The sequence below is a fragment of the Methanosarcina sp. genome, from assembly GCF_028693135.1.
GTDB lineage: Archaea > Halobacteriota > Methanosarcinia > Methanosarcinales > Methanosarcinaceae > Methanosarcina.
The window spans coordinates 1-42,533 of record NZ_JAQUVZ010000032.1; the positions used below are offsets into that span (position 1 = coordinate 1).

Sequence of the window (42,533 nt, forward strand, 5' to 3'; positions counted from 1 at the left end):
ACCGGGTGCCTCAAGCTCATGCATATTCAGATTTATGCGGGCAGCTCTACACAGAAAGTTCCGATTCCGAGAATATAATCACTGTCTATGAAAATATTTCATACAGCCAGTACAGCAATGAAACCCTTACGGAAGTGACCCTGGTTTCAGGGGCTGACCTCTCAACTTATCTGGATAAAAATGGATATGCTCTGCTGGATCTCCGGGTGGAAAATAAAGCTCTTGATGCTTTTGTATTTATTCCAAAGGGGACAAGGCTGCTTGATAGCCAGAAAGAGCCTCTTAAAGCAATAAAAATAGTAGAGGCAGACCAGCCGCTCTTGCCAGGTACCTTATACCTGGTGGGGAAATGTTATTGTGGACTTGAACCTGAAGGAGTGGAATTCGATCCTTTTGTCAGGCTCAGTCTTGGCCTCAATGACTCTATAGAGGGTAACTTCCCCTCTATATACAGCTATGATGGGGCTAATTCTACATGGACTCTGATTGACAGTACTCTCAGTGAAAACATAATTTCAGCTGAACTAACTCACTTTTCGGTGTATGCAGTTCTTGCAGAACCTCCGGCAGAAGTAGAATTGCATGTTAACCTGGTTCCTGCGTAACCCGAATTGCGATTCGGGATCACAGGAAATCGAGTATTTTTTGGGAGTTGCACTGTAAGTACAACAGCCCGTCGTCCGTTTCGCTTCGCTCAAGCAGACTAATTTTAGGTTTTAGCAGTGAGCTTCTCTCGCTCAAGATGTCTAAATTACAGATCTTTCTGACCCTTGCAACTTTATTCGCTGTACCGGGTCGTTCCTGTCACGCTCGACGCAGGAGAGCGGTCTGTCCCAAAAAAGAGAGTAAAGAAAATAAAGGCCATCAAGCAAAAATTATCTAGTAAGCTGGTAAGACACCAACAAAAAACGAACAAATCAAACTCTGCCTGAGAAATATTTTTATGAGTTATTTCTTATCCGGACTTCTTTCTCTTTTTGGGAGGAACTCCAAACCGGCTGGTGGAGCGCATATGTACTCGTAGATTAAAATGCGATTTTCTAGATCAAGAGAATTATTTTTCATATCAGGTGGCCGTTTTTCCATAGTATCCGATTTCTTTTAGTTGAGTCACATTCAACGTTATTTTTTTTAGCTTGTGGCAGGCCGGGTTCAGTCCCGTGCGGCGCAGGGAGAGAAAACTGAAAAATCTCCTCCACGATTCCGGAATAGGTCCATTAGTTAATCAGGTACCAACTGTTGTTTCATAACCTGCAAATGCCTTTTCAGCCAGGTTCAGGAGATTCTTCAGGTTTGATTCCTTCCTGGGGATGTGGAGAACTGAGAATGTGGAGAAGTATCTGAGGAAATATATGCAACTTTTTATCGATCCTGCGTCTAAGGTCCAACAGTAGTTCCGATCAGGCTTACTTCCGAATGACAAAAACATATTGATTTTACTTTTTACCCACTCATTTTCAAAATATTTTCTATTACTGGTTAGAGTTTAAAATTCTTAATCTATAATTTCCACTAACAGTTCTCAAAAAATAATTTTTTATCGAGTGATTTTATAGCATAAGCTATTAAGTTAGCAATTTTTAATTCAATACAAGTTATATTGTAGTTAATCGAGTGCGTAGCACTCGATTTCGTTCTTCATTAAACCATCTCAAACATTCCAGTAACACCTTAACCGGAATAAAATTCAGCGATTTTAGCCCATATCTAACAGCTTTGTTTATGTCTTCATTTATTAATGATTTTAGCTCATAAGCTGTAATTTCGATAACTGACTTTAGCATATTTAGAACATTGTATATGATGCATTGAATAACAAAGAACAATACTCTTGCTACTGGTGATTTTGTACATGTTCGTATCTTGAAGTCGTTTTTCACTCTATAGCCAGTTTCTATGTTCCATCTTTTTCTGTATTCTTGAGGAATTGTCTTTTCAAATTTCTCAGTTGATTCTGCCTCTTTGTTTGTAGCAAACAGGATGTACTTTTCCTTTTTATCATCATATATTGCCACAATATTGAAGGAAGGTCCTCCTTGCTTAAATTGATATTCAAAAATTACTGAAGTATTTCCCCATTCTTTTTGATGATTTTTAAGTTCTCTATTGATAACCTGATTTGATTTAGCTGCTATAACAAAATTGACTTTAAGTTCATCTAATTTTGAAATCACAGCTCTATTACAAAATTCCTTGTCAAGGTATGAGGTCCCTGTTTTTACACCTATTGCCTTAAGTCTTTCGAATAAAGATTCGATGAATAGAGAATAATTCTTGTTCAAACTATTAATGTCGATTACGTCAAGTGTCAAGTGAGAAGTTCCAATTATATCCAGGGTACAAAACGATTTACCCCACGAACTGCCATTCTTTGGTTTTATGCCCCTAATTCCGGGAGTATTTTTGTCTCCATAAAATGGAACATCATGAAAATCAATAGCTATGTCATGAACAGTGTTTTCAAGTTTCATCATCTTGAAAATCTCAAAATTCATTTTTCTGAAAGCAGAAAGAGTATCTTCAATATTATTGTCTTTGATGTAATTGAAAATAGTATCTGCTGAGGGGATTCTTAAGTCAGGATTTTTGCTTTTGAGGTCATTACTTGCAGATTCAAGAGAGTTTGTAGAAAATGTTGAGGCATGTAATAACACGTTTAAAATGTCCTGACATTCATAATTTGCAGATTCTGGCAAAGTTATTATATCATATTTGCGAAACAATTCAGAGGATACAGCCATCAAGCTGGCTGTATCTATGGCCATGGAGTCGTTTTTGGTTGGCATCACAAACGAATTCCATGGTTCATTAGATCTTTTTTTCGGTAGATCATAAATATTTGATGACTGCCAAATTCAGCATTCGGAACTTGGGTTATTCGGAACTACTGGTCCAATCAGGAAGCTTTATATTGGAGACTCAATTTAAATATAATTTATATGTGGCAAACACTACTCACAAAGTTCGAAAAATACCCGGCACAGGCAAAAGTACTTAAGTTACTATTTGAACGCGGATTTCAGGTGAACGAGGAAGGAAAGGTAACTTCCGGGAGCATCGAGATAGCACACACCCAGCTTGCAAAAGAAGTAGGGGTTGACAGACGGGTGGTTGATGCGACCACAAAAACCATTGTCTCCGACGAACTCCTCAGCACGATATTCAAAAATGTTCATTCAATCCCGTTTCTCAGAGACGTTGCCCCTGCTCTTGGGCTTGGGGTAATCATCATCATCCCTGAAGACGCCGCCCATGTTGGTATCCTTGCAGAAGTTGCAGGCCTGATTTCCAGACACAATTTAAGCATCCGTCAGGCCGTCTCAGATGACCCATACTTTACGGACAATCCCAGGCTCACCATCGTTACCGACCACAAAGTTCCCGGAGACCTTGTTGACGATATCCTTAGCCTTCCCTCAGTAAAAGGAGTAAGCATCTACTGAACAAAAATTCAATTTTCACAAAATCAGAAGTTAATGAAGCTGGACTGGAATTACAGTTTTTTGAGAGTGCCAGCCCGAAGGGGAAAAGCAGAGACTCAAAAAGCTCCTTCAGTGATTTTTCCATCCTTTAGCTTTACCACCCTGTCCGCAGTCCTGGCCATTTCAGGGTCATGGGTAGTAACAACAAAACTTACTCCTTGCTCCAGGTTGATTTTTCTCATAAGGTCCGTTATCTTTTTTCCGGTCTCGGAATCAAGGTTTCCTGTAGGTTCGTCTGCCAGAATAAGCCTGGGGCTGTTTGCAAGTGCCCTTGCTATGGCAACCCTTTGCTGTTCTCCACCTGATAACTCGGAGGGCAGGTGATGCATCCTGTCCCCTAACCCGACAAGGTCAAGAAGCTCGTTTGCTCTCTGTTTTTGTTGGGGACGGGAGACCCTGTTGAAGTACATGGGATAGCAGATGTTCTCCAGGGCAGTCATTGTAGAGATCAGGTTAAAAGCCTGGAAAACAAAACCTATTGTCTGCCTGTGCAGCCGGACAAGACTGGAAGAATTCCTGTAGTCAACTTCAGTGCCCTCGATGAAAACCCTGCCCGATGTGGGCTGGTCCAGACAGCCAACAATGTTAAGCAGGGTAGACTTTCCCGAGCCTGAGGGCCCCATGAAGGAAACAAAATCTCCCTCTTCAATCTTCACATTTATTCCCCTGAGGGCTTCCACGCGCAGCCCTGAATCGAAGGTGTAACACTTTGATAAGTCTCTGGTTTCAACGATAGTCATTTCCAATCCCTTTCCTGATCCCTTCTGCAAACAGTCAGCTGCCTCCCTCTAGAGTTTCAGGCTTTTTAAATTCAAGTACAAGTATTTCATTTGTTACCAGAAGGTAATCCCCATTATCCTGAATACTGGCAAAATTCTCCGCAGATTCCAGATAAGCCCCCACAGGTCTCTCATCTAGAGCAACCTGGACAGTTTCGTTTGTCTGGTATATGTCCTTCCAGCTTTTTCCCCCCCCAAACAGGAGCTTTATGAGATCTCCAATGACCGGAATACTCTCGGTTTTCTCGTTAAAGAAAAGCCTGTTCCGGGCTCCTGCGCCTGAACTGTAGCCCCCGGAAGGAGAGACTGTTATCAGGCGTGCATCTGCAACATTCTCAGAGTCAATATCCCCCTCAAAGTAAGCGGTCGTTGTGGCCATTTCGGGATCGATCCCGTATTCGGCATACAGCATGTCGCAGCCTTCGTTAATCCAGTATTCGATCACCGGTAACTCTTGACCTTCATAAACGAGCAGAAGCCCTATGCTCTGCACGCAAAAGGTGCTTCCGTCCTCGGCTGTATTCACAAGTGAGATAGAATAGTTGCCTGGTTCGGAAATTTCCTCGGTCAGGTCATAAGCATGCGTGCCTGAAAAAAAGTCGTACCTGGATACAAAGCCCTTTGTGTCCGTATACATCTGTCCTCCCTTAAGAGGCACAACTGTTCCCGAATTTTCAAGAGAGGCATTAAATTCCGGATAGATGCCTTCAAGCCCTTTTTTACTCCAGACCCAGTAAACGTAAGCCTTTGCAACCTTTATGGAACTCCCGGCAGGGGGTTCGACACTAAAGTTTACCTGATAACTTTCATTATATTCAAGCTCCCCGCTGTACCTGCTGTCCCCCAGAGAAAAGTCAAGAGCTCCGTGGTGTCCGTCATGGAGGACAGTCTGCAGAGGTTTGTCTCCAGCATATGAAGCCGAAGCCGGGGTGATGAGCAGCAGGAGGTTAATTAAAATCGCAACATTTCTCAAATTCATTGTTATCCTCATCCGACTCAATTATGTCATTATGCTCGTCTACCTTCACGCTGAGGGTATGCTCACCTTTCAGAGCGTTAACTCTTATCTCATTCTCAATCGAGGCATGCCCTGCCAGTTCAGGGATATTCAGGACCGTAACACTTTTCCCATCAAGATAGAGGTTTACGTCAAAGTCCAGGGCTGAAGCTTCTCCGCTATTTATAAGCGTTATCGGAATAGAGTAAGCCGTTTTTTCTGCTGTCCGGGTTTCCTCAACACAGCCGCTAAAAGCCGCTATCATGAGCACCGCCAGTAAAAGCAGGAGAATAGGTTTTTTTCTCCGGGCTCCAAAAAGAGATAAGAAAGAGAGACAGATTAGCGAAGCCGATGCGGTCTCTTCCTGAGCCTCGAGTTTCACGGGTTCTCCGAGGGAAACCGAAAGTTCGGGCTTTGACCTGACACTGACATTTAATGTACAGGCATTATTTTCCTTCTCCAACTCTTTTATTTCGGCTTCGGGGTCCACGGAGAGTTCAAGCAGGTGCTCCCCTTCGACTGCAGGCCATGAGAATGTGGACATGTACACTCCGGAAGCTTCCATCAGGACAGGGAAAGTTAAAACCTCACTTCCATCTATCCGGAAACTTACCGTACAGTTTTCTTCGCAGATTCCTCCGGGATTGTTTATTGTAAAGGAAATTTCTGCCATTTTTTCATCAACCAGTTCCTGTTTCGAGATTTTCATTTCAGGGTAAAGATCAGGTAGTAAGGAAGCTGTACTGTCAGAAGTCAGGACCAGGGCTGCCAGGACAGGGTGCAGGTAGTCCTCTCCTTCCTGGATACTGATTTCCCCGTCCCCGTCCAGGTCAAGCCCTCTCAAAAAAGATACGGAATTACGGGGTCCGGAATTACTGGCCTGCAAGTAATCGAGCACGTCAAAATGTTCTATATCGAAGTAGCTGGAAGAAAAACCCTCATTTCCACAGGCATCAAAGCTCACCTCATTGGCAACGTCCCTTGCTTTTCCACCATAGCTCTCAGACAGGTACTCAGGGGACACTCCAGGCATTTCTCCGTTGAATTCCAGATAATCAGGCAGGTCTTTTGACCCGGTAAGATATACTACCGAAAGTTTGGCGGCCTCTATGCTGCTTAGAGCCTTTCCTGAGCTGAAATAGACGTCTTCCCGGTCGTTGACATTTGCCGTGTTTCCACTCCAGCCGTTTCCATGAAGGTTTATGTTCCCGCTCAGGAGCTGGTAGGAAACAATGGGCGCTTTTGAGTCTTCACAGGCTGCAGCAAGCACTGCGCCGTAGACTCTCCCGTCCAGCCTGTTCCCTGGCTCGCCGCTGCTTGTAAAGATCTCCACTATATTTTCCCCGGTTTTAGTAATGTTACTTATGTCATAGGAAACCCAGTAAACCCCATTCCCTGCACAGTACACATCCTCGTTTTCGTCATTGACTCCGGCAAGCTGCATCTGTTCAAGCCTTTGCCCATTAAACTCAGGCCGGACCCAGCCTTCATAGTTTTCAGTGCCTCCCCAAATTCCTATGTACAGGTGAGCCCAGCGGAGAGTGCCTTCTGGCACGTCAAATTCCTGAGAGTAAGGGGAAAAAGAAAGCCCGTGTCCTCCATCTATGTAGACCTCTCCCCTGAATGTGCCCTGAGCATCCGGAGCAAAGGGTATGCCCTCATACGAGTATATGGCTCCGGCAGGAGGGATTGAGAGTAGAAATGAGAGCAGGAGGATTAATAGTACGGTTATCTTTACAGGATCTATTTTCATAGCCATTCACTTTCTTACCAGAGTGAAATTTGAGTTTAAGGGGAAGCTCAGGCTTTCTCTGGTTTTTTATTTAGATAAATTCCTCTACGTGAAGTGTAACTTTCCGGGTAAATCTCACACCATTAAACAATTACAGCGAAGTGAAGGTTATTAAATATTACTATTTTTCTTTTTTGTATGAAATTTTGTATATGCAGTTTGGATTGAACTAAGAAACTCAAAATTGCTTTGGGGTATTCCATAGTAAACCGCAGAGCATTCAACTTAAACGTGATATGAAACTCTGTAATTAGTTTCACTGAGCCTGTATATGTTCAACTTATTCCAATATTTCATGGGATTCTTCTATGAGCTTATTCAGTTGAACTGTGGACCTGAAGCTGGATGAAAGTGATCATAAATAGAATAATAGTAACAATTTATGTTATAATATATTTACAAATACTTATTTTTTAAAAGAATTTATATATTCAGAACCTATTATCTGTTTACTAATTAAAATTGTTATAAAAGAATCTCAGTGACTTTGCAGGCGGGAAAAATATGCAGGCAGGAAGCATGGAGCAGAAAGAGAACCGAAGGATGGCTTATGGGATAAAAAAGGATCTGGAAATAAATAAGGAGTTTAAAGCAAAAAACGGACATTATGAAGGAAAAGCAAAAAACAGGCATAAAGGCCGAAGGGAAAAAACCCGCAGGGTCGGGAATATACTCTGTCTGGCGGCGGGACTATGTTGCCTGATAACAGTATTGTGCTGCCTGCTGGTCGCACCTGCCCTTGCCCAGGCTCCTGAGAATAATGGCTATGTGGCAGATAAACCTCTTGAAGTTTACAGCCATGATATGGTTCAGGGAGGACTTACCTATACGGTAGGGAACAGCTATTACAGTGGAAAGATCTACCCCGGAGATGTATATTCTGTGAGCCACAATGTCAACCTGCCGGAAGGGGCAACCGTGAAACTTGCAAGGCTCTATGTCTACTGGGCCTGGAGTGCCGAAGGGGTTACAGGCAGGTACCCTGAGCTGAACCTGAGCTTTAACGGGGAAGAGCTTGAACCTGAGCGGGAGTACAGCGACAGAAAAGGCTGGGGTATTTATGATTACCCCACAGGCACCTGGGCTTATGATGTGAGTGCTTACGTCCCCGGTTCTGGCACCTTTAGCACGGATATTAAAAATAAAGGCCCCGGGGCGTCTTATGTCTGCTTTAACGGGGCAGGTCTGCTTATCGTTTATATGGACCCGAACGGGAAATATATCGAATACTGGGTCGGTGAGGGAGCTGACGAACTCAATTCTCAGGTGGACGAAAACGGAAACTCGCTTTACTATGCTACCTCAAACCAGACGATATGTGAATTGCTCATGCCCACCCTGCAGCTCCCTGTCCGCAGCGCTACTCTCTGGACGGTCACTCAGTCCGGGAACTGGGAGGATAATACCCTTCTGGTTAATGAGGAAAAGCTCTCCGGAATCTGCAATGGCAAACCTTACCCTGACCTGGATATTGATGTAAGGGAAATCACGGGCAGCCTGAAATCCGGAGAAAATTCCATTCTTCTCCAGGCTGTCGGGGATTATGTGACGCCCTCAGGAGCTTTCCTTGTGCTTGAAAATGATTCACTGGCAGAAGAAGCACAGGCTTCCACAGGGAAGACGTCGGGGAATCCGGAAGAAACATATATAACTCCGGAAGCCTCTGGCACAGAAACTTCAGACACAGAAAGTTCCGGAACTGAAGCAGAAAAAGCTCCAGGATTCGAATTTATTTCTACTTTTGTCCTTTTAACAGGGGGAAAAATAGCTTCAGGGCACCGAAAGCAGAAAGGTCGGAAATAACAGGTTCCTTTTTGCAGGGGGCATTCTTTATCAAACCGGGACTGTACCCCCGAACCCTGCATAACTCAGATAGATTCCTCCTGCCGTAAAAAGGACTGTATATGTTAGAAAAAGGTAATCGTTCCTTTTCAGCCTGAGTTCGTTTACGTAGGTCCTGTGCCTGTTTGCCCGAAACCCCCGGGTGTCGGCAGCTACTGCGAGTTTTCGTCCTGCACGGAGTATATTAACCACGAGGGGGACAAGGGTGTATTTCAGAGCTTTTGCTTTCGTTCGGACCCCACCTTTTAACTCAAGCCCTCTTGCCTGCATCGCATTGAGGATCAGGTCGCTTTCTTCGAGCATTGTGGGGGCAAAACTAACTGCAGAAGAGAGCATGAATGCAATTTCGTAGGGAAGGCCCACCCTGTAATTTTTCCCACCGAGTTTTATTTCAAAAAAGCGGACAAAAGCGGTGATCAGCCTGGAAGGGTGGCTTGTGGCAAGGACCAGCATTGCAGCGCTCAGGGATGTCATAAAACGGAAAGCCTGATACAGCCCGTAGACGGCCCCGTCCGCATAGAAATATACTCCTCCTGTTAGCGGGCCCACCAGGGGGAAGGAAGGAGGGAGGAGAGTTAACAGCGGGTCTCTTGCCCAGTAATAGAAAAGGGCCTGCGAGAGTATAAAACCCAGCCCAATACTCCCGAAGACAATGAGCATTGCTTTTATCCTGCTTTTCGAGGGCCTCAGGATGAACCAGAAAGGCAGGGTTGAGGCGAATAGTGCTACCAGCAGATAAGGAGTTCCGAGTACGACACTCAGGACCGAAATCCCGAAAAGCCAGAGCAGTTTTACTCTCGGGTCCAGCCTGTGAAGCAGGCTGTCTTTTTGTTCATAGCGAAAAAGCCACTTCAAACCTCAAATCCTCCGTCCAGGTTTTCATACAAAAGATGATAATCGTCAAACTATTTCTTACTTTTCATAATGATTTTAAACTCAAAGGTGTAAGAAACAGAACGATAGTATGGACCAAATAACAGACACCCCTCCACAAGTCAGGCTTGAAAAACTCACATACAGCTACCCATATTCGGATTCCCAGGCTCTTTCGGATGTGAATCTTGAACTCAAAAAAGGAGAATTCGTGCTCCTGGTAGGCCCAAGCGGCTGTGGAAAAAGTACTCTTGTACGCTGCCTTAACAGGCTGGTCCCTGAAATTTCGGGAGGCAGCTTTTCAGGGCGCGTCCTGCTCCGGGGAAAAGACCTCGAGCACGAAAAAGTCCACAGGCTTGCCCTTGAAGTGGGGATGGTGTTCCAGAACCCTGAAACCCAGCTGTTCTCCCTGACAGTGGGTGAAGACCTTGCCTTCGGGCCTGAAAACCTCGGGCTGCCCCGGCAAGAAGTCAGGTCCCGCGTGGAAACAGTGCTTAAAGAGGTAGGGCTGGAAAGTTTGAGGGACCATTTTATCTTCACGCTTTCAGGAGGTGAAAAACAGAGGACCGCAATCGGAGGAAACCTGGCAATGCAGCCGGAAATCCTGGTCCTTGACGAACCGACCTCGGACCTGGACCCTGCCGGCACCCGGGAGGTGCTTGAGCTACTCAGGCGGCTGAATGCGGAAAAACAGACCACTCTCATCCTGATTGAACATAAGCTCGATGCCGTTTTTGAAATGGCAGACCGCATGCTTGTTATGGACGAAGGTAGGCTCATCCTTGACGGAAAACCTTTTGAAATCCTGTGTCGGGAAGAAGAAAAACTCCGATACCTCGGGATCCATCCTCCCCAGCTCACCGAGATTGCCGGCTTTCTGGGCTTGGCCTCTGAAACTTCAAATGTCCCTGCCTATGAAACTCTCCTGAAACGTCTGACTGAACTTCTGCAGGCCTCTGAGGTAGAAAGCCAGCTCGGAAGCCGGGAAGGGGCAAAATTTGAAATTCCCGATTCTATTCTGCAGCCTCCGGAAAGCTTTCCCCATGTCCGGATCGAGAACCTCTGCTACAGGCATGAGGACGGTTCGGAAGCCTTTGAAAACCTCAACCTTGAAATCAAACAGGGGGAATTTCTTGCCCTGCTCGGGCACAATGGTGCGGGAAAGACAACCCTTGCAGGCCACCTTATAGGATTTTGCAGGCCTGCATCCGGAAGAGTCCTCCTTAATGGAAAAGACATAAGCAGGTACTCCACAGCTCAGCTTTCAAAGCAGGTAGGCTACCTTTTCCAGAACCCGGACTCGCAGATCTTTACAGATAGCGTGTTTGAAGAAGTCCGTTTCGGGCTCGAGAACCTGGGAATGCCCGAAGAGGAAATCAAAAGGCTGGCAAATTCGGCCCTGGAAATGATGGAACTTTCGGCTTACAAAAACAGGCACCCTCATGCCCTTTCAAGAGGACAGCGCCAGCGTCTGGCAGTAGCCTCCATTCTTGCCCTTGAGCCGGACCTGCTTGTCCTGGACGAGCCTACCACAGGGCAGGACAGGGGGCACATCCGCAAGTTCCTGGATAAGATTCGGGAGCTTAACAGGCTCGGGAAAACGGTGATTCTCATAACCCATGACATGGAGCTTGCAGCGGAGTATGCGGAGAGGGTTGTCGTGATAAAGCAGGGACAAATCCTGCTGGAAGGCCCGACCGCAGGGGTATTTTCAAGCCCTGAAGAGCTGGGTGCAGCCGGGCTTATCCCTCCGCTCCCTGCAAGGCTTGCCCTGGACCTCAGGAAACAGGGAATTGACATCCCCCGGCTGCTTACTGTTTCCGAACTGAAAAGCTTCCTCCGGGTTCGCTGTCCTGGACTTCCGGTTTGCAGGAATACGGAAAAAGAGGAAATTACTATAGAAAAAGAAGAAGGAGAAAGGGCAAGCCTCTTTTAAAGCCTTGCTCCGCTCATTTTTACAGCCGTATCGTAACCAAGCAGCCCTCCTATGAGCCCCCCCGCACACGCGAATGCGAGCTGAAGTCCTATATACCAGGGCGCATAGGAGATTTTCCACTCAACAGGAGCATAGAGCAGGTAAAAAACAAGGGTTGAGACCATACCTCTTGATATGCCGTAGATTACGGCGGTCAGGCGCCTGTCTGCATAATCCATCCCGAACAGGATGACCAGGAGGTCAACAACAACCCCTTCGGCAAGGTAAAAGCCCAGCCACATTATATGGGAACCCCAGACAACCATGCTGATTAGCAGGACACAGGTAAAGAGCAGGGTTGCAGTGCCGGGCTTTCGGACCAGCTGCAGGGCCACCACCATCAGGACAACGGTAGGAATTGCAATGACCAGCCCGTCAAACCAGCCCAGGTTGATGAGCTTGCTCAGGTACCGGAACACAACGGCAATAACAGCGGCAAGGAGTGCTATCGTTATCAGGTCAACGGTTGAAAAGAGGTCAAGGACTCCGGAGTGTTTTATTGCAGCTAAAATGCCGACAAAAAGCAGGAGGCTTGCCAGGATCGTAAAATAAGTCAGCCAGGAGGGCGGGGGGATGAGGCTGACCTTATGTTCGCTTTTCTGCTCCCCTCCGGGGTAGACTGCATGAATCGTGAACGTGACCTGTTTTTTAAACTCAACGGAAGCAGGAGGTTTTACGTCAAGAAGGAGGCTTGCACTTTGTCCGGGAGCCAGTTTCCCTATTTCAGCCGTAATTTTCTGGCCTTCTTTTATTATGAGATACGGCTGGGGAGAGATGCTGGTTTCCAGGCTTTCCGGGACTTCGATGAGGACAGTTATGTTGTATAAGGGCTCAGTTCCAGGATTCTCAAGGTTTACCCGGGCTCTTTCCCAGGAATGCCCCGCTACAAGGACGTCAGGAGCCAGGTCTTTGTCAAGGGGAATCTCCAGGCTGACTTCGAGGGGGGTGGCAGCTGAGCCTGAAACTGGTTCTGATGCAGAAACTCCGGGAGCCCAGGAAGCTGCCAGGATAAGCGCAAGCATTAATGCGAGAATCCGTCCGTATTTCATGTTTTACCTCTTTTCATCTATTGCTTTTGAATTCAGGTCAGAAGAAATCCTTTTTTCTCAAACCTTCTCCCCAAATCTTTCTCCTCAAACCTCATCTCTTTCTGAACCTCAGAATAACCGCCAGGCAGGCAAGAAGAGAGACAACAATTACCGAAAATGGGACCTGCCCCCCTTTTGCGGTTTTTTGCTCATGGAGCTTGAGATATTCGCTGTCCGATTCCGATTCGGAAACAAGGACTGCAACACATGGATGGAGATAGCCTTCATCGCCCCGCTCGAAGCAGAGGATGCTTTCCGTACCTTTCGGGGAAACTGAAACCGAATACAGGTCAAAGTACTTGCCCTGCGAGGAATTCCCCACATCGTTTCCGATGTTCACTGAATCGAAATAGAGTTCGTCCCGTTCTCCTTCGGTGCCTGCCACAAGTAGGGTATGGAGGCTTGCATTTTTCCCGGGGGATGTGCCTTTAAAGGTGCTTGTCACACTGTCTTTTTTATTCGTATAGGTAAGGGCATAGTTGCCTTCGTTGATCCAGAACCTGACCGGAGGCAGAGAACTGTTTTCGGAAACGGCAGCGAGGGTGATGCCGTAGGGCCCGCCTCCAGGGTTTTCTGATAGGACAGAGACTTCATTTAACCCGGCACGGAGGGAAGTATTATTGGCATCAAGGCAGTAGAGGGCTGTACCCCAGGCTGAAACATAATCCGGCTCCTGTTTTATAGCGAGTTTTTTCCCGTTGACTGTTACCTGGATACCGTCCCCGCTGTCATAGTTCCAGACCGGCACATAAAGCCTAGCATACCTTACCTCTCCGGGGGGCAGTTCGAAATACTGGAGGTAAGGGTTTTCTCCGGTATACCCGTGCCCGCCGTTGACATATACTTCTCCCCTGACAACTCCTTCTGCTATTGTATAGGGAGGGATGCCGTCTCCCTGCCAGCCCCCATTTCCCGAAAAGAAGGGAAGCAGGAACAGCAGTCCGACTCCAAGAAGCCCTGCTATTAAGATCTTGTTTCCTATATGCAAGGTAGTGTCTCCTGAATAAACTGAATGTCTCCCTTTTAGAGCTGCCTTAAAGCCCTGACCGGGTCCAGTTTTGAGGCCCTCCAGGCAGGATAGAGCCCTGAAAGCTCGGATACGAGTAAGGATACCAGAATTCCGGCTGCAAGAATCTTGAAGTTTAAGGCGGTCAGGTGTTCGATATTTCCTATTTCAAGCCTTGACATTAGCAGGGACCTTCCTACCTTGTCTATGAGGGCTGCAAAAAGAATGCCAAAAAGGTCTCCTAAAACCCCTCCAATGGTTCCTATAAACAGGCATTCGGCTAAAAACATCCGCAAGATGTCAGATTCCGAAGCTCCGAGAGCTTTTGAAATCCCGATTTCCCGGGTCCGTTCGTAGACCGAGACTACCATTGTGTTGACCACCATCAAGCCGCCTACAAGCAGGGAAATACTTGAGAAAAAGGCAAGGACAAGGGTCACCCCGTTCATGATCCTGTTGACCGAGTCGATTTCGTCCTGGGCACTTGAAGTGGAAAGTCCCAGTTTTTCGACCTGCTCTCTTGTTTCACGGACCAGGGACGAACTCTCCACCTTTATCAGGACTCCGTCATAGTATTCCTTTTTGCTGAGTTCTTTTGCATATTCAAGCCTCATGAAGGCCCCTGAATCTATTTCGTTTCCTGCAGGCTTCAGATAGCCCACAGGAGTGAAGCTTATTTCCCTATCAAGAGGCCTCCCGTCTTCTCCGTAAAGGCGCAGCCTGGCTGTTATCGGGGTTCCTATTCTGGCCCCGTCTATTTTTTCCAGTTTTTCCCACAGATCACTTCCAAGGACGATCTGGTCCTGCCCGCTGTCAAACCAGCTCCCTCCGGCAAGTTCAAGCTCATTTGCAGTTCTGTAATCCTCCTGGACGCCGAACAATTCTAAATAGGTACCCGAAGGGCTGACATAGGCATCCTTTACGTAAGGACAGACCACTTCCTCATATTCCTTTATTCCCTCTATTTTTGAGTCACTTATAAGGACAAGCCCATTTTCTCTGAGCCCGGGAGATACTTCAATTAAGGTCAGGTCCCGGGACTTCTGGACCTCTTCGACTGCATTGATACGAAGGCCTTCTCCAAACGAGACTACGGCTACTACCGTTGCCACGCCGATAGCGATTCCAAGGAGAATAAGCAGGGTTCTGAGCTTTTTAAGGCGCAACTGTCGTATTGCCATTGCGAACTCTTCAATCAAACCGTTCACCAATCCCTTTTTCCAGTTCCTGCCAAGGGTGCAGGAGCCATGTCCATGCATATGAATTTATATAAGCGTAAAATATACGACTTAAAAATATTGTATACTACATTATTTCATAATACAATATTTAAATTAATTAACATAAATTATGGGTATATAACTTTTTTGATTTTTGGTGGATATCTCCTTGAAGCAAACTCTTCCCCGGATGTAACAGATATGTCTCTTCAGACAATATCAAATGAAATTATCAAACAGCTCCAGGCTTATGTATTGGCTGAATCTTGTGAAGTCTGCTGGAAATTTGAATGATACAGCAGCAGATTTCCCAATATATTTCGGAAAAATGATTAAATTATTAATACAAAATCAATTCGATGAGTATAATTAGTTTGACTATGTATGTTTTATACATATGCAGATCGGAATTGTAATTCATAACCTCCAGCTTATGGATTCTCCCCAGACCGTAAAAGACATTCTTACACTTCTTTCCAGGGAAAATTGCATAAATGCCTGTCTTTGCGGTACCATGGGAAAAGTTGCTGCGATTGATGCAGGTCTTGAAAGCTTGATTGATATCGAGCAGTTTCAGAAACCCAGTGCCTGCATCGAATCTCTTTTCGGGTCAAACGACCTGGTGTGCCTTCTGAACCATGGCAGGGAGCTTCAAACCGGCCGGACTTTCGGTAGGATCGTGGTTTCGCATATACAAAATCCTGACGAGAAGCCCCTTATCCAGATTGAAAGGCCCGGATGCCTTGATGGAGAACTCATCTCCTGGAACCAGGCTGCAGACCCTCATGCTAAAAAACTCTCCGGCCTTCTTAACCTTAAAATTTCCCCGCCTCCGCTGCCAGCCAACACCATAGAAGTCAGCAATCAGGGAAAGAGGGTTCTGAGAAGAATCTCAACCTTTCCAGGGGCAAACATAATGGTCGAAGGGATTGTGGTTGGAAAAGCTACTTCCTCGGAGGTCGCCCTCGTATCCGAAAATGGCTTTCTTACTTCAATGGAAGGGGGAATCATAAAGGATCAGGGTATCGAAATCCTCCATAAGCATAGAGAAAGAGTACCTGTTGACCTGTCCAGGGCATGGGTAAAAACCACAGCTTCCCGAAAAAGCCCCACAGTCTGCAAAAGCCTGACGGAAGACAAATCCGAAGGGAGAGCGAAAACCTCTTTTTTAAAAAAGAGGTTTTTGCAGGAGAAAATCCCGGAAGGGAAAGTTAAAGTCATTCTTATAGACCACTGTGCAGAGCGTTCATTTGAGATGATGGAAGGGACAGGTCTTGCCATTACTATTGGGGATGACACAACAGAGCTTGCAGGAAATATCTTATCCAGATTTGGAATCCCTGTTCTGGGGATTATGGATGGGGACTGTGATGAACTTGCAACCGCAGTGAGCTATGCTCCAGGTTCTCTGATCCTGCATTTAAAGCTCGGAAAGGATGATGAGTTCGGGAGAAAGCTCCAACAGGATATCTTTTCAGGAGAACATGCAGCTTTTTTTGAAGATATTGAGAGTCTGAAGCTGAGGATCATAAATATTGCAGACAATTCCCTGGAATCCATCTCAGAATACTGAGCCTTTGCCTGTACGATTCCAAACCCTGGAATCTCAGAAAGAACCCTTAAAAATGTTAAAATTCCCTTAAAAACGTTAAAATTCCATTAAATACTTTAAAATTCCCTTAAAAACGTTAAAATTCCATGAAAATCTCTATAAAATATCCTTCTGCCCTGTAGAAATCAAGATTTTTCCGGATTACCGCGAGCCTGGGGGTGGAAAGGAATAGAATAAAGTTTTAAGAAGATTGTGGTTAATATTTTCTAAATAATTAACATAAAACACGTACTATATTAAATGATAATATGTAATATTTTATAATATGGAAAACAAAAACAAATGCTTTTAATATAAGAATCTCGAGATGTGTGATATTTAAAAATAAATTATGGAACTAAAATAAATTACAGAATTACTGAAAATACATTAAAATCACCTGAAGCTCAATTTAAGATATAGAATCAGCATGAAAACAAAATAATTTTGAATTGCAGTCCGATCATAAATATGGGCCAGGAAATATTGAGGTTTGCGAATGAGAATTAAACTTGTGTTATTCATCATCGCTCTGATAGTCTCGGTGCAGGTGGTTACTGCTTCTGACATAGGTGTTGGAGTAAGCCTCGGAAACATGAGTTACAGGCTTGCTCCGGGAGCTTTGGCAGAGCAGTCTCTGTATGTGATAAACACCGGGACTGAAACTGCAACATATAACGTTTTCCTAGACGACAGCGCTTATGATAGCTGGTTTACATTTTCTGCATCTTCTTTTGAGCTGAGGGCAGGGGAAAATAAAGAAGTTAAGGTAACGCTTAGTGTCCCGGCTTCGGCTGAAGAGGATGTGGACTGCAAGATAAAAATCCCATGTACTGTACCCGGAGGAGAGGTTGGAACAGGGGTTCTAATTCCTGTCCACATCGATATTTCCACCTCAGAGGAGAGTTCTTCCAGGGTGAGCTCTTCCGGCAGCAGTTCTTCTGGAGGGGGAGGAGGCTCTCCGGAACCTGGCAGCAACGTAAAATCCAAAGAGCTCTCACAACAGTATGTTGTCAGCGGTAGCAGCGTCAGGTTTAATTTCACACAGGATGCCACCTGCGTAATGTATGTGGAGTTTGATGCAAAAAAAAGCCTGGGGAAGATCACAACCTTTGTTGAGCTACTGAAAGATAGATCTACGCTGACTCCGGAGATACCTGAAGGCGAAGTATACGGTTACCTGAACATCTGGGCTGGAAACGATGGCATTGCAACTCCGGAAAATGTCGAAAATGCTGTGATCGGTTTCAAGGTGAGCAAAGCCTGGGCCAGTGAAAGCGATATTGACGCAAACTTGATCACCCTTGATTACTATAACGGCGAGAAATGGGAACCTCTGCCTACGAAGAAGGTGGTCGAGGATGAAGGATATATCTATCTGGAAGCCGAAACTACGGATTTTTCTCACTTCGCCATAATCGGTGAGAAATGGGACGCAGCTGATGGAAGTCCGGGGATGGCTCCAATCACAAGAGCAGGTGAAAAATTGAAAGAATCTGCTGAAAACCTGGAGTCAACCGCAGTCAAGAGACTTGAAGAAAAAGGTCCCGGTGTTCTGGCAGAAATTGAAGGCTATAAAGAGAAACTTCGAGAGCTTTACCTGGATTTGATTCGCTCCTTGCAGGAGAAAAGCTGGTTCTCTCAGGGCTGCTTATAAAGAGGCAGTATAAAACTAATTCCCTGAAAAATCTGGAGTCCACCAGCATCCGTAATAATAAAAGCGGTTACAGTGCCGAATAAAAAAGTCCAGCCCGGCAGGCCCGAAAAACAGTATAAAAAAGAGCCCATTAACAGAGCGTCTTAACCCGAGTAACAGAGAGTCTTAACCCGAATCCAGATCCAACCTGGATGAAACAAAATCCGGGTATTTACGTGAAGCTAAGGTCTGTTACCCGGATAAATAAATATATATAAAAATATGTGTTTTTATTCATGTCGCTTCCGCTTACTCATATTCCACAAATATATGTTTCCCATTATCTCTTTTTTCAGGTGGATGCAGGACTCTTTAATTCTAAGGTCCATAAGATAAAAGTGCAGTACTTTTTAAAACTCTCAGACAAGTGTTGCCGATCCGTCATTACAGGCGTTATAGTAAGCACTAGAGCACACATTGTCCAGCCAATATGCTCCATATGCTGTTCCGAAAAATCCGGCAACTTTGGATTCTGCATTTTCATATCCATCTACCTGATGTCCCGGAATAATGAAAACATTGTCATCATGGTGGGCATTTGAAACGACTTTCTCACCTGAAAGTTCCCAGAGCCGTGAATGGTATCCCCCGGTAATTCTGTATTTGCTGTCAGCCACTCCGTCTCCAGCAACCCAGCTTCCATCAGGATACGGAAGATAATGGGTGTATTCTACAGGGTTATCAACCCATTTTTGATTAAGGATTACACTTTTAACTGCCTTTAGACTGTTCTGTTCCCATACAAGGTTTATGGGGTCTTCCATTTTGTAATAAGTTTTGAAGAAATAGGTAAACTTTGAAAAAGTCCATTGTGGATAAGCTGAAGCAGTTGAAGAAATGGTTGAAGACGCAGTTGAAGAAACAGTTGAAGAAACAGTTGAAGGAGCAGTTGAAGGAGCAGTTGAAGAAATACTGGCCCACCATTTATATGGGTCATCGGCAGTGGTAAGCACTATAGATTCCTGGGTCACGATTTCTTTCTTATCTCCGGGCTTTAGTTTCAAGCTTCCGCTTTTGGCACTTACAGCAACCTCTTCTTCGTCAGGGATAGAAAAAGTCTGTGATCTTGTGAGTTTATCTGCCTTAAATTTACCTTTAAGCTTCTCTCCCGAATAAGTTTCAGTGATTTTGAGCGTCCCGTCTTTTTTATAATCATAAACTGTTGTCATCTCAACTTCCACAGTATGGGCCTGCTTCCATTCACTCCATTGTGAATCATCACCAGATTTCGGTCCATTACCTACTTTTTCGGCGGCTGTTTTTTCCGGAGTGGCACTTGCCGCCGGAACAAGCATTAGTCCAAAAAACAGGGTCATCAAAAGCAAAACGATAAACTTTGATTTTTTATTCTTATTCATCTGTTCTACTCCTATTAATTTCGTAGAGGTTGCGTGAATGCAGAGCTATTAACTTATAGAGAAACCCAGGCATGTATATAACTTTACTAATTTATCACTTTGTATATATTTTAGAATTTGTACTGATGGCGGACCTGTTACCTTTTCTAAAACCTCTTTTAAAGGAACTTTTTCTTTCTTACGCATTACACGAATTTCCTGCATAACTTCAAGAGAATCCGCAGCTAAAGTCAAATATAAATAAAACAGTGGCGTATCTTCATACATATCAGTAATAAGTATGTTGCTGAATTATTTCAGAATTCTTACATAAAAAAATCAAAACAATTTCTTGAATATCGGATCAACTGAAGGGGGATTTAGTATAAGGAAAGTTCTAATTATCTGCCTGGTTTTGCTGGCATCAATTCAGATTGGGGCAGCAAGCCCTGTTGCAGAGTACCTGAAACTCAGTACGGATGTGAACAACGGGTATGCAATCACCACCGTGGAAGAAAAGCTCAACAATCCGACTGATACGGCTGTTGAAGACCAGTTCAGTTTTTTGATTCCTGAAGAGGCTTTCATTTCGGGTTTTTCCCTGATTATTGATGGAAAAGAGTATAGGGCTGACGTACTTCCAAAGAAAGAGGCATCCGAAAAATTTGAGTCTGCCGCATCGGGAGGAAGGACAGCAGGTCTTCTCGAAACAAAGGATGAAAACCTTTTTGCCTATGCCCTTAGCTTTGAACCCGGGCAGAGCATCATCGTGAAGCTGACCTATGAACAGGCACTTAAGAAAACTCTCGGGGAATACGAACTCGTGCAGTTCATGGAAAGCAGCCGCCCAGTGGCTAACCTCTCAGTAACCGTAAACGTAAATGCTGCAAACCAGCTTATCCGCCTGGAAGCCCCTGCTTTCCCGGAAGCTGAGGTGGAGTACCTTTCCTCAAACAGGGGTCAGGTACGATATGAGGCTGACTCGCTGCCTGCCTCAGAACTCAGGGTAGTGTTCGAAACGGCAAACCCTCCTTTGAACGGGAACATGCTGTTTTACGAAAATGAGGGTCAGGGGTATATGATGCACATCTTTTCCCCAAGCGAAGAAAACCTTGGGACCTCAGCCATGAGCAAGGAAATTATTTTTGTCCTTGATAAGTCCGGCTCTATGCAGGGATACAAGCTCGAGCAGGTAAAGGATGCTTTCGGCAACATTATTGAGGACCTGCCGCCCGGAGATTACTTCAACATCATTTTCTTCGACAGTACGATACAGAGCTATTCGGGGACCCTCATGGAAGCAAACTCGGAGCAAAAAGCCGGGGCTTTCGACTTTGTAAACAGCCTTGAGGCAAACGGCGGCACAAACATAAACGAAGCCCTGCTTACGGCTCTTGGGATGTTTAACCCTGAGAGCGGGAGAGTGCCGATAATTGTTTTCCTTACAGATGGAGAACCAACTGAAGGCGTTGTTTCCCCTTATGCAATCCGCCAGAACATTAAAGATGCGAATACTGCACATGTGGCTATCTTTTCCATTGCTTTCGGGATTGAAGACGAAAATAACTATAGTTTCCTGAGAGCTATGAGCCTGGAAAACTATGGGACTGTGGAGAGGTTCTCTCCGGATGATAATGCTTCTGAGGAAATAGGGGGCTTCTATAAAACGATTTCAACTCCCCTGGTCACGGACATGACCTTCTCTTATAGCGGGGGAGTCACTGAACTCGTAAACACCGGGGAGAAGAACCTCTTTGCAGGTTCTGATGCCATTGTCCTCGGGAAATACAGCTCTGAAATCGGCAAAATCCAGGCGGATGTTTCGGCCAGTACCAGGACCGGGCCCCGAATTTTCTCAAAAGAGTTTACTGTAAGCCCGAAAGGGGTAAATGCCTTTATTCCCAGGCTCTGGGCATATACCACCATCGAATCCCTGCTGGACAGGATTGAAGTGGAAGGAGAAACTGAACCTCTGGTATCTGCAATAACGGACCTTGCCCTTGAATTTGAATTTGTGACACCCTACACCTCTCTCTTCGTGGAGGTGCCTGAATTCTCCAGTCCGGGAGCCGACGGTGGCGAAGAAACGGTTCCTGAAATGCCTGTGCTAGCTACGGAAGAAGAAATGGCTGCTCCTTTAAGTAACCAGATCCAACCCTCATCGGATTCTCGTTATGAGAGCGACATTGAAACTGAAGAGTCACAGGTATATGGAGGGCTGGTAGAAGACAAAGTTGCAAAAGAAGGTGCGGAAGAAGGTGCAGACGAAAGTACAGAAAAAAGTACACCTGGTTTCGGGGTTCTTTTCACTTTTAGCGGGTTCCTGGGAGTTGCGTTTTTACTTCAGAGGAGTTAGAGCTAAGAAAGTGAACTGAAATGAAGAGGACATTTTTCTGAAAACGAGGGGATCAAAATCCCCTTCCTTTTTAAATAATCAGAATCTTTTCTCGAGTTCAATAGTTTTGCTCAAACACCTGATTGTCCGGTTCGTATTTTTATGCAGGATCCCGATTCCTCCTGCGTCTTCCCATTCACTTATATTGTCGGAATTGTCATCAATAAGAACTCTTGAAACCCCAGAATGGAGTGCCTTTTCCGGGCGGAAACAGAGAATTGCTTCTTCTGCATAGGGGGTTCCGAGTTCCTTCCTTAGCCACATTATTTTTCCCTTCCTGGCATAGGCTAAAGCAGCCTTCCGGTCTGGATTCGGAAGTGCAGAAAGAATTGTCGGAGAAAAGCCGGAGCTTTTAAGGAAGCTATGAAGTTCCTTTCCCCCTGTCATCCAGGGCATTTCCGCCCAGAATCCTGTGCCGGCAGCTGAGACACGTTTCCAGAAACGTTCCTTATCGACGCTGTACCAGAACATCATGTGTTCACCGAGCTTTTCACAGGCTCCAGTGAAATCAGTGAGGACTCCGTCCATATCGAGAAAAAGCTTTACTCCGGCCACTGTTCGGGAAAAGGATAGAACAGGCGAATAATCAGGGAGAGTGTTCTGAGGTCTCATGGAATCAACCTGACTGGAATTACGCTGATCGAAATATATGGGCATAACAACCTTTCCTGATCTTCACTGGCGGCAAATGACTTCCTACTTCTTTATGTAATTGATTATAATAATAATTATTCATTGTAAAAATATTAATACCTTTCCGCAGGAATTAATCGAAATGGTAGGGAATACAAAGAAGATTAATAAAAAGACGGTGGATAAATGAAAAAGGAAAAGTGGGGAAAATAAAAAAGTTCGCGTGCATGAGTTTTAAATCATCAGATTTTTTCATAAAGATTATACTTATAATGGTTACAAAACTAATTCAGATTGATGGAACGAAAAATGAAAAAATACCTGAAAATAACCCTTTATACCTTATTGACACTTTCTTTGCTCATTTTTGTATCAGGTATTTTAGTCGTTTCACACCCGTTTTTCCTGACCAAGCATGTCAATTCACTTGTAAAGCACAGCGGGGCCGATCCTAATGAATTTAAGCTTCAGACTTACACAAAAGAAGAATTCGCGCTGGAATACTTCAACGTCTCTTTAAGCCCGGAAGACGACTTTATAGAGCTTTTCGAGAACCATTATGGCACTTCAAATAAAAAAGACGAGTTGTTGATGGTCACTTATGATATCCAGGACCCGGAGGACAATTCTACCTATACGCTCTACGGGATAAATAAGTATACCGATCTTGTCTATGTAAGTACCAGAAAGGCACACTGGGTCAATGAAAGAAGGGGAGAATCTTTTCGTAAGGATATAAAACCGTCCGCAGATCAGGACAGGGAGTGAGCGGCTAGGAATGAACCCGAAGAAGCTCGCTTTTTACCTCTGGATGCTCCTGGTCGTAGTAGGGATAACAGCATACCTCCTCTTCCCGGATGCAATAAACATCCTTTTCCTGGAAGAACTCTCTACTAAATATTATTACATAGCTCTGGTTATCTATTTCCTGCTCCTCTCAGCCAGAGGTCTGACCATGATTCCCTCGACTCCCCTTCTCCTTGCAGGGGTATTGATCTTTGATCCCCTGGAACTCTTTGCCGTAAACATGGCAGGGATACTGAGCTCCTCCACCATAGTATACTATTTCTCTAAATACCTGGGTTTCGACGTATATTTTGAAACAAAATACGGCAAATATACCCGAAAAATAAGGAATGGGCTCACAGACAAAGAACTTCCGATAATTGTCGGCTGGAGTTTTTTTCCGCTCGTACCTACGGATTTGATTGTGTATGTGGGATCGAGCCTGAGAATACCCGTGCTTAAATGCCTGCTGGGAGTCTTCATAGGGGAAGCCGTAATTAATACATTTTACATACTTTCGACAACATTGATCCTAAAGCTTTAAAATTCGGTTCAGCTTTGAAAAAACATAAACAAACCGGATTCCCCAAATTAAAATATTTTCGGTTCTCATTGACCTTAAGACCTGCATGACCTTTAGGTCCGCAAGAACCTTAAATAATTGTTAAATAATGCTCTTTTTATATCACTCATATAAAGTAAGCGAAAAGCAAAGGATGAGGTCCTGTGAAAAGCTGCCTGGTCTTCCCTGTACACTGTTGAAATAAAGATCCAGTATTTAGATATTCCCTGAAATGAATAAACAACGCAGTAAAAGAAACCGGAAAATGCCACATGAAAAACCACAAACTTTATCAAGTCTTTATTTTCACTTTGATATCATCATCGGTACTCCTGTATTCCGTAGAATACCTGATTCTAGGAGATTCGAGTACCATCTTCATGGCTTTTTTGAGCAACATGGCTTTCCTTCCCATAAACGTCCTCCTGGTTTCGATGATTATTCACCAGTTGCTCAATGATATGGAGAAGAAAAACAGGATTGAGAAGCTGAATATGGTAATCGGGACTTTTTTCAGCCAGACCGGAACACGGCTGCTGGTGTTCTTTTCCGAAGCAGACCCCCGGATTGGAGAGATCCGGAAGTATCTGGTCGTAAAAAAGGACTGGGGTGAAAAGGATTTTGCCGACGTGAGCCGGCGGCTGAAGAAATACGATTATGCCGTTAAGGCTGATTCTCTTGACCTGGCGAACCTGAAGGATTTCCTGGAGCAGAGAAGCGACTCGCTCCTGCGCCTGCTTGAAAACCCGGTTATGCTCGAACACGAGACCTTTACCGAACTCCTGATGGCGGTTTTTCACCTCAAAGAAGAGTTGCTGAACCGGGAAGAACTCAAAGGGCTTCCTGTAAGCGATCTCGAACACCTCGAAGGGGATGTAAAAAGGGCCTACAGCCTGCTTGTTTACGAATGGGTCGCCTACATGGAGTACCTTAAGATCAACTACCCCTATCTGTTTTCCCTGTCCATGCGGACAAACCCCTTTGACCAGGAAGCTTCGGCCGTGGTGAAATGAACCGACGAGGGATGTAAGAAGACATTTCTGTCTTCTCATTTTCGTTATTTTGTTCAAATTCTTTCCATTAACTTTTTGATATCTGTCTTGATCTCCGAGGCAAGCTTTTTCGCATTGTCTCCGGTTGAATCAACCAGCTTTTCGACCCTATCGGTAATGTTCTTTATCTCATCCTTTACATCAATGGACTTTATTTCTTCAGATAGCGACTTTATTTCCCCATTTATACTCTTTGAAAGTTTTGAGGCTTCATCCCCGGTCTTTTTTGCAAGGCTATCAATATCATCCCCTAGCTTTCCAATTTTTTCCTGAATATTGAAACCTTTTTTACCGGCTCCGGTTTCTTTTGTTTCAGTCTCAATTTCTTTTGTCATATAAACCCCTTTAAATGTTCAATAATGAGAATAGATTTCTCTCATGGAGAGTGCCTGTTTTTTAAATACTTATATATCAGCATCCAGAATTATAACATTATCTTTGAAATTTACGTTTTTTCGGGATTTGTAAAAGAATTGTTTTCAGGTAAGATGCCAGCATCCGAAATTTATAATACGAAGATAAAATATATATAGAGTTCATAACATGTAAAGGAGTCTTACAATTTTACAGAACTTCAATTAGCTTTTTTGTGTAGTTCACTATATAAACTATAAATTGAAATAGTATGCTTGTAAAGAGTAAGGAAGTTTAACAAATTCAAAGAGTGTGTCAGGTCAGGAATAAATTACCGGAAAGAAGGGGAAAGGACCCGATGAATATAAAAAAGGCTCCTGTAATGCATCCTCTGTAAGCTGATAAATCAGAAACCTGATAAGATACATTTTTCAGTAGATAACTGGATCTCCGGGACAGAATATCTCCATAAAAATGATAGAGGAGACATGCAGACCTTAGTTATATGCATAGACAGGGATAACGACCTGGGCGAAAAAGCAAAAATGGGAACTCCCATAGTAGGCAGGGAGGCAAATGTTCAGGCAGCAGTTGCACTCGGGATTGCTGACCCTGAGGATTCGGACACGAATACGATTTTCGGAGGGATCCGGATCCTTGACGAGCTTCGGGCAAAAGGAGTTGACGCTGAGATCGTTTCTTTTGCAGGTGATAAGAATGTTGGAGTGATCTCAGACCAGAAGATCGCCGACCAGCTCGAATTCTATCTCCAGATGAACGACGTGCGGAGAGCCGTTTTTGTCTCGGATGGGGCAGAGGATGAAACTCTTGTCCCAATTGTGCAGTCCAGAATGAAAATCGACTCCGTAAAACGTATTGTTGTTATGCAGAGTGAAAACCTGGAAAGCACATATTATATCCTCAAGCACGCCTTCAGCGATCCCAAGATATCGCAGACTTTTTTTGTGCCTATAGGCCTTGCTTTTCTTATTTACGCCATCTTCCTGCTTGCCCACTATCCCGAAGGGGCAGTTGTGGGAATTCTTGCAGCTGTCGGGCTTTACATGCTGTACAGGGGCTTCGGGCTTGATGATATTGTTGCCCTCGAAAAAGAAAGGCTCTGGGATGCTTTCCTTGAGCAGAGAATGGTTTTCATCAGCTACACTGCTGCCCTGCTTACCAGTCTTGTAGCCACTGTATACGGAGCTCTGGAGGTATGGAAACTTTACTCTGCAGAAGGGGTCTGGTATCACGGCACCCTGACTCTTATTTCGGTCTTCATCAATGTATCTGTCTGGTGGTACGCAGCAGCCCTCCTGCTTGCGAACTTTGGAAAGATTTTCGATCTAAGGATGGATGAAAGGCCCATATATAAAAATATCTCTCTCTCCCTCTTCGTGATCGCAACAGGCCTTCTTTTCTGGGGGGCAAGCACATACATCCTAGCAGTAGCTTCCATATCGGAAGGGTTCTTAAGTGCTCCCTCCCTTGCGCTGCAGTACTTTGTATATTCGGTTACAGTTGCAATCCTCATTGCACTTGCAGGGATAAAGTATTCTCTGTCAAACCAGACTCTGGAAAACGAGAAGAGGGTGAAACGAAGAAAAAATAAAAAAATCGCATGAACCTCGGAGAAATCAATCAGTTGAATATTAATAACTTTAGTATTAAAACGCGGGAAAGGAGATCTAAAAATGGATAAGGCAGCTGAAATTGCAGAAATTGCAGTACTTGGAGGTGTGGGTTTTAACTCATACAGGGACTGTGAAAGCCAGACGGTAAAGACCCCCTATGGGGAGGTTACTGCTTATATAACCAGCATAAAAGGAAGAAGCGTTGCAATAATTCCCAGGCATGCCGAAGAAATCCATATTCCCCCGCACAGAGTTAACTACAGGGCAAATATCTGGGCTGTGCACTCCCTGGGAGTAAAACGCGTAATCTCCACAAACTCGGTCGGGTCAATGCGTGGGCATCCGATTGGCAGTTTTGTCTTGCTTGATGATTTCATTGATTTTACCCGCAGCAGGCCTTCGACCTTTTATGACGATAAAACTGTCCATGTGGATGTTACTGAGCCCTATTGCCCTGAAATTAAGGCAGCTCTTAAGTCTGCCCTGGGAAAACAGGGACTTTCCTATACCGAGGGAATTTACGCCTGCACTGAAGGTCCCCGCTTTGAGACTCGGGCTGAAATCCGTATGATGAGCCAGTTTGCAGATGTTGTTGGCATGACAGGCGTGCCGGAAGTAGTTCTTGCAAAGGAACTCAGCCTCTGTTACGCTTCCCTTGCCATCGTTACAAACCAGGCCTGCGGGATGACCACCCAGAAATTAACCGTAGATGAAGTCACAGAAGTTGTCGGGAAGGCGCAGGACTCAATCTTCGAAATTCTTTCGGATGCGATTGAAAAAATTCCAGAGCCTCGGAGCTGTATGTGCAGGTTTGCAAAGGAAGGAGCCTGTCTTTAAGATTTTCAAAGAATATGTGGGAAAGTATCAACTGAAAGAAAGTATCAACTGAAAGAAAGTATCAACTGAAAATATAAGATTCTCTCTTCAGTCCCGCCTCTTCCCACCTCTTTATTCAACTCAACTGCTGCTCAACTGAACTTCTCTATTTAAATCGGTCTTTTTATCGAGCTTAATTTCCTGTTCATCTGAACCTATATTCTGGCTCAACCGAAGATCATGTGTTCTGAAAATCAGGATTTTTGTTCTCATGAAACAAACCAAAACAACGATTATATAATACATAAGTGATAAAATATAAATACGATAGATGCTATATACGGAGATACATGGAGATACTCTGAAAAAAGTACTCAGGAAGGCATACACTACAGGAATAATCAGGTGGGATGCCCTGAAAAATGTTTTTACTCTGGAAGAATTACTGAAAAACGTAATCGTATTTTTTACCTATATTTTCACAGGCGCTGCTGTAGTCTTAGACGGCAAGAAGACCGAACGACGGCAGAATACTATCATTTTTCGAACTCCGAAAGGAAGCTTTCTTATATCATTCACATATCAGGATAAACAATGACGCTCTGGGTCCTAAGCTATGCTGAAAAATCAAAAATTGTAGTGATGACTATAAAGGACCGGATGAAGCAGCCGCTTTCCATAGCTGAGCTCCATATAAAGGACAGTTATAAAGGTCCACGACCTCATAAAATCCGGCTTCTGACCGGCAAAAATGAGGAGTTCATTCCTCCCCAGCAGTTCATAGAACTTTTGCGCAGTGCAAACCGGATTATGCTCACAGAAGGAGGGAACCCTGCTAATGAAGTGGCTTTTCTTGAAATGCTCAAGGCCTTTCAACTCAGTGCAGATAGGGTGAAGATCTGTAAACACTGCTGGCTCAATAAACGTTTTAACTTTGTTAACAGCAAGTCCATTAAGTACCACGATGAGCTCATCTGTGAAGACTGTGCAAAAGACGAATTAATTCGGGCAGTCCGTTCAGCAGATGCGCCGTACGGCGAAAAATCGGTTGATTTCCTTGAGCAGGTTCTCCACAAAACAAGAGATCTTGACAGGACAATCCGTATGCTGAGCCCTGAGAGGCTGGACCCTGAGTTCACACGTTATGATACTATCAGGACAAAACCCTACGAATCCACGGTCAGGGTAAAGAGCCTCCCTCTTGCAAAAAAGTTCAAAGAATTGCTTCTCCAGAAATCCGAGACCCTGCTGCCCGTGCAGGCGTTGTCTGTAGAAGCCGGGCTTCTGGAAGGAAAAAACCAGTTTGTGGTTTCTGCAACCGCAACCGGAAAAACTCTGATTGGGGAGATGGCAGGGGTCCAGAACCTGCTGGATAAAAAAGGGAAAATGCTTTACCTGGTTCCCCTTGTAGCTCTTGCAAACCAGAAGTACGACCAGTTTACGGAACGTTATTCAAAGCTCGGGATCACAACCTCCATAAAGATCGGTGCAATTCTCATAAAGACCTCTCAGCGGGTGAAAATGCATACAAGCCCGAATGCGGATATAATTGTGGGAACCTATGAAGGCGTAGACCACATGCTCCGCTCAGGAAATGCTGATTTTCTTGGCAAAATAGGGACTGTTGTTATAGATGAGGTACATACACTCGAAGACCAGGAAAGGGGGCACAGGTTGGACGGGCTTATCGGAAGGCTTCGCTATGCTGCGCCTGAAGCCCAGTTCATCTACCTCTCTGCAACCGTTGTAAAACCTGAAGCTTATGCAAAGAAACTCGGAGCCCAGCTTATCCGCTATGACCACAGGCCGGTTCCCCTTGACAGGCATCTCCTTTTCTGCCAGGAAAACGAAAAGTCAAACCTGATTTCCCAGCTTGCAAAAGAAGAGTATTCAATGTTCTCTTCGAAAAAACACAGGGGACAGACAATAGTCTTTACGAATTCAAGGAGAAACTGCCATAAGCTTGCAGGAGCTCTTTCAATCCAGGCTTCCCCTTACCATGCGGGGCTTTCGCAGTATGAACGAAAAAAGGTGGAAACCATGTTTGCAAAAGGGGAGCTTCCGGTAGTTGTGACCACTGCTGCCCTTGCAGCCGGAGTGGATTTCCCGGCTTCTCAGGTTATATTCGAATCCCTTGCAATGGGCATAGACTGGATTTCGGTCCAGGAGTTCCTGCAGATGAGCGGAAGGGCAGGCAGACCTGATTATCACGATCGGGGCATTGTCGTGCTCATGCCCGTGCCAGGGAAATCCTATTCAAGTTCACAGTCCGATACTGAAGAAGAGGTTGCAATCAAGTTACTGCAGGGGGAGATGCTCTCTGCAGGAGTCGAGTATGGGGAAGCTGAACAGCTTGAAGAGGTTCTCGCATCAGTTGCTGTTACCTCTTCGGTCCAGGACTTAAGGAAGATTCATTCCCTTATGTTTGGGGGCTTTGACCTGGATAAACTGGTTTCCCGCCTCCAGAGCTACAGATTCCTTGAGAAAAAGGGAAATAAAGTAACACTTACCCTATTCGGGAAAATTATTGCAGCCCATTTCCTTCCGGTCTCCAAGGCTTTCCTGATTCGAGATGCCGTGCTTGCGGACAACAGTCCCATTAAAATTGTAACCAATCTGGAGTTTTTCGATGCTGCATACTTCAAGTATTCAAACCAGATCGGAAGCTCTCTTCATGTGAACATGCCTTCGAGGGTTTTTCAGGGAGCAGCCCTTGATATTGTCTTTGACGGAGAATCTCTGTCCCAGCTGGACCAAAAAATAAGGGTACTTATGCTGAACTTTGCCTCGGATTTTTTAACCTGCACGTGCAGAGACTCACCTTACTGCGGGTGCGCAGAACAGAAGTTTTCGGAGAAGATTATCCGGCTGCGTATGGAAGGTATGGACCCTTCCCAGATAATTAAGATACTTGAGGATAAGTACGGCATTTCCGCATATCAGGGCGATGTTTTTGGGTATCTGGACGGTGCAGTACGCAACCTTGATGCTGTGGAACTGATCGCAAGGGTCCATTCGAAAAAGGGAGTCACAGAAGAAGCAAAAAAGCTTAAGAAGAAAGTCCAGGGCTGAACAAATCATAAAAGTTTTTGTAGACAAGTGATTTATAAGTTATGAAGAGGTAAATATTCCTGTTCACACCGAGAAAAATAATTTGCAAAGAGTGGCCTGTCAGTATATTGGATAACTGGTAAAAACCAGGGCCCGGATACCGGGGTTCTCACGAGAACAAATCACAGAGGTAATTTTTATGGCTGAAAATGTCGAATCCAGGGAAAATATTGAAAGTGAAGCTTCCAAAAAAGGGAAAAAGAGTATCACAATTGAGTTTCTAAAGCCTGAAGACTTCCGGCAGATATATGCAATAGGAGCTGCAGGTGGGCACAGCCCTTACGATTTCAGGATCGGTTTTTACAACGATACTCCGAAGATGTTCGGGGACGCCTCAGAGTCCAGGGTTATCGAAAGGCGTGTTGAAACCGAAGTGATACTTTCTCCGGTTGCAGCTCTTGAACTGAACCGCTGGCTGACCCAGCACATAAACGAGTACGAATCCGTTTTCGGGCCCATTTCAAGATCGATTCCGAGAATGACCAAAAAAGAGTCCGTAAAAGTTGATGAAAGCACTGATATTCAGGGTTACATCTAAGTTCAGGTTATTGTTGAAGTCAGATATAACGTGGTTAATACCCGCAGAATAGCCTGATCCGGAAGTCTGAGTTTTAGAGTGTTAAGGCTGCATAAAATTATAAAGACTACCCAAATGTAGGATTGCAGTACTTAACCTATTTTAACTTACTTTCTTTTTGGTGCAGGTTTCACTTCGTTTTAACCTCTCAACTCTTTAATTTTTGAGATATCCACCAGGCTCTCCTTACACTCCCTTACATCGATGGTTATATATCTCTGAAAAGGATATGTAATTTCAGTTTTCTTAAGAGCCGGTGGAGTGACGATTTGGAATTGTTTTTCAGTTGCTGGCAGAAAGCAGCTGATAAAGGCAGCAGGCTTATTGTAAATGCTTATAGAGCCCTGACACAATTTGCCCTGCGCCGGCTTTGGAATAAGAGAAGCAGGAACCCGGGAGTACGGGGAACCGAAAATCCATAATAAATAAGCGAGGGTTTAATTTTGTTCCCAAATAAAAAAGTTCAGAAAATCGTTGGATCGAGGATCCAGGTAGAAATGAAAGGCGACCTTAATTTGCTTGAAGGCACTCTAAAGAGTGTGGACGACTATATGAATCTTCATCTTGTAGATACAATGGAGATCGTAAAAGGGGAAAAAGTCCGCTCCCTTGGTTCTGTAGTACTTCGGGGCAATAACATCATACTGATCACTCCTGTTGAAGACTGAAACGTCTGAAGAAGGAACCTCATTAGTGTGGAAGCAGGCATGGATCTTGAAGACGAAGCATACAATATAATAAGAAGACATAAAGACGGCGTTTTCCAGAATGTTATCTGGAAAGAGCTGGATATCGACAGCAGAAAATGCTCCAGAATCATAAAAAAGCTTTTGGACAAGGACCTTATTATCCGTGAGGTGGGAGTCTCAAACGGAGCACGGACATACCTCCTGAAAGCAAAAGAGGAGGTCAAAGAGAAATACGATCTTCTGCTCTCCAGGGATCTGTTTTCAGCCTGTACTGGTTGTACCGGGGATTGCGAGCCCGAGTACTGCGGAAGACTCAGCGAATGGATCGAAAACCTTATGGTAGAAAATGCTGAGGAATCTGGAGAATCCGAAGAAGACATGGATATTGAAGATGATGGTAAAATTGAAGAAGAGATCTGAACGACAATTGAGATAAATCAAAAACTTTGGTAAAGTCTAAAGAAACCCGAAAGGTCTAAAGAAACCTGAAAGGTCTTAAAAGATCGTAACAGATCTTAACTGATACTCTTCAATAGTTGTCCACAATGGACAACTATTTATATGAGAACCCCTTATTGAAGAATCCCCTTCGATAAGGGAAATTAAATTCACTTAAGTACAACCAAAACGCTCCGGTAGTGTAGTCCGGTCAATCATTCCGGCCTTTCGAGCCGAAGACTCGGGTTCAAATCCCGGCCGGAGCACCAAATCCCAATTTTCTTTTCTAATATGTTTTTGTTTAATGTGATAAAGGTATTTTTGGATATTTTTATTGTTCTTGCATCTTTGTTACTCGAGTTTGATTTACGGGTCATAAGGTCAAAAGTTTCGATGCTTTATAGGAGTAGTTCACTACTTTCTCTCTTTTACCGTGCTTTCCTACATTTCTGAGCCCTGAATATAGTATTCTTACTAAATATTATTCAGCCCGTAATGGGGTACTTGGTAAAAAATAGTGAACATTGTCCTAAATATAAGACCAGATAAACTTTGTTTGATTAACAAACTGCGCAATAAGCTCGCAGAGAGGGGACAGATTTATATATTACAAGGTATATTGTTGACCTCGCTGTGAGATGCAATGTGCTCCGGTAGTGTAGTCCGGTCAATCATTCCGGCCTTTCGAGCCGAAGACTCGGGTTCAAATCCCGGCCGGAGCACCAAATCCCAATTTCTTTTTCTAATATGTTTTAATTTCTTTTTCTAATATGTTTTAATTTCTTTTTCTAATATGTTTTAATTTCTTTTTCTAATATGTTTTTGTGTAATGTGAAATATAGATTTTTGGGTATTTTTTTGTAATAAATCTTAAAAATTATTTTGTTTGAGGCTGAGCTGTGAAGTTGAAACTATGTCTGAAGAATTGAAGTTAACTTCCGTATTCTATTTTAATATCTCTTAACCTGCCTGGAATTCACACTCATTTTGAGAAATGCAGGACCTGCCTGGATTTCTTTCAGTTCCTGAGTCCTCTGCCCTGTCTTTTCCTTCCATCTTTTACAGGTCAACTTTTTGTCGATCATCAACTTTTTGTCGATCAGTTACTATATCAGTTACTGTAAGTCAATTTCTTCTAAGGATACGCTGGTGGAAATCCATTATTTCCTGGATTTTTTCCAGGTTCTGTTCATCATCGGGGACTCCTGCTGTACTTAACGATTCCAGTGCCAGCTTCCCTGCAGCAACAGCCGTTTCCATCTCATATTCCAGTGCAAGGACCCGGAGGGTTTCCAGAGCCCATACAATCTGGACAAGTGCATTTTTAGAATCCTGTCGATCAAGAGCTTTTCCCAGCTTTCCAAGTGTCTGGATCACAATCTCTACCTGAGGTTCATCTCTTTTTCTTACAGCAGCAGTACCCAGTTCCTCAAGAAGGATTGCAGCCCCGACCGCACTATTCTCCATTTCCTTCCCGGCTGAAGAAGCTCCTATTTCTCCGAGGAGGTTTACGGCAGCATCCCGGGTCTCGGAGAGGTTTTCTTCCATTGCTTTCATGGATAACTGCATAAGATATATCTCGGAAAGGCTTGCCAGAACCTCCATTTTTGCCCTTGCAGATTCTTTCCCGATGTTTCCCAGGGATTCGGCTGCATTTCTTGCCACAGCATCCATTCCCTTTCCTGCTAATTCCAGGGCAAGCCCTCCAAGCCCGGAAAGTGCTTTTAATGCAAGAGACTCTCTTTTCTGATCTGCAGCCTCAACAGCCACTTCTCCAAGAGAGCGAACTGAGGCTATGGATGCAATCTCCATTCCTTTTTCAGCAGTCATCCTGCCTATGTCTCCCATAGCAATTATCAGAGCTTTTGCATCGAGCTCGTGTTCTGCAGTAATATCCAGATGTATCAACTGCACTGCGAAATCCCTCAGACTGCTAAAAGCATCTGCCACCCCTTTAGCATCTCCATCGTAGGCTTTCCTGAATCCCTCTTCAATCATCCTGACTTCAGCCAGGTCACGTTCCTCCACCGAAGACATGCAACACCCCAGAATAGTCTTTGTTAATCTTATGTCCTGTCTCATGATCAGTTTTCCTATCAGAGCCACTTTCCTATCAGAGCCACTTTCCTGTCGGAAGCTCTCCACGGCTGTAAGAAATTCCTCCGGAATCTATCGAAAACCAGAGTATTTTATGGACATATTTATGGACAGCTAAGGAAGGGGGCGCGTAAAGGCACGGAAAAAAGTGCGAAAATGGTTGATAAAGCGTAAAGTATATATACTAATGTACAACATTATACGTTATTGTACTACACTGTATAATTGATTTGTTATGTTAATCAATTTATGATGTTTAACTGATTGTTGTTTAACCGATTTATGAAATTTAACTTATTTGTGGTATTTATATACTCAGGAACGTTCTCCTGAAAACTGATGTAGGAAGATGGTTTTAATGAAATCTCAGGATATTGCTATTATTGGAATTTTGCTTGCAGTCGGCGCAATCGTACGCTATTTATCCCTTGTTATCCCGGGACCCATAGTCTCGAATCTCGTAATAGCCTTTTACTGTCTTGCAATTATCCTTGTCGTACCCAAATTCACGGAAGTTATTGGGATAGGGATTGTAGCAGGCATCGTATGTGCCCTTCTCAGCCATTCCATTTTCCCACCTGCAAACCTTATCAGCGAACCAATAGGGGCAGTCACATGCCTGTTCACATATAAAGCTCTCAGTAACAAGCTGTCAATCTCTCCGGCTCTTTCAACCCTGCTAGGGACTCTTGCCAGCGGGACAAGCTTTGTAATTGTTGCAATTCTTATGGTTGCCCCTACAATCCTTTCCAAGTTCCCCACTATGGGAGCCTTCATAGCCACTATTATCCCTATTGTCGTATTAACTGCAATCGCTAACGCAGTTATTGTCCAGATACTCTATGTTCCTGCTTCAAAAGTACTTGCCCGGGGGAAAGCATAAAGCATGATCGAACTCAGGAACTTCTCGTATACCTATGGCACAGCTGGAACCCCAGCTCTGGATAGCATCAACCTCAAAATCCCGGACGGTGAACTGCTCCTTGTCACTGGACACAGCGCAGCAGGAAAAACAACGCTTGCCTTTGCAATGGCAGGGATTTTCCACCATGAAATCGGGGGGCGGATCGAAGGAGATCTCTCTTTCAAAGGAAAGGATATCAGAGGCTTTGACGGCATGAAGGAACTGAGCCGGCATATGGGAATGGTTTTTGATGATGCTGAGTCCCAGCTTATCTTCACAACCGTCGAAGAAGAAATCCGCTCAGGGCTCGAAAACCGCTTCCACTCCGAAGCTGAAATAGGGCGCAGGCTAAAAGAGGTAATGGAACTCTGTGAAATCAGCCACCTGAAACACCGGGCTCCCCACACCCTGTCGGGAGGACAGAAGCAGAAAGTTGCCCTTGCAGCAACCCTTGCCCTGGATACGGAAGTCCTGATTCTTGACGAAGCTACAGCCGAACTGGATACAAAAGCCGTAAGAAAAGTTTTTTCCATCCTGAAGCGTTTAAAAGAAGCCGGAAAGACGATCATAATCGTCGACCACAACATAGATGACTTCCTGGAAATAGGGGATCGAGTCGTGCTTCTTGAAAAGGGCAAAATAAAGGCCATTAAAAGCCCCTCGGACTTTAAAGCAACCTTTCACACACATGAGGAAAGTACAACAAGCCTTCCCCTTTCAAAAAATGATGGACAGCCGATTATTTCCGTAAAGAAACTAACCCAGCGTTATGGGGAAGTCCTGGCGCTCGATAACATTGACCTTGATATCTACCCCGGGGAGCTCGTCGCCATCCTGGGGGAAAACGGCTCGGGCAAGACTACCCTTGTGAAACATTTCAACGGCCTTCTGCGCCCTTACTCCGGAAACGTTACCGTGAAGGGGCTCGATGCCTCCATGGTTCCCATAAACGAGCTAGTGAAGCACACAGGCCTGGTCTTCCAGAACCCGGATAACATGCTCTTTGAAGATACCGTTGAAGCTGAAATCAATTTTGGGTTGAATAATATTGGAGTGAAAGGGCCTGAAGCAGCAAGGGCAATTCTCCATTCTCTGGAGCTCGTAAACCTTGGTGAAAAGCAGAAAGTCTTCCCCCGCAACCTGAGCCGGGGGGAGAGGCAGAGGCTGGCTGTTGCCTGCGTAGTTGCAATGAAGCCCGAACTGTTAGTGCTCGACGAGCCCACAACAGGCCTGGATGCCGAAGAGTCAGACCGGATGATGCAGCTCATGCGAAAGCTCCAGCAGGAAGGCCATACCATAGTCATGGTGACTCATAACCTGCAGATAGTAAGAGACCATGTCGAAAGGGTCATTCGTATGGAGTCCGGAAAAATTGTGGAAAATTCGGTTAACAGGAAATTTTCCAGTAAAGAATGTGTCAGTAAAGAATGTGTTAGAGGAGGCACATGCGCATGAAAGAGATTATGCAGTACATAAACAGGGACAGTTTTTTACACCGCATGAACCCGCTTTCGAAGATCGCTGCAGTAACGGGCATAATAGCCCTTGGCGTGTTCACAACAAACCCTGAAGTTCTGGCCGTTATGGTGCTTGGGATTTTTCTGGCTTCCTTAGGAGCCGGGCTCCAGCAGGAACTCCTCAAGCAGCTGAAACTCCTGGTCTTCCTGAGCGTTACCCTGATCCTGCTCACCGTTTTCACCCTGAAAAGCGGGGAAACTGTCGGCTACCTGATCCCTGCCGGTATCCTTACAGCCGGAGGGCTTGTCCCGGTCACAACCGGAGCTCTGGACTTTGGAACCGTCCTTTCCCTCCGTTTCTTTGCAATGCTTTTTGCCTTCCAGCTCCTGGTGGTCACCACAAAGCCAAGTGACCTTATGAAAGCCCTCCTGGCAATCCATATCCCTGTAGACTATGTGCTCATGTTCGTAATCGCCCTCCGTTTCATCCCTAGCCTCCAGATAGAAGGTCAGCGCATCCATGAAGCCCAGCTCGCAAGGGGCTACAACCCCGGGAAAGGCCTCCGCGGAAAAATTATGAGTGTAAAGCCGATCCTGGTGCCCCTGGTCGCAAATTCCCTTGGAAGGACCCAGGTGCTCGGCCTGACCATGGACATGCGAGGCTACAGGAGTCGGCAGAGCGTTGAGAAAAATCAGCTTACCTGGAATAAGACCGATATAGCAGCTGTGGGCTGTGTGGCTGTTATGGGGCTTGGAGTGGTGCTTGGCGGGTTTATGTAAGCTCGTCCTAACTTTTCCATTTGAAACTGCAGAGAACTCTTCTGAAAATGAATAAACTGCAGAAAATTAGAAAATTATCAAAATCCAAAAAAGAACGAAAAAATAGAAAGTTAAGCCCTAACTCCTTTTTCCTGGAATCCCATAGCCAGCCAGAATTGCTGCAGCAAGTATAACTACTGCAGCCAGGTTATCAAAAATGATCAAAATGTGATCAAATATCTTCAAAAGATGTTATCAAACATCTCTTTGGGTGTAACCCTACACCCTCCACTCCGTCTGCAAATGCTTTTGGAGTTGCTTTCCTGATGATGTTCAGAGCTCCGTTGACATCGGCGTTGATAATTATTCCAGTTGCAGATTTGAATAAACCCCGTTTGATTCGTCTGCCTACATATTTAGCTCTGTGTTCTACAGGTTCGTTATCAAGGAAACTACATTTTGATGTATGGCTCTCTTCTTGAAGAACAACTTCTATGTTGACTTCCTGAGCTTTGTACTGGATCATCTCAATTAACCTGGCCAGGGGAAGCTGAACAAATTTCTGGTTGGTTTTTCGTCCCATGTTGACATCTTGCTTCCAGTTTTCGTTTTTGCCAATTATGATTGATTTGACATTGTTTTTGATAGCGTAATTAACTATTCTACGGCTAAGTTTGTGGAAATAATCCTTTATCATGTTATTTCGTTTGAAGTCGAGTTTTGCTAATTTACTACCCCATTTAATTTTAGCCAGATCGTATATGTGCTGAATCCTGGCTTTTTTCATGTTATAGAACTGATTAATGTTGTTTGCAGTATTACCCTTAACAACAATTGGTTTTGCACCAAAGTTATTTGCGATAGTTGCAATATTGCGAACGCCAAGATCAATTCCCAAAACCCGACTGGAGTTAATTTCATTATCAGAAACTGTTTTGTCGTACACGATTTCACACGTATACTTATTTGCGTTTGGGATTACCCGTACTTCTCTGAGGTCCACATCAACTAACCTGGTTTTTAATTCAAGGTTTACCACTTTTGGGAAGTTGAGTATACCATTAACGATTTTACACTGCTGGTTTGTGAATACCAGGATGTCTTCCCCATCTTTATGTTTGTATTTGGGTGGTTTAGGTCGTCCCAGAAATAATTCCGGAGATTTTGCGTATACTTTTAATGCTTTGAAGAACGATTTCCAGCTTTTTTCCAGTAGTTTAAGTACCTGTTGAGCTGTTTGTGCTGGCAATGCTCGGTACTGCTCTGTGTTTTTTAGCATTGAGTAAAGCTGTTTATACCAGATACCTTCACCCTTTTCACCAGTTTCCTGGTAAAGCTTATCATTTTCAAAGAATCTTTGTCGTATTATGTAGTTGGCAGTATTAAACAGGTTTTTGGATGCGTGAGCTAGTCCTGAGATTGTTTCTGATTTAAATTGAATTTGCTCAGTTCTAGTCACAAGTGCCACTTTAGTCAATCTCCAGCTTTTATATGAATATATTAATTGATAGTATCAGATGATTATATTAGTTACTATTGTTACCATTTTTCGTCACCATACTTTTTTCAGGCTTCCGAAAATTCCGAAATTATTCTCCCCTGCTTCAGAATCGATAACATCAAACTCTTTCTCGCCTGAAGCCTCGGAAACTACCCTGAAATCCCTATCCTCTACAGAATTTACCAGAGCACGATACGTTTCTGGATCGTCTTCCGGATAAAGGGCCATTATTGAAAAGGCCGAGAACCCTGGAGTATCTGCCTCATAATAGACGTAATCATTGTCTTCACTTGTCTGGCTGGTAGGGAGTTCTATCCATTTTCCGTCTTCAAACTTCCAGAGTTTGACAGAAGAAGAATCCACGCCATTTGAATTAATCCAGGTTTTTTCGACCTTGAAGCCGACAATTGCGTTTTCAATGTTCTCGGGGCTTGCAGTCCCTTCGGTTTCGACCCATATATTTGTGTTTTCATAAACTTTCCCGGAGGGCAGTTCCGTTACCAGGGTGGATTTTTCCTTAAGGGTCTCGACAATAGTTGTAGTTTTCCCGACGGTCTTTTTGGGGTCGAATTCAATGTAAGCTATTGGGGTTACATTTTTTGCGAATACGAATTTAGCATGGTTGTAGTTGCTGATAAACTGCTGGTCGAGTTCTTTTATCTCAACATTGCTGGGAGGTTCTGAAGAGCCGCAGGCACCTCCGGAGCTTGAATAAGACGAACCAGAAGAAGAGGATGAAGAGGTCGTGAAGCGTGTCACTTTAAATATCCCTTCTTTTTCGTTATTTTCTTCACTAAAATCGAAAAACTGTTCCTCCGAATCTACAACTACTTTTAAGTCCATGTTTCCCGGACTGGTTGGGACCCAGTTGAATGTAAAGGAAGTTTTCGAACCCGCTTCAAGTCCGGAAATCGGGGAGAAAGAGATTTCATTCCCATTCAGGTAGCATTTTACACTGCAATTTCCAGATGGTGCAAGACCTACATTCATCAGCGTAACTTTAAATGTTACATTTTCGTTTTCGCATGGATTTGCCGGTTCCCAGGAAACGTCCTCGATTCTCAAATCAGGGGAATCGGGCACATCTATCAGTTTTTTATAAATGTTCCACCCCTGCTGGTCCGCATCACTCAAAATTTTGGGATAACTCTCATAATTCCCGGTTGAATCATTCTTCAATACCGCTCTGACCAGGAATAATACATCCCTTAAACCCTTATTTGGATTTACCTTCAGGTTGAGAGTTTCGTTTTGCCCGGTTTCCCAGCCTGACGTTACCAGGTCAACAAAAGGATATTCCGATGAATCAATTTTTATCTCGTCTTTTCCCTCAATCGAACTTCCACGCGGATAGAATTCTACCCTGTCTCCGCTTCTTCCCATACTCAATATTTCCTCATTATTCGGAAACGAAACAATAATATGGTCTTCAATTAATTTTTCTCCGTTGTTTTTTGTTGTTACGGAGATATTAGCGCATTCATTATTGTAAAGTTCCCCCTCTATGTAGACAGTCGTGCTGGTGGTTTCGAAAATAAGGGGGTCTGCGGCCCCTACTCCGGAAAGGTATAAATCTGAATTTGTTCCAGATGCTGCGGTATTAAATGGCGTCAACAATAAAAAAAACACCAGCAAGAAACATGGTACTGTCAAATATGTTCTCATAACTCCTCCCCCAAAATGCATAATCTAAAGGTCTAATCTTAAGAAGATTTTCAATGTTTTATTAGTAACTAATATTCACACAACCATATAATTTAATGGAAATGTAATTCCTAATAAAAATTATGAAACTAAAATTATCTAATTAAAAAAATTATAAAACTAAAGTTATCTAATTAAAAAAATTATAAAAATACGATTTTAAAATATGGAGAGTTGCTAATTAGAACCTTATTAATTTCTACTGAATCACTTATCTGAGAAGACTCCAGAAGCTTGGATTTATGCTGTATCTTTTTTATGTGCCCTGGGTTGAGCAGTTTTCTGGAAACAAAATTCTTTTCTGGATTTATTACCTGAGACCTCAGCTGAGACCATAAGATTCCTCATAGAAGAGTTAGATTTAAAATAAAACCGCTGGCAAAATTCGATGCCAAAACGAAATCTCAAAACTTGAAAGCAAAATTTGATGCCAAAATGAAATGTCAAAACTTGAAAGCAAAATTCGATGCCAAAACGAAATGTCAAAACTTGAAAGCAAAATTCGATGTCAAAGTTGGATGCCCGAATTCGAGAAATGAATCGAAGATCAGGATCGACAGCTCATGATTATTTAATATAATAGCTTAAATATAATGGATATGTAAAAATCTCTTAAAATAAAATTCAAAAGTAAACTTAACAACGCAAAAGAAAGTTCCAAAAACAGTTTCATATAATCAAAAAATTTTAATATTGAGGGGTTTTTATACTGGTTAGTGCAAAATTTCTAAGATATCAAAGAATTTATATATCATAGAATAGTAAAATAACTATCAAAAATATTTGTGGAAAGACCCATGGAGTGATTTATAAAACTCTTTATATAAATATTTGTAAGGGGTCAAATTAACATTCGGGGGAATTCTATAATTGAACACTCTATCAATAGTGGATATTCTATCTACACTATGCAATACGAGTTGTCATTTGTTTAAAAAAGTGTTTAAAAAGTTAGTTGAAATTAAGTTGGTGATTGATTGAGAGCCCGTTATTATGATCCCATGGGCTCTCAATCGTATGAAACCCCCTTTAAAGAATACTCCCACATATTCTTTGTACAATTGTAAGAAAAGCAATCAAAATTTGTTGCTGGTTGTGGTGATTGATTGAGAGCCCGTTATTATGATCCCGTGAGCCCTCAATCAGATGAAACCCCTGTTGATGAATACTCCCCAAGTATTCTATTTACAAACATGCACTAATGTGCTTCTCTTACAATTACAATTCTTCTAATGCTGAAATTCTATATATAATAAATTAGTATCCTCTTCAAATTAAATGGATTTTCAATCGCAGGAAAAATATAATAGTTGCTCCATTTCCTCTTTATCATATCTTGGAGTCACAAAATGGAACTCGAAGCTTTAAAACAATTGCTGGCGTCAC

At 43.9% G+C, this 42,533-nt stretch carries 33 protein-coding genes, 2 tRNA genes and 1 pseudogene; 21 read left to right on the forward strand and 15 right to left on the reverse strand.

The features are described from left to right. Positions 1 to 605: pseudogene (locus PHF18_RS12895) on the forward strand (hypothetical protein); the annotation flags it as partial. A gap of 990 nt (positions 606 to 1,595) precedes the next feature. Here the strand turns inward: PHF18_RS12895 and PHF18_RS12900 are convergent. Continuing rightward, positions 1,596 to 2,786 (reverse strand): ISH3 family transposase, encoded by a 1,191-nt coding sequence (locus PHF18_RS12900; RefSeq protein WP_300103486.1) that lies wholly within the window; start codon positions 2,784 to 2,786, stop codon positions 1,596 to 1,598. A 153-nt stretch (positions 2,787 to 2,939) separates the two neighbouring features. On the opposite strand from PHF18_RS12900, the gene PHF18_RS12905 reads away from it, so the two are divergent. Continuing rightward, positions 2,940 to 3,443 carry an amino acid-binding protein gene (locus PHF18_RS12905; protein WP_300103488.1) on the forward strand — a complete coding sequence of 168 codons (504 nt, stop codon included), beginning with the start codon at positions 2,940 to 2,942 and terminating at the stop codon, positions 3,441 to 3,443. Between the two features lie 95 nt (positions 3,444 to 3,538). On the opposite strand, the gene PHF18_RS12910 is transcribed toward PHF18_RS12905, so the two are convergent. Genes PHF18_RS12910 through PHF18_RS12920 form a run of 3 tightly spaced genes read right to left on the reverse strand, consistent with a single transcriptional unit; the run spans position 3,539 to position 7,011 of the window. After that, positions 3,539 to 4,222 (reverse strand): ABC transporter ATP-binding protein, encoded by a 684-nt coding sequence (locus PHF18_RS12910; protein ID WP_300103490.1) that lies wholly within the window; start codon positions 4,220 to 4,222, stop codon positions 3,539 to 3,541. A gap of 34 nt (positions 4,223 to 4,256) precedes the next feature. Then, the gene (locus tag PHF18_RS12915) at positions 4,257 to 5,240 is read right to left on the reverse strand and encodes a DUF3344 domain-containing protein (protein ID WP_300103492.1); all 984 of its coding nucleotides are present in this window, start codon (positions 5,238 to 5,240) and stop codon (positions 4,257 to 4,259) included. Continuing rightward, positions 5,209 to 7,011 carry a CARDB domain-containing protein gene (locus PHF18_RS12920; protein ID WP_300103494.1) on the reverse strand — a complete coding sequence of 601 codons (1,803 nt, stop codon included), beginning with the start codon at positions 7,009 to 7,011 and terminating at the stop codon, positions 5,209 to 5,211. Before PHF18_RS12920 ends, PHF18_RS12915 begins: the two co-directional genes overlap by 32 nt. A 543-nt stretch (positions 7,012 to 7,554) precedes the next feature. Here PHF18_RS12920 and PHF18_RS12925 point away from each other — a divergent pair. After that, a complete protein-coding gene (locus tag PHF18_RS12925; protein ID WP_300103496.1) occupies positions 7,555 to 8,853 on the forward strand; it encodes a DUF3344 domain-containing protein in 1,299 nt (432 codons plus the stop codon). 30 nt (positions 8,854 to 8,883) lie between these two features. Here the strand turns inward: PHF18_RS12925 and PHF18_RS12930 are convergent, their stop codons facing one another. Beyond that, entirely contained in the window at positions 8,884 to 9,747 is an 864-nt protein-coding gene (locus tag PHF18_RS12930) for an energy-coupling factor transporter transmembrane protein EcfT (protein ID WP_300103498.1), read from the reverse strand. 109 nt (positions 9,748 to 9,856) lie between these two features. On the opposite strand from PHF18_RS12930, the gene PHF18_RS12935 reads away from it, so the two are divergent. Next, on the forward strand, positions 9,857 to 11,701 hold the full coding sequence (locus PHF18_RS12935) for an ABC transporter ATP-binding protein (RefSeq protein WP_300103500.1): 1,845 nt from the start codon (positions 9,857 to 9,859) through the stop codon (positions 11,699 to 11,701). Here the strand turns inward: PHF18_RS12935 and PHF18_RS12940 are convergent. The 3 genes from PHF18_RS12940 to PHF18_RS12950 all read right to left on the reverse strand — a co-directional run bounded on the left by PHF18_RS12940 (position 11,698) and on the right by PHF18_RS12950 (position 15,093). Next, a complete protein-coding gene (locus PHF18_RS12940) occupies positions 11,698 to 12,789 on the reverse strand; it encodes a hypothetical protein (protein ID WP_300103501.1) in 1,092 nt (363 codons plus the stop codon). The genes PHF18_RS12935 and PHF18_RS12940 overlap by 4 nt on opposite strands. A 91-nt stretch (positions 12,790 to 12,880) precedes the next feature. Continuing rightward, on the reverse strand, positions 12,881 to 13,816 hold the full coding sequence (locus PHF18_RS12945; RefSeq protein ID WP_300103503.1) for a DUF3344 domain-containing protein: 936 nt from the start codon (positions 13,814 to 13,816) through the stop codon (positions 12,881 to 12,883). Positions 13,817 to 13,851: 35 nt separating this feature from the next. Next, positions 13,852 to 15,093 carry an ABC transporter permease gene (locus PHF18_RS12950; protein WP_300103505.1) on the reverse strand — a complete coding sequence of 414 codons (1,242 nt, stop codon included), beginning with the start codon at positions 15,091 to 15,093 and terminating at the stop codon, positions 13,852 to 13,854. Positions 15,094 to 15,451: 358 nt separating this feature from the next. Here PHF18_RS12950 and PHF18_RS12955 point away from each other — a divergent pair, with 358 nt between their 5' ends. Continuing rightward, positions 15,452 to 16,627 carry a DUF2117 family protein gene (locus PHF18_RS12955; RefSeq protein ID WP_300103507.1) on the forward strand — a complete coding sequence of 392 codons (1,176 nt, stop codon included), beginning with the start codon at positions 15,452 to 15,454 and terminating at the stop codon, positions 16,625 to 16,627. Between the two features lie 517 nt (positions 16,628 to 17,144). After that, a complete protein-coding gene (locus tag PHF18_RS12960; protein WP_300103509.1) occupies positions 17,145 to 18,302 on the forward strand; it encodes a PGF-pre-PGF domain-containing protein in 1,158 nt (385 codons plus the stop codon). 398 nt (positions 18,303 to 18,700) lie between these two features. Here PHF18_RS12960 and PHF18_RS12965 read toward each other — a convergent pair whose 3' ends face one another. Continuing rightward, complete coding sequence (locus PHF18_RS12965; protein ID WP_300103511.1) at positions 18,701 to 19,699, reverse strand: hypothetical protein; 999 nt, start codon at positions 19,697 to 19,699, stop codon at positions 18,701 to 18,703. A gap of 48 nt (positions 19,700 to 19,747) precedes the next feature. Further along, on the reverse strand, positions 19,748 to 19,966 hold the full coding sequence (locus PHF18_RS12970; protein ID WP_300103513.1) for a hypothetical protein: 219 nt from the start codon (positions 19,964 to 19,966) through the stop codon (positions 19,748 to 19,750). Positions 19,967 to 20,093: 127 nt separating this feature from the next. Between PHF18_RS12970 and PHF18_RS12975 the strand changes: the two genes are divergently transcribed. Further along, complete coding sequence (locus PHF18_RS12975; protein ID WP_300103515.1) at positions 20,094 to 22,034, forward strand: VIT domain-containing protein; 1,941 nt, start codon at positions 20,094 to 20,096, stop codon at positions 22,032 to 22,034. A 78-nt stretch (positions 22,035 to 22,112) separates the two neighbouring features. Here PHF18_RS12975 and PHF18_RS12980 read toward each other — a convergent pair whose 3' ends face one another. After that, a complete protein-coding gene (locus tag PHF18_RS12980; RefSeq protein ID WP_300103517.1) occupies positions 22,113 to 22,685 on the reverse strand; it encodes a hypothetical protein in 573 nt (190 codons plus the stop codon). Positions 22,686 to 23,003: 318 nt separating this feature from the next. On the opposite strand from PHF18_RS12980, the gene PHF18_RS12985 reads away from it, so the two are divergent. From PHF18_RS12985 to PHF18_RS12995, 3 genes are all read left to right on the forward strand, one after another. Then, a complete protein-coding gene (locus PHF18_RS12985; RefSeq protein ID WP_300103519.1) occupies positions 23,004 to 23,474 on the forward strand; it encodes a hypothetical protein in 471 nt (156 codons plus the stop codon). 10 nt (positions 23,475 to 23,484) lie between these two features. Continuing rightward, positions 23,485 to 24,036 (forward strand): VTT domain-containing protein, encoded by a 552-nt coding sequence (locus PHF18_RS12990; RefSeq protein ID WP_300103521.1) that lies wholly within the window; start codon positions 23,485 to 23,487, stop codon positions 24,034 to 24,036. Positions 24,037 to 24,365: 329 nt separating this feature from the next. Continuing rightward, positions 24,366 to 25,067 carry a hypothetical protein gene (locus PHF18_RS12995; protein ID WP_300103522.1) on the forward strand — a complete coding sequence of 234 codons (702 nt, stop codon included), beginning with the start codon at positions 24,366 to 24,368 and terminating at the stop codon, positions 25,065 to 25,067. Positions 25,068 to 25,120: 53 nt separating this feature from the next. Here the strand turns inward: PHF18_RS12995 and PHF18_RS13000 are convergent, their stop codons facing one another. After that, entirely contained in the window at positions 25,121 to 25,441 is a 321-nt protein-coding gene (locus PHF18_RS13000; protein ID WP_300103524.1) for a hypothetical protein, read from the reverse strand. Between the two features lie 507 nt (positions 25,442 to 25,948). Between PHF18_RS13000 and PHF18_RS13005 the strand changes: the two genes are divergently transcribed. The 8 genes from PHF18_RS13005 to PHF18_RS13040 all read left to right on the forward strand — a co-directional run bounded on the left by PHF18_RS13005 (position 25,949) and on the right by PHF18_RS13040 (position 33,450). Then, positions 25,949 to 27,085: a DUF373 family protein gene (locus PHF18_RS13005; protein ID WP_300103526.1), complete on the forward strand. Its 1,137-nt coding sequence runs from the start codon at positions 25,949 to 25,951 to the stop codon at positions 27,083 to 27,085. A gap of 69 nt (positions 27,086 to 27,154) precedes the next feature. Further along, the gene (gene mtnP / locus PHF18_RS13010) at positions 27,155 to 27,931 is read left to right on the forward strand and encodes an S-methyl-5'-thioadenosine phosphorylase (RefSeq protein WP_300103528.1); all 777 of its coding nucleotides are present in this window, start codon (positions 27,155 to 27,157) and stop codon (positions 27,929 to 27,931) included. Positions 27,932 to 28,504: 573 nt separating this feature from the next. Continuing rightward, positions 28,505 to 30,982, forward strand: a complete 2,478-nt coding sequence (locus tag PHF18_RS13015; RefSeq protein WP_300103530.1) for a DEAD/DEAH box helicase — start codon at positions 28,505 to 28,507, stop codon at positions 30,980 to 30,982. A gap of 178 nt (positions 30,983 to 31,160) precedes the next feature. Continuing rightward, the gene (locus tag PHF18_RS13020; RefSeq protein WP_300103532.1) at positions 31,161 to 31,559 is read left to right on the forward strand and encodes a DUF3467 domain-containing protein; all 399 of its coding nucleotides are present in this window, start codon (positions 31,161 to 31,163) and stop codon (positions 31,557 to 31,559) included. A gap of 482 nt (positions 31,560 to 32,041) precedes the next feature. Next, the gene (locus PHF18_RS13025) at positions 32,042 to 32,266 is read left to right on the forward strand and encodes an LSM domain-containing protein (protein WP_011034307.1); all 225 of its coding nucleotides are present in this window, start codon (positions 32,042 to 32,044) and stop codon (positions 32,264 to 32,266) included. A 39-nt stretch (positions 32,267 to 32,305) separates the two neighbouring features. After that, the gene (locus PHF18_RS13030; RefSeq protein ID WP_300103551.1) at positions 32,306 to 32,707 is read left to right on the forward strand and encodes an Lrp/AsnC family transcriptional regulator; all 402 of its coding nucleotides are present in this window, start codon (positions 32,306 to 32,308) and stop codon (positions 32,705 to 32,707) included. A gap of 209 nt (positions 32,708 to 32,916) precedes the next feature. Continuing rightward, positions 32,917 to 32,994: transfer RNA gene (locus PHF18_RS13035), tRNA-Glu, on the forward strand. A gap of 378 nt (positions 32,995 to 33,372) precedes the next feature. Continuing rightward, a tRNA-Glu gene (locus PHF18_RS13040) sits at positions 33,373 to 33,450 on the forward strand. A 400-nt stretch (positions 33,451 to 33,850) separates the two neighbouring features. On the opposite strand, the gene PHF18_RS13045 is transcribed toward PHF18_RS13040, so the two are convergent. Continuing rightward, positions 33,851 to 34,870 (reverse strand): hypothetical protein, encoded by a 1,020-nt coding sequence (locus tag PHF18_RS13045; RefSeq protein ID WP_300103553.1) that lies wholly within the window; start codon positions 34,868 to 34,870, stop codon positions 33,851 to 33,853. Between the two features lie 310 nt (positions 34,871 to 35,180). Between PHF18_RS13045 and PHF18_RS13050 the strand changes: the two genes are divergently transcribed. Genes PHF18_RS13050 through PHF18_RS13060 form a run of 3 tightly spaced genes read left to right on the forward strand, consistent with a single transcriptional unit; the run spans position 35,181 to position 37,963 of the window. Next, positions 35,181 to 35,705, forward strand: coding sequence for a hypothetical protein (locus PHF18_RS13050; RefSeq protein ID WP_300103555.1), 525 nt, complete (start codon positions 35,181 to 35,183; stop codon positions 35,703 to 35,705). Positions 35,706 to 35,708: 3 nt separating this feature from the next. Beyond that, positions 35,709 to 37,181 (forward strand): ABC transporter ATP-binding protein, encoded by a 1,473-nt coding sequence (locus tag PHF18_RS13055; protein ID WP_300103556.1) that lies wholly within the window; start codon positions 35,709 to 35,711, stop codon positions 37,179 to 37,181. Beyond that, positions 37,178 to 37,963 (forward strand): energy-coupling factor transporter transmembrane protein EcfT, encoded by a 786-nt coding sequence (locus tag PHF18_RS13060; RefSeq protein WP_300103558.1) that lies wholly within the window; start codon positions 37,178 to 37,180, stop codon positions 37,961 to 37,963. The genes PHF18_RS13055 and PHF18_RS13060 overlap by 4 nt, the downstream gene beginning before the upstream one ends. 211 nt (positions 37,964 to 38,174) lie before the next feature. Here PHF18_RS13060 and PHF18_RS13065 read toward each other — a convergent pair whose 3' ends face one another. Next, on the reverse strand, positions 38,175 to 39,410 hold the full coding sequence (locus PHF18_RS13065) for a transposase (RefSeq protein ID WP_300103559.1): 1,236 nt from the start codon (positions 39,408 to 39,410) through the stop codon (positions 38,175 to 38,177). A gap of 84 nt (positions 39,411 to 39,494) precedes the next feature. Continuing rightward, a complete protein-coding gene (locus tag PHF18_RS13070) occupies positions 39,495 to 41,057 on the reverse strand; it encodes a PGF-pre-PGF domain-containing protein (RefSeq protein ID WP_300103560.1) in 1,563 nt (520 codons plus the stop codon). Positions 41,058 to 42,533 lie beyond the last annotated feature (1,476 nt).

Excerpts from the sequence above, each read along its gene's own strand:
- mtnP (WP_300103528.1), top strand. The coding sequence starts at position 27,155 with ATGGATAAGGCAGCTGAAATTGCAGAAATTGCAGTACTTGGAGGTGTG.
- PHF18_RS12910 (WP_300103490.1), bottom strand. The coding sequence starts at position 4,222 with ATGACTATCGTTGAAACCAGAGACTTATCAAAGTGTTACACCTTCGAT.
- PHF18_RS12950 (WP_300103505.1), bottom strand. The coding sequence starts at position 15,093 with ATGCATGGACATGGCTCCTGCACCCTTGGCAGGAACTGGAAAAAGGGA.
- PHF18_RS12915 (WP_300103492.1), bottom strand. The coding sequence starts at position 5,240 with ATGAATTTGAGAAATGTTGCGATTTTAATTAACCTCCTGCTGCTCATC.
- PHF18_RS12990 (WP_300103521.1), top strand. The coding sequence starts at position 23,485 with ATGAACCCGAAGAAGCTCGCTTTTTACCTCTGGATGCTCCTGGTCGTA.
- PHF18_RS13015 (WP_300103530.1), top strand. The coding sequence starts at position 28,505 with ATGACGCTCTGGGTCCTAAGCTATGCTGAAAAATCAAAAATTGTAGTG.
- PHF18_RS12970 (WP_300103513.1), bottom strand. The coding sequence starts at position 19,966 with ATGTATGAAGATACGCCACTGTTTTATTTATATTTGACTTTAGCTGCG.
- PHF18_RS12965 (WP_300103511.1), bottom strand. The coding sequence starts at position 19,699 with ATGAATAAGAATAAAAAATCAAAGTTTATCGTTTTGCTTTTGATGACC.
- PHF18_RS12900 (WP_300103486.1), bottom strand. The coding sequence starts at position 2,786 with ATGCCAACCAAAAACGACTCCATGGCCATAGATACAGCCAGCTTGATG.
- PHF18_RS13020 (WP_300103532.1), top strand. The coding sequence starts at position 31,161 with ATGGCTGAAAATGTCGAATCCAGGGAAAATATTGAAAGTGAAGCTTCC.
- PHF18_RS13000 (WP_300103524.1), bottom strand. The coding sequence starts at position 25,441 with ATGACAAAAGAAATTGAGACTGAAACAAAAGAAACCGGAGCCGGTAAA.
- PHF18_RS12985 (WP_300103519.1), top strand. The coding sequence starts at position 23,004 with ATGGAACGAAAAATGAAAAAATACCTGAAAATAACCCTTTATACCTTA.
- PHF18_RS12955 (WP_300103507.1), top strand. The coding sequence starts at position 15,452 with ATGCAGATCGGAATTGTAATTCATAACCTCCAGCTTATGGATTCTCCC.
- PHF18_RS12905 (WP_300103488.1), top strand. The coding sequence starts at position 2,940 with ATGTGGCAAACACTACTCACAAAGTTCGAAAAATACCCGGCACAGGCA.
- PHF18_RS12960 (WP_300103509.1), top strand. The coding sequence starts at position 17,145 with ATGAGAATTAAACTTGTGTTATTCATCATCGCTCTGATAGTCTCGGTG.
- PHF18_RS12935 (WP_300103500.1), top strand. The coding sequence starts at position 9,857 with ATGGACCAAATAACAGACACCCCTCCACAAGTCAGGCTTGAAAAACTC.
- PHF18_RS12925 (WP_300103496.1), top strand. The coding sequence starts at position 7,555 with ATGCAGGCAGGAAGCATGGAGCAGAAAGAGAACCGAAGGATGGCTTAT.
- PHF18_RS12940 (WP_300103501.1), bottom strand. The coding sequence starts at position 12,789 with ATGAAATACGGACGGATTCTCGCATTAATGCTTGCGCTTATCCTGGCA.
- PHF18_RS13005 (WP_300103526.1), top strand. The coding sequence starts at position 25,949 with ATGCAGACCTTAGTTATATGCATAGACAGGGATAACGACCTGGGCGAA.
- PHF18_RS13055 (WP_300103556.1), top strand. The coding sequence starts at position 35,709 with ATGATCGAACTCAGGAACTTCTCGTATACCTATGGCACAGCTGGAACC.
- PHF18_RS12920 (WP_300103494.1), bottom strand. The coding sequence starts at position 7,011 with ATGAAAATAGATCCTGTAAAGATAACCGTACTATTAATCCTCCTGCTC.
- PHF18_RS13060 (WP_300103558.1), top strand. The coding sequence starts at position 37,178 with ATGAAAGAGATTATGCAGTACATAAACAGGGACAGTTTTTTACACCGC.
- PHF18_RS13030 (WP_300103551.1), top strand. The coding sequence starts at position 32,306 with ATGGATCTTGAAGACGAAGCATACAATATAATAAGAAGACATAAAGAC.
- PHF18_RS12980 (WP_300103517.1), bottom strand. The coding sequence starts at position 22,685 with ATGAGACCTCAGAACACTCTCCCTGATTATTCGCCTGTTCTATCCTTT.
- PHF18_RS13050 (WP_300103555.1), top strand. The coding sequence starts at position 35,181 with ATGAAATCTCAGGATATTGCTATTATTGGAATTTTGCTTGCAGTCGGC.